Genomic DNA, 54,496 nt, shown 5'->3' with positions numbered 1-54,496 from the left:
AGCAAGGATAGTTCCTTCTGGAATGATGGTAGATCGACTATGCTCAGGATTCAAATGTAGAACACCATCTTCTGTTGCTGTAATTTTCCCCTTCTCTAAAAGATTTCCTTGAATCTTTTTACCTGACTCCACTTCAAGAATTTTCTGATCTAAGAGCGTTAATTCCTGGCCTACCTTGGCTAGTTGCTGAGATTTCAATGACTCCAACTGACTTCCTAATCCAGATGCATAAGCTTGCTGGGCTCCTGATCCTGCATACTGTACTCGATAACCTGCAAGAGTTGACTCCAACTGAGTGATGTGAGCATCTAGCTGAGATAAGGCCTGCTGTTTGGCTTCCGATCCCTGCTCTTTTGTTGATTGATAAATGGCATAAGCTGGATGATCACTCTCTAAGATTCCATCAGCTTGAATAGCAGACTTGGCTTGCTGATATTCTTTAATTTTGGACTGGGTTTCACCGATAAGATTGCCTAACTCTGCCTGACTACCACTGGCTGCTGCATTTTGAGATGATATACTAGCATTTTGCTGCTCAACCTGACTTCGCAGACTAGCAGCTTGATTTAGATAATCTAAAAAACTATGCTGATAGCCAAATTTATCTGTTTCAGGAAATTGATCACTTCCTGCTTGAAGGCTTGCTTTTAAATACTCCAGTTGAACCTTCTGATCCTTGAGCATTTCCAACTGACTAGCATAATTCTCAGCCTGAACCGCTTCTGCTCCCTCTTGGTATTGAACGAGAAGATCTCCTTGTTTGACAAACTTATTTTCAGCCAAATGATTAGCCACAATCTTGCTATTACTGCTAGACTGAATGGTGGCAATGATACGAGCAGGTTCTACCGTAGCTCCAGCTGTCAAGCTTATCTCCTTTTGTGCAAAGATTGAAAAAACGATTAGGAACAAAAACAAGATAAAACTTGGAAAAATCACATAACTAGAAAAATTATGGTAACGACGATTATAAAACTCCGCACTTTCTAAAAATTCTGATTGCATCTTTTTTCCTCTCTAACTATTCACTAGATGGGCGTAAAATCCACCCTGAGCCAGTAAATCCATATGTGCACCCTCTTCGACAATCTTGCCCTGATCCAAAACGACAACCTTCTCTGTCCGCTCAGCAATGGTCAAGCGGTGAGCAATGAAAATCAAGGTCTTATCCAAAGCCATTAGATTATCGACAATTCGCTTCTCGGTCAAAATATCTAGACTGCTAGTCGCCTCATCCAAGATCAAGACAGGCGCATCGGTCAAGAGAGCACGCGCCAAAGCGATCCTCTGACGTTGCCCACCTGAAATGCCCGCTCCATCCGAAGTCAGTTCTGTCTGGTAATTCAGTGGCATCCGCTCGATATCCTCCCGAATCTCAGCCAACTCCACTGCTCTCAAGATATCCTCCTGGGTCGTCCCCTCCTTAGCTCCAAGGAGAAGATTCTCCAAAATCGTCCCATTGAAAACATAGGGCTGTTGAGGCAGGTAGTTGATATACTGGCGTAGAGCCTTTTTATCAATCTGATTGAGATTGACACCACCCAGACTAATCTCCCCCTGACTTGGATCATAAAAATTAACCATCATCTTAGCCAAGGTCGTCTTACCCGATCCTGAAATCCCTACAAAAGCCACTTTAGAGCCTTGCGAAATGGTTAGATTGATGTCAGACAAGACATCTCGACCATAGCCATATTTGTAGTGAACCTGCTTGAAATCCATATCCCCTTCTAGCAAGCTCAAATCTGAGACTGTTTTCTTTTCCTCAAACTCAGATGCAACCAGATAAACTTCATTGAGACGGTTATTGGCTACCTGCGCTGTCTGAAGCTTGGTTTGCAGATTGATGATATTTTCCAATGGATTTGTAAAGTAAATAAGCAAGGTATTATAGGTAATCAACTGGCCCAAACTCATCTTATTATCCATGACTAGGAGAGCCCCCATCCAGAGAATACCAACATTGAGTAAGAGCTGGGCAACTTTTTTCAGAGCCTTTTGCTGGCTCTCTGCCCGACTGTAGGTAAAAGATTTTTTCAGATAATCTACAAATTCCTTGTCAATCTTTTGGTAGCGTGAACTTTCACTAGTTAAGGACTTGATAGTCTCAATGCCATTGATGTCCTCAATGATAGAAGAAGACAGAACCGCATTGGCTTCCATGGTATCCCGATTCATCTTTTCAAAGGGCTTCATAAAAGCAAAGATAATCACTGTATAGATAGGAAGGGCTAGCAAACTCATGAAAAAGAGATTGCTATTCTGCGAAAATAGAACTACTGAAATAATCAAGACAGTAGATACATCCAAAAAGATTGACAGAATAGTCGAAGCCAGTGCATCGATGATACTGTTAGCATCTGTAAAACGAGACACGATTTCCCCTGTCCTGCGTGTCGCAAAGAAGGACATAGGCAGGTGAAAAACATGCTTGATATAGGACAAAATCACATCAATCGATAAGCGTTGTCCCAAAACAAGTAAGAGATACTCCTGAGCATAAGACAAAATCTGCTGGAGAATATAGACGATAACCAGCCCAATAGAAATAATCCCAAGCGTCGAACGCATCTGATCTGGCACATAGGTATCAATGATAGACTGCAGATAATAAGAACCCACAATGTTAATCAAGGTTACCAAGAGTGTTGCCAAAACGATATTAGCAATCAAGCCACGCTGCTTCACTAATATAGGGATAAAAGAGAGCAGACCATTCTTTTGATCCTTATGAGGCTTATAGTCTGGACTCGGTGCCATAAAAAGAGTCATTCCTGTCCATTCTTCCGCAAAACGCTCACGTGGCAGTTTAGTCAACTTCACCCCGGGATCTGGATCGGCAATATGAATGCTATCCTTATCCTGCCCAGTCACCACATAGTAGTGGAGCAATTTCCCTTCCTTAAGCACATGAGCCACAAAAGGAAAGGTTACATCTGGCAAATCAAACAAAGTCATGTCGGCCTTAATGGCTCGCGTCTCAAAACCAATCTCCTCAGCAACCTTGACCAGTCCCAAAGCCGTGGTCCCATCCATGGTCGTCTTAGCCAACTCTCGCAAGTGAGCCAAAGAATAATAACTACCATAGTAGCCAAAGACCATGGCTAATGAAGCTACACCACAGTCCATCTGATCTACTTGAGGACGATAGTGACGTTTACTAAATTTCATATCCTACTCCTTTTCCTAACCATCTCCAAAGAAAACTTTGTAAGATTATTTTATCCAAACAAAGAAGCAAAAAGAAAATTATTTCTAAAAAAACAATAACTGCACCTGAACAGCACTTTTTCCTACATAAAAATAGGTAGAACAAACGTCCTACCTAAAATATATATTTATAAAGATTTCTTTTTCTTTTGTCAATCATATACAAACCTATAAATGAAAACAAGGATGGTACAAGATAACTTTTTTCACTCATTGTCAGCTGAAATCCCAGAGTTGCTAGTATCTTAAAGATGAAAATATTCATCAGGAATAAGAAAAGGAATATTAGAAAAAATTTTAAAGTTTTATTCATTTACATCCTGATTATCTTTTTTACCTCTTATGTTCTGAATAGCCTGATATTTTACTGTTATGTAAATGATTAAAATAAGTAGGGGATAAGAGAATAAATCTGAAAGTTCCATGAAATTTATACTACACTTTCCTAGCCATAGTTTATAGTCCATTAAAACTTGCATGATAGAAAGTACAATACGTACTAGTAGAAGAAAACCCAATAATATCACTTCTTTTTTAAACATGCGAATATCCTTCTAACTAAAATTAAACTACAGTTCATCAGCTTAACACCCCAACATTCCTCAAGATTGCCCTAATACTGGAACCACAAAGTTCAAATTCATTTTATCAACCTTTATCACATTTTTCTTCACTTCTACAAAGTAAAATAAATACCATCAAGAATAGTGAAATTGTAGGTATATCAAAATTTTCAAACCATGTAGGTAGATTTATTTTGTTTACATCAGCGACTATTCTAACAATGATATAAACCATCGAACTGCAGCATACAGTAAACTCTAGCCAAGCTTTTTGTAACACTTGAACGACTTTCATCTCAAACCCCAATCTGATGTTCCATCAATTTCCAATCTTACTTTCTTTTGTTTTGTACTTATATCCTACATAAACCAACCCAAGCAGAATTGGATAGGCTTATAGATAAAACAAGGTATTGATCGGTTTTTTCAGAATCAAATACGTTACAATATAGATAATGACTGACACGATAAAATAACCTTCAGCAAATCCCAATAAAAATTTTTTCATAGCAGACTCCTATTTATCTGACAAGAATGGCAGAGTTTTTCCGCCATTCACACGCACAAAATCTTTTCATTCAGATTCATCATTTATAGTTTGGATTATTTTTTGACAAATCGTTGCAAAAAATCCCAAAATAGCCTGAGGCAATCAATCCAACTAAATACCATTTCCAATCAAAGGATAACAACGAACCTGTACGAATTACATGAAGTACGAGATTGAGACCCATTGCCACCAAAGGAACTATGGTAACAATGTATTGAGATCAGTGTTGCGATTCATACTTGATTTTCTTTTACGATTTGCCACAAATTTTTAAATTAACGTCTACTTCCCAAATGACGCCCATACATATAGGTAACGACTCCTAAAACACCCCAAGCCACTGCTGTAGAAGTAGTAACAATGAAACCTCCCTTAGTTACAGCCAAGTCTTCCTCTGTCATAATAGCAAATTTTTCATCCAGTTTCTTCATCTTTCATCTACTCCTTTTTAAATAATACTAGCTAATCCAATAGCTACTCCAACCAAAAGTCCTACTATTCCTGAGGCTGATATAATTATAGCCGCACATTCTTCTGAGATATTCATTTATTTCTCCATTTTTTTAGTTCTTATTTCATTGATAACAACTAAAAGATGATTATTCTATAGCATTTGCCACATACTAATAATAGTTCTCTTTAAACCTTGTCTTTACCTGAATCTAAATAACTCATCATCAAAATAAGCATCGGAACAAATAACTCTGTTTGGAAATATTTTTCAACATTAAAGGTGATTACATGTAAATCCCCCAATATACAAAGCACTCCAAAAATAATTAAAAAGGCTCCCATTACATTTTTTAGATTTTTCATACAAGTTCACTTCTATCCAAATTTACGTTTTAAATCTTGACCAATTAATCGACCACCAAGGAAAATTGCCAATCCTGCACCAACCGTGGCTATGGTAATTGATCCACCTTCTGTATTCATCAATTCTTCTTCTGTCAATTCTGTCCATTTATTTAAATTCATTTTTTCTCTCCTTATTATTACATAAAATAGCCCCAAGCAATACCACCAATTAGTAAGACACCTCCTACAACTACGGCGGTAACCGACCCCCCATCCACTTCCATTAGCTCTTCTTCTGTAAGAGCTACAAAGTTCTGTTCCATTTTGTCAAAGTTTGTCATCTTTTTTCTCCTTTATTTTTATAGTTTTTTGTTTGCAATTTTTAACCTTTAAACCATTTTAAAAGCCAAATTGGATAAATAACTGAAATAATCATTTCTAATCTCCTTCCTTTTCTTCTTACTTATCTATTCGAAAAATAATTTAAAATAAATTTATTTATTTCAAAAACCACTTAATTAACCATGGATACAAGCTTGGTATAAACATGAAGTAATCTCCTTCCTCTTCTTCTCACTTGTCTATTCGAGAAATCATTTTAAAATAAACAATTAAATCAAATTTATTTTAAAAACCACTTGATCAACCACGGATAAAGACCTGTCACATACATCAGCAATCCTCCTTTTTTGTTCTTATCTCTTTATTCGTAAACTCAACTATAAAATTTCAAAATCTTATCTTTTTCGAAAAACAAAAAAACAACATGACTTGCATGTTGCTATATGTTAGATTTTATCTTTAATGGCTTTTAATACATCTGCCACACTTTGAAGATGGTCGATTTCTTCATCACTGATTTCAATTCCAAATTCATCCTCAATGGTTAGTACGAATTCCATCAAATCTACCGAATCAGCATCCAAATCATCCTTCAAGCTCAAGGCCTCTGTGACTACAAAGTCTTCTCCTTGACGTTCTTGGATGATGGTCACGATACGGTTAAAAATTTCTTTATCTGTCATATATATTATTCTCCTGAAAATTCACGCGCAGTTTGAGCAACTACGTCTGTTTCTAGCATGGTACGAATCTGACGAATCGTACTGTACACAGCCTTGGCATCACTTGATCCATGAGTCTTGACAACCGGCGCCTTGACACCAAACAAGACTGCACCTCCAACGTCAGAATAGTTGAGCTGCTTTTTCAAACCTCTAAGACTATCCTTAAGAAGAAGAGCACCTAATTTAGCTCGCAAACCGCCACCTGTAATGGTATTTTTTAGTAAGCCCATGATTCCCATGGCTGTACCTTCAATGGATTTGAGCACAGCGTTTCCCGTGAAACCATCTGTTACGACTACATCAGCAACGCCATCCATTAAATCACGCGCTTCCACATTACCGATAAAGTTCAAACTCTCATCAGCTACTAGCAAGTCATAAGTTTCCTTGCGGAGTGGATCTCCCTTGCTGCTCTCGGTCCCGTTATTAAGCAAACCAACTCGTGGTTTTGCAATTCCACGAACATTTTTAGCGTAGAAAGAACCTAGGATGGCATATTGATGAAGGTGATGGGCTGTGTTTTCTGCATTGGCACCGAGATCTAGCATATCAAAACCTTTCCCATCAATAGTTGGCAAGGTTGACATAAGCCCAGGTCGATCGATATTCTTGATACGACCTACGATGAAAAATCCGGCCGCAAGCAAAGCACCTGTATTTCCTGCAGAAAGAACAGCATCTGCCTCTCCATCTTTGACAGCCTTGGCCGCCAAGACCATACTGGCATTTTTCTTCTTACGGATGGCTCTTGTAGGCTCATCGTCTGAATCGATTTTTTCATCAGTATGGATAATACTAACGCGCTCTGTAGCTGTTAGATATTGCTTAATTTTACTTTCATCTCCGTAAAGTTGAATCTCAATATCTGAAAAGTCAGCAAGAGCTTGATTGACTCCCTCTACAATAGCTTGAGGTGCATAATCGCCACCCATTGCATCTACTGCGATTTTTTTCATTTGTCTTCCTCTTTTAGTAATTGTCCCCAATCGGCTAGGGAATCAATAAATTTCTTTGATTTTAGGTGAATCCCGACGTACTCTTCGTAAATCTGGTCCATAAACTTACGCAAGTCTTGCTTAATTTCTGACTTGAGCGAAATAGTCTCCAGAGTATCAAAATCAATGGCTTGAAATTGATTGAGCAGATAAGGAATATTGGGATTTAGATGACATCGTTTCTCATCCTCATGATAATGCTCTGGGCAAAGACAGGCTCCATATTTGAAAGAAAAGTCAAAGGCCTGACCTACTCGATGACAAAAAGTACACTCATTAAAGTTTAGACCAATCCCAAACCGTGTCAAAATCTGAATTTCAAAAATATTAGTCAAGACCTGATAATCTAAGCCCTCTTCCATCAGCTCTAATGTCTTCTGCAAAAAAGCAAATAAAGGAGCGTCCTGCTGATTATCCTGCAAACTCGCATCAGCCAAGGCTGCCACATAGGTCGCATAAGCCATGGTAAAGAGATCACTATTGATCCCTGGAAAGGTCATCACCTCATGATAATCCTCAATATAACTGAGTCCATCATCATTGATGCGCAAGAGAAAACGAGCTAGCACCAAGGGCTGAATAACCGGAGCCAGTTTTGATTGACCAGCGTGTTTCACAAAAAACATGCGCTTGCCTGCCTGTTCTGTAAAGATTTTAACAAGCTTATCATCCTCTCGAAAATTTCGATTGTAAAGTACTAAACCCTGACTTGTGATAGATTGAATCATGCTTCTCTCATGTACTCCTCAAGTCGTTTCATAGCTTCTCTGATGGTTCCCATGCTAGCTGCATAAGATAGGCGAACATAGCCCTCTCCATACTGTCCAAAGGCAGCACCAGGGATGAAGGCGACAGCCTTTTTCTGGGCAAAATCTTTCAGAAAAGCAAAGGAATCTTGATTATAGCCTGCTGGAATCTTAGCAAAGATATAAAAAGCACCATCTGGTTTGATAATCTCAAAACCAAGTGCAGTCATCTTCTCGATAATGTAGTCCCGACGTTGGATATATTCCTTCTTCATAGGTTCCGCATCATTCTTACCAGCTGTCAAAGCTTCTACCGCTGCGTGTTGAGCCATGGTGTTTGCGGCAGTGACCAAGTACTGGTGACTCTTGATGAGTTGAGCTGTAAAGTTTGCTGGTGCAAAGATAAAACCTAAACGCCAACCTGTCATGGCATGGGATTTGGATAGACCATTGATGATAATGGCCTGATCTCTCAGCATAGTACCCAGCGATACATGATTTTCCCCTGTATAGGTCAATTCTGAGTAGACTTCATCACAGACTACGAAAATCTCATACTTACGTAAAACAGCTGCCAAGTCTTCTAATTGCTCGCGACTATAAGTGATTCCTGTAGGGTTGGCTGGATAGTTGAGAATAACTGCCTTGAGCTTGTCCCACTGCTCCAAAATTGCCTTTTCCAACATCTCAGGCGTCAAAACAAAACCATTTTCAGTTGTATCAATTTCGACAATCTCTGCACCAACTAGATTAACTATTGGCTCATAGCCAGGATAGGCAGGAGCTGGCAAGAGAACCTTGTCTCCTTCCTCCAAAATGGCTGTCAAAGTAGCTGATAAAGCTTCTGTCGCACCAATTGTAACCAAGATTTCATTTTCAGGATTGTAGTCCAACTGATACTTTTCTTTTACAAAATCACTAGCTGCTTGGCGTAAGGTCAACAAACCGCTCATCCCTGTATAGTAGGATTGGTCTTGATCGATGGCTCGCTTTGCAGCCTCCTTGACATGATCTGGCGTTGTAAAATCTGGTTCTCCCAAGGTCAACCGCAGGACTCCAGGAATCTCTGAAATAGCCTGGTCAAACTGACGAATCAAGGAAACTTGAATCTTATCTAATTGTTTATTAAATCGCTTGGTTAAGTCCATAGATACCCTCCTTGCTTAAAGAACATATGTCTATTATACTACAAAAGCTCTCTGACCGCAAAATTACATCCAGAATTAGCCTTCCAAAGGCTTTCTATTTACTTTTTTCCGAGATAAGATTATAATAAGGAGTATTTATTTTCGGAGGTTTTTATGTCATTTCTATCAAAAAATTGGGCAGGACTGTTAGCCTGTCTGATCATTTCTATCATCTCTTGGGTTTTAGGAGGCTTTCTGCCTGTTGTAGGAGCTCCTGTTTTTGCCATCTTTATTGGCATGATTCTCCACCCATTTCTCACTTCCTATAAACAACTAGATGCTGGTTTGACTTACAGCTCCAAGAAATTGCTTCAGTATGCTGTTATCTTGCTTGGGTTTGGACTCAATATCTCTCAAGTTTTTGCAGTAGGAAAATCTTCCCTTCCTGTCATTCTATCTACCATTTCTATAGCCTTGATTGTAGCTTATCTTTTCCAACGCTTTTTTGATTTAGATACAAAACTAGCTACCTTGATCGGTGTTGGTTCCTCTATCTGTGGAGGTTCTGCCATTGCAGCGACAGCTCCCGTCATCCATGCCAAGGAAAAAGAAGTCGCCCAATCCATCTCTGTTATCTTTTTCTTCAATGTCTTAGCAGCGCTTATTTTCCCAACCCTAGGAACCTGGCTTCACCTATCAAATGAGGGCTTCTCCCTCTTTGCAGGTACTGCGGTCAATGATACTTCCTCTGTAACAGCCACTGCCAGCGCCTGGGATAGTCTTTACCACACAAACACTCTTGAGTCTGCTACTATCGTCAAATTGACCCGTACCCTAGCTATTATCCCTATCACTCTCTTCCTCTCTTACTGGCAAAGTCATCAACGAGGCAACAACCAAGGAGTAAAACTTAAAAAAATCTTCCCTGTTTTCATTCTCTACTTCATCCTAGCTTCCCTGCTAACCACCATCCTTACTTCCTTCGGTGTCAGCAGTAGCTTCTTTGCACCTCTCAAACAACTATCTAAATTCCTTATCATCATGGCCATGAGCGCTATCGGTCTCAAAACCAATCTCATTGCTATGATTAAGTCCAGCGGTAAATCCATTCTTCTTGGTGCCTTCTGCTGGATTGCCATCATCCTGACTAGCCTGGGTATGCAAACACTCATCGGTATTTTCTAAGACAAAAGGTAGCCCGCAAGCTACCTTTTTATTGTTCAAGAATTAAGCGTGTATGTTCTCTCTTAATACAACGGTTCATCACGATATCATTGCAACCTCCAGCACACAAGATTTCTTCCGCTTCTAGACTTTCAAGTCCTAGTTGCGCCCAGAAAATCTTAGCATCAGCCTTGAGAAAATCTCGTGCCACATCTGGTAGAAACTCACTACGACGATAGACATTAACGATATCTACAGGAAAAGGAATCTCAGCTAGGCTGGCATAAGCCTTTTCTCCCAAGATTTCACCACCTGCAGCCTTGGGGTTTACTGGTATGATTTTATAGCCACGAGCCTGCATTTCCTTTGTCACTCGATTGCTAGTTGTTTCTTCACGATCAGACAAGCCCACTACTGCTAGAGTCTTACTAGTTGCTAGATACTGACGAATCACACCATCACTTGGATTGATAAATTCTTGAGTCATAAAAATCCTCCTTTTTCATCAGTATAGCATATTTTGAAAGGGTTTGCAGAATTCTGCTACCAAAAAACTCCCAACAAGGTCTATCACTTTGTTAGGAGTTTTGTCTTATCCAATGAATTCGTTAGATTTTTTTCTCAATACTAAATAATGGAGATAGAGGACGTTTTTCGTGGATACGGACGATAGCATCCGCAAGAAGGTGAGCAATAGAGATTTGCTCAATCTTATCAATCAAACGTTCTTCTGGTAAGTAGATGGTATCCAAAACAACTAATTTTTTAATCGCTGATTTCTGGATATTGTCCATAGCAGGCCCTGAAAGAACTGGGTGCGTACAGCTTGCGTAAACTTCGACAGCACCAGCTTCTGCAAGAGCATCCGCCGCATGGCAAATAGTTCCAGCTGTATCGATCATATCGTCAATCAAAATACAAGTCTTACCTTCTACCTTACCAATGATGTTCATCACTTCACTGGTATTCATCTTGTCCACGCTACGACGTTTATCAATAATGGCAATCGGAGTTTTCAAAAACTCTGCCAATTTACGAGCACGAGTCACCCCACCATGGTCCGGACTGACAACCACATAGTCAGAACCAACCATGCCACGACGCTCAAAGTAGTCTGCAATTAAAGGAGCACCCATCAAGTGATCGACAGGAATATCAAAAAATCCCTGAATCTGTGCAGCATGCAAGTCAATCGTCAACAAACGATCCACTCCAGCCACTTCAAGCATATTTGCCACAAGTTTTGAAGTGATTGGCTCACGCGCTCTCGCCTTTCTATCCTGACGTGCATAGCCATAGTAAGGCATAACAACGTTGACAGATTCTGCACTGGCGCGTTTCAAAGCATCTACCATAATCAAAATTTCTAGCAGATTGTCATTTACAGGTGAGCTAGTTGATTGTAGGATAAAGACGTGTTTCCCACGGATCGATTCTTCGATATTAACTTGAATTTCTCCATCTGAAAATTGACGTACAGTCGATTTTCCCAACTCTATCCCAATCTCTTGCGCCACACGCTCTGCCAATTCTCTATTTGAAGAAAGGGCAAACAGCTTTAAATCAGAAAAAGACATGATTTCCTCCAGTATTTATGTATCACTTGTGTTTTTTCACAACATTTTTCCAACTACCATTGTAGCGCTTTTTTCTTGATTTTTCAATAAAAAATAAGACAATAGTAGACATTTATACCCTTGCCTTGTGCTCATTTATATTCCTTATATTCAAGCTGAAATGTGACAACTTAGACATTCTATCTCATGGGAAGATAGGAACTCAAAAAGGAAACGTTAGTAGACCTCTCTCATACTACCTGTATCCACATCATAAACAGCCCCTGAAATAACCACATCATCTGGAATCAATGGGTATTCTCGAAGTAACTGCATATCCTCACGAACACTCTCCTCAACATCTTGAAAGGGAAGAAAATCTTGACCCGAGACATCAACCCCTAATTCTGTTTTTAAATGTTCTTGAAACTCTTCGTTTTGAAATGTCTGAGCACCACAGTCTGTATGGTGAAGAACCACAATCTCTCTTGTTCCCATTTGTTGCTGGGAAATCACAAGCGAGCGAATCATATCCTCCGTCACTCGACCACCCGCATTCCGCAAAATATGAGCATCTCCCAGAGCCAACCCCAAAGCTTGTGCAACGTGCAGACGTGAGTCCATACAAGTCACAATGGCTACTCTTGTTTTTGGCTTGATTGGCAGATTTAACTGCCCATGCAGGGCAACATAAGCCTGATTGGCTTGCATAAACTGTTCAAAATACGACATGACAACACACTTTCTTACTTTTAAGATAATTTGAACACCAAATTATTTATATCCTATCTTACCATCTTTTCTTTGTCTTGTCAGTTGTCAACCTTCATATAAAAAAACTGGGACAGAGACATCCAGCTTCTAGCTTGGGCTTCTGTCCTAGTTTTATTTTTATGAACCTTTTTGGATATACTTATTGAGCGATCCTGCAAAGCTCTGAAGATTGAGACTTTGTACGTAGACCTCACCAGTTCCTCGGAAGGTATTCACCACTCCTTCGCCTGTACCAATAGACTGCCAGAAGCTATTTTCTAAGTGGATATTATAGTCCAAAGATTGACTCCAAGCCACCACATGGGCATTGTCAATGGTTATTTCTTGGTTTTGTAGCTCAATTTTCTTGATAGAGCCAAAAGCATTGGCCAAGAGAGTTCCCTGACCTTGGGTAGTCATCACAAAGAGACCTCCTTGCCCTCCGAACAGAGCTTTACCAATAGACTGACTCTCCATAGTATAGGAAGCTGTACCATCAAGAGCTAGAAAAGCCCCATCATTCAGTCGATATTGTTTTTCACCTAGTTCAAGAGCAATCACTTGACCGGGAGTATCTGGTGCTAAAGCAAGGTTGCCGTTGTCAGACTCTGCAACTGCTTGAGTAATGAAGGTGCTTTCGCCAGAAACCATTGAACGTCCTACAGCTTTGACAAAACGTCCCAAACCAGAACCGCTGGCATTGAGCTGGGTATTGAGGCTTACGTTAGGCGTGTGGTAGACCATACTACCTCGCTGGATATAGACGGTTTCTCCTTGATTGAGTGACAACTCTACCAAAGGAAATTGCATATGACTGTCCATAGAAAATTTCATCAGAAATTCCTCCTTGTTTTTAATAAATATTGGCTATAAAGTGTTTTGCAATCTAAAACTGAGTAAGACTATTAGGAAATACTTTCTTCAAGACTTCTCCAATAGTGGTCACTCCGATCACCTGAATTTCTTTAGGTGGTTTGATTCCAGTTAAAGAATTCTTTGGTACATAGATTTTTGTAAATCCAAGTTTTGCTGCTTCATTGATGCGCTGCTCGATACGATTCACACGCCGAATCTCTCCAGTCAAGCCCAACTCTCCCACAAAACATTCCTGAGGGTTGGTTGGTTTATCCTTGTAACTCGAAGCAATGGCAACCGCAACAGCCAAGTCAATGGCAGGCTCATCCAATTTGACACCACCAGCTGATTTGAGATAGGCATCCTGATTTTGCAAGAGAAGCCCTGCACGTTTCTCCAAAACAGCCATAATCAGACTAGCACGATTGAAATCAAGGCCTGTTGTAGTCCGCTTGGCATTACCAAACATAGTCGGTGTTACCAAGGCTTGAACCTCCGCAAGAATAGGACGGGTTCCTTCCATGGTCACAACGATTGATGAGCCAGTCGCTCCATCCAAACGTTCTTCTAGGAAAACTTGACTAGGATTGAGCACCTCAACCAAGCCACCTGACTGCATCTCAAAAATCCCAATTTCATTTGTCGAACCAAAACGGTTTTTGACCGCCCTCAAGATACGGAAGGTATGGTGGCGTTCCCCTTCAAAGTAAAGCACCGTATCCACCATATGCTCCAACATACGAGGTCCCGCCAAGGTTCCTTCCTTGGTCACATGACCGACAATAAAGATAGCAATGTTATTAGTTTTGGCCAGCTGCATGAGCTCAGCTGTCACCTCACGTACCTGAGACACAGATCCTTGAACTCCAGAAATCTCAGGAGACATGATGGTCTGGATAGAGTCGATGATGAGAAAATCTGGCTGGATGCGCTCCACCTCTGCCCGCACGCTCTGCATATTAGTCTCTGCATAGAGATAAAATTCGCTATCAATATCTCCCAAGCGCTCCGCTCGTAACTTGATTTGCTGGGCAGACTCCTCCCCGCTGACGTAAAGAACAGTTCCTACTTGAGACAGCTGGGTTGAGACTTGTAAGAGCAGGGTTGATTTCCCAATCCCAGGATCCCCACCGATAAGGACAAGACTTCCTGGTACCACTCCTCCACCAAGAACTCGGTTAAACTCCTCCATCTCAGTCTTGGTTCGATTGACATTGATGGAGGTCACTTCAGCCAGTTTCATGGGCTTGGTTTTCTCACCTGTTAAGGACACACGCGCATTCTTGACTTCTGTAACCTCAACTTCCTCAACAAAAGAAGACCAAGACCCACAGTTTGGACAACGTCCTAGATATTTAGGGGAATTATACCCACAATTTTGACATATAAATGTCGCTTTTTTCTTTGCGATGATAAACCTCTTTCTAAATCTCTATCTCACACTCAATCACTTGGCAAAAATCAATGGTTTCATTCGGTACAAATTGACGCATGAGCATGCGATGGGCTACAACTACCACAGTTTGATGTTCCCGATACTTAGCCATGCATTCTAGAAAACGAGACTTCATCTCTACAGCTGTCTCATATTGAACAGGACTATTAGGAGGTAAGAATCCATTATTTCCTAGAAACAGAGTACGAGCTTTTTCAAAATTCTCTACGCCACTTTCATAGACTTGCCATTCATGCAATAATGGCTCCACTCTCAAAGGAAGTCCAGTAGCACAAGCCACATAGCTAGCAGTCTCTAAAGCTCTTGTGACTGCAGAAGAAACTAGTAGATCAGCTGAGTGTAGCAAAGAATTTTTGCTCAGTTCCTGAGCTTGCTGCCATCCCTTCTCAGACAAGGGTGCCAAATCTATCCCGAATCCAGTATAGGAACGCTCCTCTAACTCACGGTAATCTGGCTCTCCATGACGTACAAAGATAATCTTCATTCTAGTGCCCTGTCGATCCAAATCCACCAGTTCGAACACCCTCAGCCACATCTCCATCTGCGATTAAGAAAGGCGCAAAGACAGCCTGGACCACACGTTCCCCAACTTCAAGAACAACCTCTTGGTCTGTGATATTCTTCATCTGTGCAAAAATATGCCCTTCATTCCCAGGATTTCCATAATAATCCCCATCAATGACACCAACCGAGTTAATCAAGACCAAGCCCTTCTTACGAGGATTTGAAGAGCGATCATAGAGATAAAGAACCTCAGTCGGCTGCATATAAGCCTTAACCCCTGTCGGAACCAATACAATCTCTCCTGGAGCAATAACCGTACGCACAGCAACCTTTAAGTCATAACCAGCCGCATGCGCTGTCTCACGCTTCGGCAACAAATTTTTATCTGTAAAAGTCGAAACCAATTCAAAACCACGGATTTTCATAATTTTCTCTTTTCTATTATCATTTATTCTAGATTATTCTATCTTATTTATTCGGAAAAAGCACGAAAAAAAGAGCACACAACAGTTATAGGCGATACTATAATTTACACTGTTTCACAATACGTTGAAATTTAGAGCGTTAAAGCGAGGGTAAAGTTGATTTTCTACATCGTTTTACAGAGGTTTACGACATTTTTGCCCCTTTTTTGCCCCTCACTTTTTTCAAAACTTCAGAACAAAATAAAGATATTCAAGCGAAAAAGAGTGCTCCTAACCCTCTATCTATAAAGGATTTTCAGGGACTTCAAGCGATTATCAAGCGTATTTCAGGCCAAACAAAAAACCGCAAGCTACTGCCTGCGGTCTAGTGTACTATATTTTTGTCTTGCTGTTTTTATTTTGTGGTGATTAAGCCATCAGGCTCAATCGTAAATTCTGGTTTGTCTGCCATTGTTCCGTCTGATTTAAGGTAGTACCAACCTGTACCATCTGCTGATTTGATGAACTGCTTGGATTTCATATCTCCATCCTTAGCATCGAGATAATACCAGTGTTCCTTGTACTTGACCCAACCAGTGGCCATAGCACCAGTTTCTTTGAAGTAGTACCACTTGTTACTGACAAGTACCCAACCAGTTGCCATAGCGCCGTTTGGTAACAAGTAATACCAGTACCCGTCCGAATGCTTGTGCCATGCGTTTGCTTTCATGTAGCCGTTACTATCGAAGTAATACCAGACATTATTGATCTTCTGCCATTTATTCGTTGGATAAGAACCATCTGCATTGACATACCACCAGCCAGTCGCATTTTTCTTCCAGCCCTCTTGATTGCCTTCTTTTGCAAGCATTTCTTGAACAGTTGAACCGAGTGACTGATAGTGCTTGATTTTAGCAATCACATAGTCACGCAAGCTGTCATTGTATCCGCCGTGCAATTCAAGGGAACGAGCAGGGCATGATGTGCTAGAAAATTCATTGTGAAACTTGATGTTTGAATAGTTCGGAGTATCACCGTAGTAAGCCATGTCCTCGGCCATTTGGCGCAATACCATGTTTTCGTTTTCGATAAACTCGGCATCTGATGCGCTGAGTTGCTGACAGACTTCATAACTGATAGAGTTCATGTTAGCATCGTAGTTAGCAGCAGACCACGAACCATTGTATGTGTCTTCGACTCGCACAATTGCATCTCTTGTGATGTAGTAATGAGCAAAACCAAGTTCAGACTGACCATTGTCATATCGTTCTTGGAGCCATTCGATATAGGCCTTTGCACTTTTTGAACCAGCATCATTATGTAAAACATAATACTTTGGTCGCTCAGTTGGTCGGGAGCCTGAAATCCCATTAAAAATTGTATGGTTAATGATTTCTACCATAGTCTAGTCCTCGCTTGGTTCGTAATATTCTAGCGCACGTTTGCTGTCCGAAATCCCTGCTGTGGTTGGGTCATTCACGACACCAATCAATACCAGGATGTAAACGAATGTGTTCACACCGTCTTGGATATTTTTTGGAATTTCAAGACCTAATTGTTGAGACATCAAAAAGATTGCCCCCAAAAGAGCAATAAGTGTTGCTTTATTTTGCAAACGCAATTTCCAGTTAATCATGTTCATTTCTCCTTTTATTGTTTATTTTGAATTAAATTTTTAAGCTCTCTTACGTCTTCACCAAGTGATTTCACTTGCTCAGCTAGTACTAAGATAGCCTTATTCTGTTCATCGTGGTTATCGAGCCGTTTGTTGGCTGATGTCTTGAATTCGTTCAGATTTTCGATATCTTTCTCTAAAATCGTAAGACGATTCTCTTGTTTGGTTGCTTTATCTTTCATCGAAAAATAAAGACCAATCACAGGGATAAGGGTGATGAAGATCTGTACGAGAAATCGTTCATATCCTGGCATATACACCTCTACTCTTTCCCTTCAAATTTCCAAGCGACACCCGTTCCGTTTTGCTCCAGGGAACCATTTGTCACAAATGCGCTGACAGGCTCGCCGTTGTAGGTAAACTCCTTATTAAGCTGGACCAAGATGCGTTTTCCTTCGCCATTGACCTCTACGTGCTCAGGGTCTTCAATCGTGATTAGATCGTGTGGCAAGTAGCTCTTTCCGACCTCGGCTAAAGGAATCAACTCAATCAATTCCTTGTAAGTTGTTCCGTATTCGATGTTCTTGCTCATGACAGAGTTCAACACAAGAACATGGATGACCTTCTGATTCACCTTCGAATTCTCTTCAGTCTGTTTGATAAGCGCAGAGAGTCGGTCCTGCTCGCTCTTGTTTTGCTCAATCTTCTGCTCAGCTTGTTCAAGCTGCGCTTGTGCTTTGACGATTGCTGCTCCTGGATCAAGCTCAGCACGAATGATACTCTTAACTGCTTCAATCAATTCTTCATCTGACTTAGCCGTCTGATCCCCTTGCAATTCACGAGCAAAGATTGTATAAGGCGATTCACGATGAATCACGACTTCTGTTGTATCAAATTTCAAATATTTACTTCTTACTGTATATTCTGTCGCCATTTTCTTATTCTCCTACTGTTCCTTCTTGTTGTTGGTTCTTCAACTCTTCAAGTTGTTTTTCTAGTGCTTCACGTTTTTGTACTTCTTCCAGATACAATGCCTGGAAGGTTGATCTCTCTAGCGTGAGCCGTGCTACGTCCTGTGCGATAATTTCTAATGCATTCATGCTAATTTCCTTTCTAGTGTCTCAATTCTCTGAGACAATTCCTGAATCGCCTTAAGGGCGATAGTAGTTAATCTGAGATTGTCCAGATTCAGCGTGTCTCCATTCTCATAGACGAGTGTAGGGTCTATCTCTTGAACCTCTTGGGCAATCAATCCAATCTTCGTGTGTTCTTGTTGTGGTCTATCCTCTTGCTTCTTCCAGTCGTATTCCTTGAACTGTAATTGCTGGATATAATCAAGAGCCTTGTGATTGCAATCAACGATGTTTTCTTTCAAACGTCTGTCTGAAAAATGCTGCTTGACAACTGACCACAAGCTGTATGCTGTGCCATTGTAACTATAGTAGATATCATTTCCTGATCCACCAAAATCAAGAGAGACATTTTCTGAATTCCAGAGTCCAATAGTTGCAGTGGTTTGACCGTTGACGCTTCCTTTCCCAGTCTTCATCCAACCGATTCCATTCGCATTAATGTAACCTTCAACGGTTAGAAGGAACTCATTACTTGTTTCTACAGTTCCACCTACTGTAAAATCCGAATCTTTGTAAATGAAAAGGCCGTAAGGGACATTCTCACCACGACCATAGGATCCAATGAACTGTACTCCCAAGCCATCTTTGGCATTGTAATCACGAGGTACATTGATTTGTAGACCGCCATTCACCGTATCAAACGAACCATAAGAGCCTAGTTGAATTTTAGTGTGCCCGGTTAAGGTTCCGCCGTAAATATTTGTACCTCGAATAGTACCACCGTAAATCCTGTCTCCCTTGAGAGTACCTGTCACGATTTGAGAAGCATCTATTGTTACGGCATTCAAGGCATTTACAAACGCTCTACTTGCTACTAATTTGCTAGTGATAATCTCGTTTGAGACCAATCTATTAGCGAGAGCCTCGTTAAATACCAGCTTATCAGCTGTGATAGAATTCGTTCGTATAACATCCGCATTCAGAGTCGCAAACGTACCTTCGCCAACGAACAATCGCTTGAAGTAACCTTGAATAGCCGTCAATTCATCTAGCAAGGTCTTGCCCTTCAATCGAATCTTTTCAGCTTCAATCAAGATTTGATTATTGGTCGCATTGATTTGAGAAACGATTGAGCCTGCGCTTGTCAGATTCTGAACAGACCACGATCCTTGAAGCAAGGTCATCTGTGTTCGAATTGCTTCAAGCTTCGCATTCGCATCTGCGACTGCATCTTCTGGAGCTGGTTGCCAGAGTCGATCATTTGAGCCTTCATAAAAATCAAGTTCAGTCATGAATAGACCGCCCCATTTATCAGGATTGCTCCGATCGTACTCAAATTGAAGATAACCTTCGTCATAATCTTCAATATTTAATTTGAATGATTTCTTGATTGTTTTTGAACTGTTAAAAACAGGACCATCTACCCACAGAGGTCTACCATCAAAGACAAGCTGTTTCTCTTCAAAATCTGATGTTACTCCTTTTCTTCGCTTGCAAAAATAAATCTTTAAATATTTTGAATTGTTATCAAAACCTAAAATGTTCAATGTGTAATCAGCACTACGCTTGACAATGAAGCGTGGACTTTTAACAATCGCGCCTGGTCTTAATTCAAACATACGCTTTTGACCGTTAAAATAAAATGAATGGGCTGTGAATCCTAATCTTCCATCTGCTTCTATCCAGTATTTCAATCCGTCATCTGCTCGTGAATTTCGGAGCATATTCGGTCCACCTTGAAATGAATACTTACTCACCTCAACCTGAAACAGCTGATTGGTCATAGCCATACGAGCAACCTTATCCGCAATTCCATTTTCAGTATTGCCTAGAATACGCTCATAGAGCTGGCTGGTTTCTTTGACTCGCTGGAAGTCAGTAGTCTCTACTTTTCGTGCTAGTTGATTGGTCACATTCGCAAATTGACTATCAGCATTTGCTTTGTTTGCAGAGACCTGATCAGATATTCTACCCATTTGTCGTTCAGCATTATCCTTGTTTGTAGCGACCTGAGTCTTTAAATTTGAAATCTGATTATCTGTGCCTTGTTTGTTACTGTTTATCCGATTTGAAAGATTTGAAATCTGAGTAGTGGTTCCTTGCTCACTGCTTGTAAGTCTATTTGATAGACCACTGATTTGACCGCCAACATCTTGCTTATAAGTAGTTATCTGACTTGAAATATCCGTGAACTTACCATCTACAGATTGACGATAGCTAGCGATTTGACTAGCGATTTCTTTATTCGCACTAGTTTTAACAGCTTCAATCTTCTGATTGATACCCTTCACATCTTCTTGATACGTCGCTTTGCCTACATAGTCCTTCGTTACCAGCTCACGTACAGCCGTTGCTTGTTTTGAGCTTTCCTCACGAGCATAGCGCTGCAATGCTTCTTGGCGCTGACCGTCTTTATTGACATATTCCTGAATAGCTGATAAGTCGGTTCGCAAGCCCTGAGCTGTCCGCTCAAAAGTAGCTTTAGCTTCTGTGATAAGACCGTCAGTGTCCTCAGGCGCAGGCTTCGGAGACGTAGCAATAGTTCCTTCTTCTAACTGTGGATCTCGAATATAAACTACATCACCAACTTGCCATCCGTTTGCGTAAAAAACGCATGAATAAAATCGATTGAATGCTACTTTGAAGGTGTTAGTAATTCGCGTCCATTCTGTTGATACAGGTACATTTTTCTTTAATCCACCTGCTTCGAATCCCATGTCGTAGAAGGTGATCGGCCGACTAGATTTCATATCCCAAGACCAAGTCATATCCTTGCCTTGAAATTCATCAGGCCTCAAATCGAAAAAGACCTTATGGAATCCACCGTTACCAGCTTTTGTACAAGTAGCCTTCAGCATGTATCCACTCTTAGCAAACTGATCTTCTACTCGTTCGAATTTCCAACCGGAAACAGCGATATTAAGAGGTAATAATCCGTTCCAGTCGTAATTACGAATAAAGTTCCTGCCACCGACTCTTAAATTTGAAAATTCTTCACGCAGTTTACCAGCTGCAGCTGTAACCAGAGTCTTATCTGCCTTGTCCTTTGTTGCGTTCAGAATTTCCTGACGAATCGAGCCAGCTTGCACTTCAAATTCAGCCATGCTCAATTTCTGGTCCAGCTTATTCTGCGTGCTTGTTTCCAAACTCTTCACGGACTGCCTGATATTCTCAGCAGTCACATTTAGTGAGCTGATATCCGCTTTGGTTCTAAGACCTTCAGTTAGACGGCTCACACCAGCGTCTAGTGCATCAGCGCGCTGCCTGAAGTTAGATTCAACGGTTGAGACACGGTCTTCCTGGTCTTCATACGCTGGTTGATAGGCTGGGAAATAATTGCCAACCGATAACATAGCGTTCTCAATGACGACTTGGAGACCAGCCGGGAAGCCAAAATTTGTACCAAAACGGATAAAGACATTGTTAGTCTGATAGGTTTCAGAAGAGCTAGACAAGTCAATTGTGAACTCAAAATGTTGACGTTCGGTAGTCCCACCTTTAAACGTGAGTTTATAGCCATACCACGGATGGGCGCTAAAGTGAACATTGGCTTGTGTATCACTTGTTAAGGCAACAGGGAAAGTCACGTCGAAAGATAAGCGGACATAATCTCGCTTGAACCTATCATTATTCTTCCAAAAATCAGGAACGATGAATGTTCGATAGTCGTATGTCGCTTGATCTCCTGTCGTGAACGTTCTTAAACGTGAATTCCTGAAGTAATTTCGTGAACTACCAGACTGCACACTAGCCAGCTTACTCGCCAGTTCCTCGGCTGTCTGTGTGAGTTCTGACTTGCTTGCCTTACCGTTCGCCAAATTAGTCAGCTCTGCCAGTCTACGCGTCGTCGTCTCTTCATACGTCGCTTGCGCTGACTTCACACCGGCCAGTTCATTCTTGGTTCGGTTAAGTGCTTCAACTTGCTTAGCAATCTCAGCTGTAACCTGTTCTTGCTTCGGTCGAATATCGTTTGCGATAGTTCGTTTCAAGACATCCAAGTCACCTGACAAAGCCGTCTGAGCGCTCGTAGACTGCGACTTAAACGCTTCAAGTCTAGCGATGGAATCCAGACCAATCCGCTTGGCTTCCTGTGCAAGCAGGGTACTTGCACCAGATGATTGTAGTATTTCATCAATCTTCTTTTTATTTTGCTCATTTACTGACTGGAAAGTTTTATCAAAGTTAGCTATCTCTTCTGATATCCGTTTTGTTAACAACTCTTTATCGTAAGAACGCAATATTTCATCCCAAACTTCTCCTGTCCAACGGAGCATAATTTTATGCCCTTCATGTTCAGGATCTGGTTTAAACCAAATATCATTGATAAGAACTTTGCCAGGATATTTTACAGTAGGATCTTCAGCACCGTACCAGTTGTTGTTGAAGCCATCGGGGCTTGGCAAAAAATCTGGTAATTTTTGTACAAAGTCCGAAAATTCATTTGATACAAAATCATCTACAACCTTTTCAGCTATAGTCTGAGCCTTTGCTTCGTTGCTTTCGCCAATCCTATCTCCTAACTTAATGTCGCTTGACTGGTCATTCAAACGGTTAAAAGTGATTTCAAAAATGCGGGTGTCATAATCTAGCTTCTTGTCATGTCTGACTACTCGGATAGTGTCACCGACTTTTGCACCTCGCACATACACGCTTGAGGTCTTTAGGGTCAGCTGTGGTCTAGCAGCATCTACTAAAGCTTTATAGGTTCGCTCAATCAAAACCTCTGGATTTTCTTCCTCCGCAAACTCCACAAAGCCGATTTTAGGGCGCATAGAGCCATCAGCATTCTTGATGCCATAGAGCTTGGTCATAGCCGGCAGTTCAACGTACTTTTGACCTTTCGGCTTGTTAATTGGTTTCCCACTAGCTGTTGACCAAACCACATCTTCAAAAGTGATTTTTCGGCCGAAGCCGTTTGCTTGTTTTCCAGATTCTTCGGCTGAGCTGACTTGTTCACCTTTGCCCCGACCTACAAGCGCCGTGAAAATGTTGGTTCGTTCGACTTCTTGGAGGATTTGCAGGGCGTTATGGCCATAAACCACACGCTTACCAACCGCTTGACCAATCTTTCGCTTGAAGTCGATGTAACGAGCGCCTATTCGGTTTCCGTTCATTTCAACGAAAAATTGCATCTCTAAGTCCCAGACTTCACACGCTTTCTTGAGTGCATCAAAGACAGAGATATAGTAGAAACTGGTTGAACGTTGAGTGGTTTCTCCAACAAAACGTGCTTGCCAATTGGTGCCCTTTAATAAATCATTTATTACATTTTTTGCAAAAGCATTTTTAGGGCGCTTGTCAAAAACCGGAGATTTTCTCAGCTCTTCAATCCCAGACTGGACACCGATTAACGTTGTTAAATTTTCTGATGATTTTTGCGCGACATAAAAATAGTGGAATGTGTGGGCATCTTCCATGGTCTGGATAGCCATATACTCTACTTTTTCAAGTTCATCATCATTCAGGCTTTTCATTTCGACAGTCAGTCTGTCAGACACATAGCGTTCTTTAGTCAGAGAGTATTTTTGTAGGGCGGTTTTAATAGCTGGTTTTCTGATGATTTTGATCAATTTCTCATCTTTATCAAACAAATAAATCATGCTCTCTCATCCCTCCAAACTACTTTTTTGACACTAGCATTCTTAGCTGTGATAGTATCGCCATTTCTGACAGTAAATTGCTCAAGCGGACTAAACCGCTCAAGCTCGCTAAGGATGCTCCTGCCGTTGTAAGTGGCAGTCACTTCTTCATCTCCAAAAGTCACAACAATGTCTTTTCCAGCTGCATACGAGCCAGAAAAAGATAATACTTTCGTGCCGTTGATGATTTGTACTTGGTTCACTGTTCCAGTCGGTGTGACCGTGATAGATTCAGGCAGGACTTCCAGGGCATCCGACAAAGAAACAAGCCCAGTTGAGTTCTGGGCTGATTTTTTCTTATAGCCATCTGGCACAAGAAGAGTGAACTTGCTGATGATAGACAAGCTTTTTTCTTCGATGGCATCGGCTCCGCTGAAATATCCGTAATAGACATACTCGGGTTCGTCTTTAAAAGTGATTTCGAGGAAGCCGCTACTTGCGTGAGTTCGTAAAATCTTATTTAATTTCGCGAATTTATCACGCATTTTGGAGCTAGCATCAGCTTCGAGCTTGTACTTGATCTCAAGCTGCCGCTCGTCGTCTGAAATATCCTCTACCCAAACACCACGACGGCCGGGGATAGAAGTTGACTTGACCGATTGGCCAAGCAATCCCCTGCCTGTTACCGTCAAATGACGATAGCCCTCAATCAATTGATTGAGAGGCACGCCATTGATGGACATATTGTCACTAGGCTCGAAAGCCGTGGTATTTCCGTCAACTTTCTTCAAACTTCCATAATTGTACATAGCTTTCTCCTTCCTAGTAATGATCCAAAATCAATTCCATTTCTTGGGCGTTCGTGATATCTTCGGTAAATGCGCGATAGGCTGTATTCCCCATTTTGAGCACGATTTCTGCCGTTTGCTGTCCAACAGTTAGTGTACCGCCGTCAAAGGATACAGATGGGTCGTAGGCTGTCAAGCGCCCTAATTCGCCATCTACTGCGCCAAGCTCGCTCTGTAAATTGCCAGCAATGTCTTTCCCTGTAAAAGCGTCGATAGCTCCTTGAGCCATGTTTCCGATCGTTTTCACGACTTGGCCAGCTTTGCTGTTGACACCTATAATAAATCCTTCATCTGTGTAAACACCGAATTGTCTGAAAACTCGGGAAGGCGAATGAATGCCTAAAAGGCCTTTCGCCCAATCAATCGCTCCTTGAACTGCACCCCCCACTGCATCAATCAATGCGCCTGCTGCGCTTGTTACACCATCAACAAAGCCCATAATCAGATTCCTTCCGACGCTAATTGCACTACTGATGAAATTCCTAGCAGCATTCACTGCATTGTCAAAACCATTTCTTACAGCTGAAACGATTCTAGGTCCTGCATTTGTAACCGTACTTACTAGATTGTTCCATCCGTTGGTAACGGTGGATTTGATGTTTTCGATAGCAGTTGAAATGCTTGATTTGATATTTTCCCAAGCACTCGTTACTCCGGACTTAATTTTTTCCAAAACTCCAGTTAAAAACGAAACGATATTGTTCCATATATTCGTGATTGTCTCTTTGGCACTTTCAAGTGCGGTTGAAATCGCCTGTTTAATGCTTTCCCAAGCTGTACTTGCTGCGGATTTTATTCCTTCCCAAATTCCTGACAAGAAAGTCGTAATTGTGTTCCAAATTTCGCTTGTTTTCTCTTGAATTATAGTCCAAGCATTTGAAATAGCTTCTTTAATCAAATCAAAGTTGCCTGTCACTAGCCCTACAATAACTAAAAGAATAGCTGCAAAAACTGCTTTAATAATTTCCCAGGCACTAGACCAAATAGACTGAATGAATTCTAATCCAGTTTGAATGAAAGTCCAAATAGTTGTTAAAGTGGTAATCACGGTTTCAGAAATCGCAGTCCATATAGGACCAACAAATGCCATTATTGTCCCCCAAATGGTGTTCCAAGTTGTTTGAATAGTTGTTAAAGCTGTTTGAATGAATGTAGAGATTGCTTCGATACCTGTTTGAACTGCCAACTTGATGCCTTCCCAAATTGGTGCTAAAAATGTAATAAGAGCATTCCAACCTGTATTCCAAATTGTTCCCAACAACTCAAGTACACTATTAAAAATTTGAACAATTCCATCTAAATATTGTTGAACAACAGACTTTATACCTTCCCAGACTGTACTTGCTACCCCTTTGATAGTTTCCCAAGCTCCCGACCAGTCGCCATCAAGGATTTGCATCACAGCTTTAATAATGCCTAAGATGGCATTGAGAGCTGTTCCAATCACTGTCTTAATGATTCCCCAAACAACCTGTACTCTTGTACAAATTGTATTCCAAACGGCTTCTATAATAGGCGCAAGGGCATTAGTAACGGTTTCAACTACCGTCTTGATAGCGTTCCAAACTTTAGTCGCTACGCTCTCGATTAATTCATGATTTTCAGACCACCAAGAAACAAGCGTGCCCCAAATTTCCGTAACAAAACTAACAGCTTCTTGGATAGCGCTTGTGATTGCAGTTTTAACTGCTTCAAATGCTGAATTGACTTTGTTCCTGAATTCTTCGCTTGTGTTATATACACCCACTAAAATAGCGATTAAACTTGTTATGACCGCAATAACGACTAAAATTGGAGCACCTAGGGCACCAAATGCACTAGCAATAGTACCTAAAATGCCACTCCCGCCTTGTAACGCCGTGAATAACGCTGAAATTTTAGAAACTGCGCCTGATATAAAACCAATAACACTTATTAACTTACCAATACCAGCTACAACTCCACCAATAACAGTCAGAACAGGACCTGCTGACACTAGAATTAGACCAAGCCATTTTTGCCAAGGAGCAAGTGGTAGATTATCCCAAATAGTCCCTAGAACCCGTACTACATTGTCTTTAAACGTAAGAATGGTATCTTTCATGTTCTCCATCAAGGTCTTTATGTCAGCTTCGTTGTTTCCAAGTCCGGCTACTAGATTCTCTGCTGCTGCTTTCATAGCTTGAAACGATCCTGAAACAGTTTCACTTGCTTCTTTAGCAGTCGTCCCAGTGATTCCTAAGCGATCTTGTGTAATACCAATAGCTTCAATCAAAGTATGGAAAGGAATGTCTTTAACATTTTCAGCCGTAGCTTCAAATTCACCGTTTAACACACCTGATTCATTGACGAGTCGTGCCATTTCACTAGCAGTACCACCATAGCCTAGCTTCAAATTGTCCAACATTGTGTAGTTGTCCTTAGCGAACCCCTGGTAAGCATTTTGGATATCTGCCATATTAGTACCCATTTTATTAGCATTATCTGCCATCTGTACCAGAGCCTTATCGGCATATTGAGCAGCTTTTGCAGTGTCGCCTCCTAGACCTTGCAACAAAGTCGCCGAGAAGGATGTGACCTGTTCCATGTATGAATTGGCAGAAACGCCGGCTGTTTTAAATGCTCTATTGGCATTCTCAATGACGTTTGTACCTTCATCAGCCATGGTTTTATAAAGTCTCTGGGCCTCTTCTCGAGTCATTCCGTACTCTTTAGCCAAATTATTCACGCTCGTACCATTTTGCTTAAATAACGTCTGAACACCACCGAGACTTTGCTCAAGATCAGCAAAAGATTTTACAACACCTCCCACTGCTCCAACAACTGGTGTTGTCAGCCCAGCGGTCAAACCTGCGCCTAATTTCATAGCGGACATTCCAACCGTTGACAAACTATTCCCGATTTTTTCAAAACTAGATCCAGTTTGTTGTTTCAAACTTTGGATTGATGTTTGAGCTTCTTTTAAACCTCTAGAAAAATCAGATACATTCGCCTTCAAGATTGCAGTGACGTCGAAATTTACTCCCATTAGTTACCTCCTTTCCCTATTTGATTGAGTCTCCTGTTCTTATCAGCTAGACTCATTTTTTTAGTTTTGACTTGTTTGGCATCTTCTTTTTTGAATATCTTTTCAAACTCGTCTTTATGATTGTAAAAATCTTCAAACGTCTTATAGGCGGAACGGGTGCTTTTCCCTTTTCCTTTTGTCGCTTGCACGGTCTGATTAAACCACGCTTGAATCGCAGCGTTATAGCGTTTGTCCTCTTGTTGTATTAAGTAAGCCATGTTGTATATCTGAAATTCTTCTAACGTAGTTCGTGAAGCCTCTAAAAAGGTCATATCATGCCTTGCTATGAGCAGCGCTATCGCCTCATCATAACTAAAATCTGAACCTTGTTTTTCTCCTACTCGGCTAGGTTCATTGCTTTTTTGAGTAGGGGTGACGCTTTTAACTCTGCCACAATTTCGTTAATTGTCTTGTCGTATTCATCATTGATAATCAAGGTTTCGAGATATTTTTCAATTGCTTCATTACTTGGTTTTTGCGCTTCCGTTACTGTTCCGGCTTTGATAATGTCGACAAAAGCCATTGGATCATTAAGTGCTTGTCCAGCGTTAAACAAGGTCATTGCACCATATCCGGTTTTCATTCCCTCAAGTTCAGCAGAATGAAGTCGATTCATTTCTCGCAAGAATCCAAGGCCAAAGCGTAGTGTGTAATCACGTTCTCCGATTTTTAAAATCATTGTCATTTCTCCTTTTTAGTAAAAAAACAAAGGGCAAATAATTGCCCTTGTAAATGCTACATTATAATTAGACAGGTACTCCTGTACCGTCTGTTTCTTTTTCAAGAGTGTGGTAGTTGTATTGTGCGCTTTCGACTGCTTGCTTTTGCGTTTCTGTCAGCTTGTCAGTATGTAAGATACCGTTTCCGTCAATAGCGATTTCGTATGACAATTCAACCTTATCATCTGCCGGTGCTGACATTTCAAAGTTTTTGAAATAGCCTTGATAGTATTCAACGTCGTACTTATCAACTCCGCCAACCTGTTTCTTGCTTCCAAGGTCAACAACCCAGCACTCAATCTTATCGCCGGCTTTAAACCATTTGCGCATTTCTTTCCACATATTCACTGTGTCGCCGTCTTCGCGATAAGCAAGCGATTTACATTCTCCACTGGTTTCTCCGTCGGAGATTGAGTTAACAACTCCGTCTTTTGTCTTTGTGCTTTCAACTTCCTTCTCTGAGTTGATGGTCAATTCAGATTGAAAACGTACTTTGCCCGCATCTTGTTTTGTGCGGTCAGCGTAGCGTCGGAAAAAAGCAATTACATCTTTCCCTAAAATAAGTTCTGGCATTTATTTCTCCTTTTTAGTGTAATTAAAAGTAAAGTCCAACACGACATGAAGTAACGGTTGGACATCTGTGTTGTCTGGAATAACTTGTTTATCTGTTGATGCATGATTGAAATTATATTCATACCCGTCTTTCAAATGCTTCAACACATTCTCGAGATAGGCTGAAATGTTGTCTATTTTGGCTCTGTGCGCTCGTATTCCGTAAATGTGGACGGTTTGCCTTGCTGTTCCGATTAGGTCATTGTTTGGCGTGTCTGCGCCGTTATTTTCACCGATATAGACAAACGGATATTTTACATCAGCTTCAGGCAAATAATCGTATGTATCAACCCTTGCATCGCTGATTGCAAATATCTTTCTAAACAAATCATGATTCGGTGTCATTTAAATACCCCTTTCATTACATTTGTCATGTCTTGTTGAAATTCCGGTTGAATTCTCTCTAACATCGGGCGAAAGTGAGGCTTACCTGGTTGGAATCGGGTCCCATATTCCTGATAACCATCGTAACCTGCCCCGCCATGAATATGTGCTTCCATTCCTGGATATGATGTTGTGATGTGATCTTTCAAGAATCCAGTATCTTTTGGTGCCAACTCCTGGGCAATCTTTTTGCCTTTTTCACCATTGTTTTTCAAAACCTTCAAAGATTGCTCGACTGCTTTGGGATGTGCATTAAAAATCGTACTTGTTAGCTTCTCTAAGCCGTGCCATTCAATATTTGCACCCATTTTTATACCTTAGCCGTCCTTTTTAGCCGTATGGCGCTTTTAGATGCTTCTACGCTATCAATCTGTTCATACTTGAAACCGTCATAGATCGCATACAAGAACGGTTCTTGTTCTTGTTGAAATCTACAGATCATGACTACATCAGAATGACTGCCGTAGAGTTCAAAAACTTTCGCTTTTTGAATAAAATTCACAAAACATGGAACGACTTCGGATTGTTCAGCTTGGTTATCATAAGTATCCGTTTCTGGATTGTACTTAGCAACGCCTTTCCCTCTTACGAGCATAATTCTGTGTGGAGTTTTCATAAGAATACCACCCGACCTTTTTCTCGCAAAGAACCATCAAGATTAAAATCTTTATTCAAGATAGCCATGTAAGGTTTGAATAAATTATCCCAGTCTTGATAGGTTACTGAGTAGCCATCCACGGTCTCAGAAGTTACTCCTTCTGAACCCTTGCGTCCATAAAGCTTATAAACTACATTCTCAATCATAAAGTTATATTTAGGATCTACTGCTGTGGTTCCTGTTAAACTTTTAAAATAACTTTCTGCATCATCAACTAAATCTTGTAATAAGTCATTTTCTTTTGAGTCGGCTGGATCAATACCCAACCGACGTTTTATTTTTTCAAGTTGGGCATCATCCATGATTATTCCCCTGCTGCTTCTTCTTCGATTTCTCCAACCGGTTCGTCAGCAGGGAAAACAATGTCTCCTGCTTCACCATTTGATTCGATAACCCCTTTTTTCAAAAGAGCCTTAATGCGAGCATCTGTTACGCTCAGATCTTCTCGAGGATATACCTCGCCTTTTTCATAAAGACGATTATTGTCTTTAGTATCAATGATATTTGTTGTTACAATGTAAGCCATTTACAAGCTCCTTTCTAAACGTTTGCAGCGTCTGTCAATTTAGCAAATGCGTCTGTCTTCGTGATCATGACTGCAATGTCCATTGTTGCACGAATAGCAATCATCTCTTGCTCAAACAGGTTGACAGGAGTTCCGTCTGCATTCTGGATCGTTGAGATTTGGCCTTCTTCCGAAATCTTATAGTTGATGTTGTAAGGTACACCGTAGATAAGATTGTCGAAGTTACCAGCGAGCAAGTCGCCTTTTTTGAAATTCTTAGATTTCATGTCCACAGTCACAATTCCGTCAAGCTTATTGTTTTCTTTATCGTAAATTGTCTTCTTGTCGCCGTCACGAGCTTCACGAAGTGCAGAACGGTTAGAGACACGAGATACAAATGCATTGATTTCAACATCGCTATCTAGCAATTTATCTTCAAGTTTCAAGATATTTTCAAAGTTGATCGGTCCGCCAATCACTTTACTTGCATCTTTTGCAGCCTTGGCAACTGAATTTGCAAATGGTGTTTCATGCCCCAAAAGACCAGCTTCGTCAATTTTAGTGTAGAACGCTTCGACGATCTGAGGTTTCATGTCGTTGAAGAATTTTTCCCAGGTATAATTCAATGCTTCACGAGAAGCAAGAAGGATGATACCAAGCTTGTGGGCTTTAAGCTTAACCGGAATCACTTCAGGTTTATCTGTCTTGATTTTTTCAGTTTCATTTACCCAGTAAGCAGAAACTCCGTCAGTTTGGACATAAACTGTTTTTTCTTGTTGTCCGTCCATTTCGTGATATTTACCAAGCTGCATAACAAGTGAGTTTTGAGCAACTTCCTTCATGATGATGTCTGTAAATTCTTTGTGAAGAGTTCCGTCCTTCTTTTCAGAAACTAAAACTTTTTCAGGGTTAAAAACTTGTACTGTCATTTATTGTTCTCCTTTTTAGATAATGCGTGAGTCACGGAAGATATCTCCCTGACTTTTTGAGTTTGAACCACCAAAAGATGATGAAACAGCAGGTGGTTCTGATTGAGTGTATTCAGCTTTAATTTCGCTGATGATGCTTTCAAAATCTGCAATAGCCTTCAAAGTGTTGTCTGCGGTATCTTTTACCACAAACGAAAGTACCTTGTCATTTACAGGAAGCTTGCGACCAGATAACGTTTTGATTGCTTCGTCTGTCAATTCACGCTTGGTTTGTTCTTTCTCAAGACCTGCGATCTTATCAAGTAATTCCTGCTTCTCAGCCTCAGCCACTTGTCTACGATATTCTTCTAGCTCTTTACCAGATAGTTCATTCTCTGCCTTGTATTGCTCAAGAGCTTTCTCAATTGCTTCCTGCGTCTTTTTTTTGTGCTCTTCATTCGCTTTGTTGAGGCGACGCATCATTTCTGCTACTGTCACAGTTTTTTCAGATTCAGTTTCCTGAGTGCTAGCTACTTCAGTATCTTTAACCTGATCGACTGCAACGTTGTTTTGTTCATCTGCCATATTCTGGCTCCTTTCTTTTACGCTTTACGGGCAACCTCCCCGAACTCATGTAGCTTTTTTTGTCATCAGCATGGTTTGGACAATATAAAAACCGCCTCGAATTCGACACGGTTTATAGCAATTTATAACGGTTTATAGCAGTCTATTCCTGCCAGTCAAGATGTTGGATCACCTCCTAAATAGTATCTAAAATATTTAGATACTCTGCTTCTTTGTATGTTTCTGCAAAAATATCAGGCTTGCACGGATAAAATTCACCTTGAACTCCTTTGATAATATAATCCCCTTTTTTGGCTATCATATCACCTTCAAGTGTAGAAATCCATGTATTTCCAAGTGCATCAAACCAAATCTTATTATTTTCTGCAAAGTCAATTACTTCTTTATAGTTATTGCCGTTCCAACGCACCGCCTCAACCACAACGGGTTTCTTTCTGTATTTCATTTTTTCAATCCTTTCTTTACACCCTCAATTATTCCGCTGGTCACAGCCAGAATAATAAAGATTAACAACAAGAATACCAACCAACCAACCAAAGGCGATTGATACCCACTCCCAAATAAACATACGTCTCTCCTTTCTGAGCATCATTTTTGAGGCTTAGCATTCTTTTCCACCCATTTTTTGAAATCATCAAAAGTATTCATATTTTTAAGAGACAAATACTTTTCAACTTCTTCAATGGCTTCCTCAACTTTAGTGTCATGAAAACAGTAACCGTTACCCGATAAATCAAAAATTTTATTTTGTTTCTTCTTATCGACAATCCATAACTCCTCACCATGCCAAGCACTCTGTGGATCATAACATTTCTTAGATTGTATCTCAAGATTGTTATCTTCAATCAATTCTATCAACTTTTTGTACTTATTCATCAAACCCTCCTTTCTGAGCACGAAAAAAGCACATAGACTTCTCTAGGTGCTTTGATAATTATTAATAAGCAAATTCAAGCTTTGATTTTATATCTTGATAAAGTTTTAAGATTTCAGGAGGAGTATCTTCACGGAAGATAAATTGTTTCTTTCCTGAAATAGTTTTATCACCAACGATCCAGTGGCGAATTTGTTTTGTAAAAATCAAAACTTCTTTGCTAGGCATAGCCATTACTTCCATGATAATACCTCCTTAACTTTATTTAACAGATTTGGGTCTGTAACCTTATCCCCCAATACCCCGACTTCAGCAACTAACTCATTGATGTTATCGTTGTAAAATGCAATAGCTGCATTATCGCTAATACTATAAAGATAGTTATAGTCATGCTTCAATTGTTCCTTGACATACGACACTAATGGGGAATTCAATTCAGACATTGCTTGTTCGACACTATTATACCGCTTTTTGTTGGCTTTGTAAAATGCTTTAGCAGAGTCCCAATGTTTTTTATGCGTTAGTTCATGAACCATGGTATCTGTAATGTTTTGAGCAGCAAAATAATTATCAGATAGAACTTTAGCAAATTCTATTTCCGAATGAAGTGCATCACTCACAAATAGAATGTCCTGCTTATAATCATACCCAGCAAAACCAGGTAGTCTTGATTTTTTCAAAAAAACAACTGTTGGAGTTGGAAAATCATTTAATTCCTTAAGGCTTGATTGGACATTAAAAACAGTATCTCTGATTTTCTTTGTGTTATCTTGTACCCAAAAATCAAAATCCGTTCCATTCAATTTCTTTGTTTTAACTCTGATATCATTTCCAACTACAAAAGAGCGTTGCTTAGCCATTAAGTCCATTATAAACATATCCTGATTATACACTTTTTTATCATCGGTTTCAATGGTAGTATCCCAAAGCTCATACTCGTTAAGTGTACTCCCACCTGCCTTGTAATCCATCTTGATATGACCATAGGCAGAACACCGACAGTTGGGATGCATTGGAAACATATTCACTCCCTTTTCCACTTCGTCGATAGGAATCGCCTTCTTATCAAGAGGCCCACAAATGTCACAAGCTCCAGGCTCGGCCACAAAAATCATGTGAGTAAAACCATTGGTTTTCAGCATAGCATGTTGTGTGTCAGCGTTTATTCTTGCAATCTCAGTCTTTAACAAGCGTTTAGCATTTTCTTTACTTGTCCCATATTTTTTTGAAAGCAGGTTCATTTCTTGCTTATAACCCATCATGTCCGTATACACACGATTGAGAAAAGCAAAGACATCCCTCTGTAAAGTTGCTTGTAGACCTGTAGACCCCCACACTCTGCTTGAAAAATTCTGTCCGTAGAAATCGGCACCTAAAACACTCTGTATGCGTTTGTTTGCTCCTTTGGATGAAATCCCCAAGATTCCTGCTTGGCGCTTGTATTCAGCTAAATACTCCTCTCTGCGTGCCTTATCAAAGACCTCATTCACTTTAGAGGTAAGATTTTGAATTTCAAGGGCAAGTTCCGCTTTCAAAAGTTCCAATCTGCTGACTTTCATCTTCAGATTATAAGTTCTTAACCATGAATTTGTACCTGGACTAAAATCTTTTTCCTTGACTGCTTTTTTAGCCTTCTCTGCAAATTTTGTGATGTCAAATTCAGATGCTTTTTTCATGGCTTCTTGCTTGGTCAAGCCTTCTTTACCAGCGTAGGCTATGTAAAAACGATCTATTTCTGCTTGTAACCTATTAAAAGACTCTTGATAAAGCTGAGTAAGAATCGCATCTCTATCAACATCTCTTTTCATCAACGCTGCTTGTGCCTTACGCTCAGCGTTATAACGTTGATTTTCAGTCGCTCTCTTGTTCAGCATGTACATCACCTACAATCTGACTAATTTCGCCGTCACTGGCTCCGCCTTCCTTCAGGATTCGTGATTGTTCCGTCTTGTAATCAGTGAAACTAGCGTTGTTCATGAGTGTTTCTTGTGATACTACCCCTCCAGCTTCAATGTAAGCCTTGATTTCGTTCCAAACGTCTTGAGGAATATTCGGGTGGAAAGTAAAAGTCAGTTTGTCTGCTTCAATTAAAGGCTTATTGATAGCTTTATGAATGTTACTAATCAATTCATAGCGCCGGCGTAAAGCCTTAGTGAAGTACGTTTCTTTGTTTTTGCGTACTTGCTCAAGCCCAATCATCTTATATAGCAAAGCTATTCCGGAAGAAGTAGCATTAAATCTATCATCATCTAGGTTAGGAATACGACTGAATCTGTGAATGTCGTTCGCTAAACGGTTCTTATATGCCTCGGTGCCACTCACGTCATACTGCTTATAAATATACCCAGCATCTGCACTCGTTTGTTGCCCGTTAGCACTTATACCCGTTTGAAGCAGTAGAGTGTTAGCATCTTTCATCTTCGCAACACTTTCAGCACTTGCGCCGATTGCATCCAAGTCGCCCTTGATAACAAGCATTGCATCATTCAAATCTGACATATAATTAGCCGTGTCAGATTGTCCAGCATCGTAGGCATCGATAAGTGAGATTTCACTTTCATAATCACCAGTTCTGAATCGGTTGTTCCACCATTCGACGACCGGAACATCGTTGTATTCATGTTTTCTCGTATCTTCAACAGATAATCTGATTGATTTTACCGAAAAAGGCTTATAGGAAATCATCTTATCTTTTGTATAGACGGTCATGTTGACCTTATCTACATAAATAGGCAAGTGAACTGCTGCAATGATATTCTGTTCAACCGTCAAATCACGGATCACAAACATTTCAAGAGGACTGATTAGTACTACACGATCGATGCTGTCTTTGTCTCTGAAATGGTATTCAAAAGCCCGTCCGTAAACTGATGCATCAAATGCTAAATCACTATTTAGTGCATTGATATCATTTTGCCATTCAATCTCTTCAATCGTCTTCAACTGTTCTTTATTAGCACCTTCGAGAATACCAATTGTGACCGGATTCCCAATTACATAACTAGTAGCGAAGCTAGAAATATACCCGCCCCACTTGTGTCTTACCCGATAATCTGCCTTTTCTTTATCCAATCGACGACGGCCAGACAAAATACTGTAGTTATCTCCTTGAGCGTACGATTCAAGTACATCCAGACGTTTTCTTTGGATATCAAAAAACGCTTCGATCATATCTCGAAGTGCTTTCTTGCCTTTGTCTGTAAATAATAGTTCCTCGCTTGAAGTATATCTAAATTGCTCATTCGACAGACGGCTGAAATATAAGCTGTCAGCCCTTGCTTTAGTTGAAATATCAATGCCGTATTCGAATTCATTTACTTTGTCCACGTATTACCTCCTGAACATTCTATTGATTTTACCAATTGTTTTATCAACATCAATCTCTTTCTTAGACTGGTAAATCCTATCTTGCAAAGCGTATCTAATCGCATCGATGCAGTGATTGTAGCTATCTACTGGCTCGTTGATGTATTCATTCGTCTTCTTGTCTTTCTTCCAAGTGTAATTTTCGAGTTCTTCAATCAACTTCACACACCGTTCATCGACTACCCAGTCGTACTGTAAGAGATACTGGATCCCTTGCATAACCGATCCAGGACCTTTCTGTACGTCGATAACTCGAGGGATTCCCGAATTTCGGAGCTCTTGATTCGATTTCTTTTCCGCTGAATCGGCTCGGATCGGCTCTTTCGCATAACCGAGAGACTTTATAGCCTCCGCGATTTTGTCGTTCGTAAGCCCTTTTCTGACGTATTCCTCAACGACGTATAGCTTGCGATTCTGATCATCTATTCGGACGTGTAAGAACGCGCTCGGGTCATTGATGAATCCATAGTCAAGACCAAAATAAGCCGGCAGATGCTCCCATTCGCTTTTATTCAGTAACCGCTTCTCGTATTTCGGAAAGACTAGCTTGTCCAGAGTTGCGAACTCACCCAAAGCATAAATCTTGTAGTACGCTTCGTTACGATTGGCTAACTCTTCGATATTCTCAATTGTGACCTGGTCTAAAAAACGATTATCCTTGTATGACGTGTGATAAACAACCGTGTTTTTTGGTTTCTTAACAAAAAAAGCGTTGTAGGTCCAGTTAACTTTCGACACTGGGTTAAACATCAAGAATATCTGCTTGTTCAAGTGTTTCTTATCCCGCAAACGCAAAGTCAGCTGCGTGTAATCGTCTAGCGTGAACTCAGAAGCTTCTTCCATGACCACATCAGACACACCCTTAATTGACTTGATTTTCTCAGGGTTATCCAGCCCCTTGAAAATAAACTGTGCGCCGTTTGGCAACTCTATTCGGTATGCTGAATTGTTGATCTTGCACTTGTCGAGTAACTGCCATTTATCCAAACATTGCTTCACATCTTCGAAAATGGAGTCATACACAGTAGATCCAACTTTACGTAAGAATAGAACCTTGCGTGGATGCTTCCAATCTTGGCAAGCCTTGTATACTACCTTCTGAATTACACCGTGACTCTTTCCACTTGAAGCTCCACCGTAGTGAACTTCGGTAAAAGTAGAATAGTCATTGAGCTTGTCATAGATATGCTTATTAAAAACTCTACTAGGATATTGAATGACAATATTGATTTTTGGTCTAGTCTTCGTCAGCATCCCAATCACCTACCTTGATTTCGATAGTGCGTTGAGTGATATCGATGTTGTTTTGATACATGCCTAACGTCTTAGCGTACTTATCTGATGCAGATAGCATCACAGACAAATCAGGCGGTACTTCCTTGACTGATTGATAACCCTCTCCGTCACCAACAAGCTTGACGTCTTTAATCTCACGTCTGATAATTTTTGCCCAGAATTGCTGAATATCAACCGAATTAAGCAAAGAAAGCTCCGTCCTGCGCTCATCAAAGGAATTTTTGAGTTTTTCAACGACTGGCGGAATATGTTCATAATTGTTCATTCCCGTTAACATATTTGAAGCTGATGTTCTCGCAGTCTTTTCACTAAAACCAGCTTCTTTTGCTGCCTGAGTTGCGTTCTGGAAACCATTAGCCATGTAAGCCAACACAAAGGATTTTTGTCTATTCCTAGAGGCAGGCCAGTCTGACATCAAATCCATAGCGTGATTTTTTAATTCTTTGATAGCTATTTCTTCACGTTCATTCATTGCTACCTCCTTTCACAACACAAAAAGCCACACAATGTGTGACTTAATGCAAGACCTCTCATAAGAACAGCAGGAATCGAACCTGCGTACGTTTCAGACCCTTTATGGTCATATCGCTCCCCCACTGAGCTATGTCCTTACTGCAAGCAGACTACAGACTTGCGAACCGATAGATACTATGTTTGATTTTTTATTTTTTGTAGTCATTTAAAACCTCTAAGGGAATCAAACCCTCTAGCTTATAACTTACCTAGGATATAAGTAGCTACGCAATCATGCGAGGTCCAGTCGCTCCGCAACCATTTGTAAGTTAATGAGTAATTTATGAATGCTAAGCCTACTGCCTACCCCATTCTGGGACACAAAATACTCAAAGGAGAGTGTGGGATTTGAACCCACGAACCGCACATAGGCGACCACCCGTCTAGCAAACGGGCGCATTCAACCTGACTCTGCCAACTCTCCATGTCAGGGAAGGCTTACTGCCTTACCCTTAATTCTTGATGATACTATAATAGCACGATTGTTAGACCAGTGCGCTTCAACCTAGTTCACATTAGTTCACATTAGTTCGCTTTTATCAACTGCAGCACCCAATTCACGGATTGCATCTTTCTTCTTTTTGTAAAAAGTAGTCTTGCTGCATTGTAAAAATTCAATCATATCATACACGCTTGCTTTCTGAATATAAACCATCCTTAAAATTGTTCGACTTGCAGGCTTAGGTATTTTATCAATCAATTTACTGAGCTCAATTCTGCGCTGGATTGCTTCAGCAGTTGCTTGCTTCATGTACTCTTTCAAGGAATCTTGCATGCTAAAAATATCGATGTAACGTTCATCTAATCGAACCTTCTGACCACCTTGAACCTTATCCATGCTCATTTTAGGGCTAGAAAGTAAACTAGCTTCAAGATTAGCAAGCTCGTCTATTCGATTCTGTATCTCTTCATCCAAATTCTGTAGTTCATCAAGTAACTCTTTAGCCTTGTTCACTCTCTATCTCCTTTGTGGTATAATAATATTATTGAGATTATAGCTGAGGCAGAGAGTGCCTTGGCTTTTTTTATTACTTGTATTCATTCACCAATGAATCTTTTTATGCAGTTACTCCCGTTCTGGTTTGAAAGGTAGTTCTTTCCTTGCTTCGCTCATAATATGAGGATTGTCTGTTGGCAATGTTGCGAAGTATGTCATCGATACTGCTGCTTGACAAAAAATCATTTCATCAAAAACTAGCTGACATAACTCCACCAGACACTCCTCGATATCAAACACCTCGTTATCGTCTTTGCTATCCATTTGCTCTTCATCAAATTCTGCAATCTCACAAGCTTTTCTGTACAATTTACCTGCAAAATCTCTTTTCATTTCTTCCATCACTCCACCTCATTTCTCAATTCAAAATCAATCCCATACATAAGCAGACAGCTTTGAAAATCAACAAATTCTTCAACCGCTTCAGCTTCTTGAAAGTCGTAATTCTCGACTGAAACCAAGAAATCATCAATATCATTTCTTTGGACACTTCCGTATTCTGTCTTTGTATGTTCCATAGCTGTTTCATAGCCATCTACATCAATTGTGTAGCGTATTCTGCCACTCGAAAAATCATATTTATAATTTTTGATAATCATTATTTCACCTCCTCAATTTCGTAAAAATCAATTTTTGCAAAGTTTTTAGGACTTATCGTGATGATAGTTTCAGTAGGCTCAATCTGTTGTAAATGGAGATAATCTATATTCCCTCGTTCAAGCCATTCCAACATATTTAGAATATGTCCATAATCTTCTTTTACCTTGATAACTTCATCAGAGTATGGATTTTGCAATCTAATATCTGTCATTTATTCCATCTCCTCCATTTTTACCTTATATAACCGATTCCCTCGATACTTGCTCTCAAGCTGAGCCTTGCATTTAGCAGCATCACCCACTTTCTTAAAGAAGTGAGTTTCATCTACCATATTGTCAAAATATAGTGTTACTGTGTATGACATTTCTTCTCCTTAATTTATTAAAAAATATGTTTGTTTAATGAATATTTTTTCTAAGGTTACAGGTTACATCACTTTTTGAAAAACATATTTTATAAAAAACAAGAATGCTGTTATATCAACGTTTATAGCACTTGCTATTTTTACTTATTAAATATTTTATATAAATGATGTAACCTTGCTAATAGACACCCCAAAGCATCAGTAGTATCAAGGGTTTAGGAGGGTTACATCACTTTTTTTAAAGTTTTATCAAAAACAGCACTCAAACCGTTGATATAACTGACTTTTCCTGCGGTTACATCAATGATGTAACCTGATGTAACCGAAACACGATTTTTGACCGTTTTTTGCCTAAAAGGTTACATCATTTTCACTAAGGTTACATCACTTCTGTTTGTATATTTTTTCTAAAATATGCACGTATTGTTTTCCCTTTAACCTTCTTTATTTTGTATTCCCAATCCTGATTATTGTCCATAATCAACTTGATTTTCCTAGCAATCTTTTCACCTCTCGCACTATCAATGTCAAAAACATTCTTTAATATCTGTTTGGCAGACACACTCGATTGAAGCTTCACACCTTCATATATCAGGCCGGACTCATTGCGATAGCTACCATCATTGAAGTAGCACCAGGTATATTGATGCTGCTGAGTGACTGAGAAATCTTCCCATTCTTCTGGAACCAACATTTCAAGATAGTCGTATATTTGCGATTCGGCTTCATCTTTATAAGTGAAGCGCTCCTTATAGACCGCAAGCTCATTTTCGAACTCATCATCAAAGGTAAGGATAAATCCTTTTTTGTAAATAGCGACTGCTTCACCCCAAAGCTGGAGCACATCATGATCGGTCATATCAAATGGCTTGACAAACTGCTGGCCTGCATCCACCAGCACAGGCAGAAAGCGCCGTTCACCAGTCTTATCTCCCAGATACTCAATTTTATTGCTAGTCCTTGCGATCACAAAGTTTTTAGGGAATTTTTCGGCCCTGCGACCGTACGACCTACGGAAAGAAAGTTCTGTTTTAGTCACGAAAGCTTTGAGTTCGTCAAAAGTAGTCTTCCTGGAAGCAACCATCTCATCGTCGTTGACGATCAGTGATTTCAGCATAATCTCATAGTTGTCCTTGTCCATAAAATCTTTAGCCGAATCCGTGTACCAATCAACAGCTATCTTTTGCAAGAAAGTGGTCTTACCAGCACCTTGACCACCCACAAGATCAAGCGTGTAGTCAAATTTAACCCATGGATTAAAAACCTTAGAAACCGCACCAACAAAAAACATGACAGCTATTCTCTGGACATAGATACTGTCCTCAGCACCCAACCAAGTTTGAAATACCTGGACAAGTCGTTCTTTATGATCCCATGACTCATAAGCATTTTCCATATATTCTTTAACCGGATTGTAGGTCTTTTCTGCAAAAAATGCTTCAATACCATCCCTTAATGCTCCAGCCTTGAAAACTGTCTTGAAGTGATTCTCCAAATATACGCTTAGGTAGGATTCAAAGGATGAAGGTAGCTGACCCTTTCTCAACTGGATAGCATCCAGTTTGACATCCTCCACAATTTCGTGTTCACCAGTAAATTCATTGTGCCTGAGAAAGTCATTGAGCTTGTTATCGCTTTTCATTGCAAGCAGAACATTTCTAGGACTGTCAGCCACAATAGATTCAATCTCAATCTGTTCACCTTCTTCGTTTAAGATTTTTTTCTTTCTGCGCGAAAATTGCTTGATTGAAATATTCGTAACATCACCTATTATGGCCACCCCCCCTCATGTGTTTCTTGATCATCGATTCGACAGTCCTACTTAATTCTTTGTGACTAAGAGGTTCTACTGAATTGTTATTGGCTGTTTCTGCTAGTTGCAGTATACAGTTCGGTTCTACTGACCTGCTCAAGAGTCCGCCTACAAATTTTGCAAGTGTATCATTTCTGCTGCCTTCATCGCCGAAGCCTAGGACAACCATTTCAAATAATTCGGTTGTTCTGTTTCGTTTGCCAGCACCTTTGCTGATTTGATAGTAGATATTATCCAGATCGCTACCAGAGTTCTTTTTGTTGTATTCCTTCTTGATGGCCATTACAAGAGATCGACTAGCCGTGACCATAGTGCCACCCTCTTTAGATTTTTCTAAGTCCCAGGCATATTCTCCTTTTGGGGTCTTAGATGGAGCAACTAAAACATAGTTATTTGGATGCGCCTTGATATCGACTCCAGGTAGAAAGCCTATCATTTGAGTCATATTTACATCTGGATGCTTAAAGTAAAAGATATGTTTGCCACCACTTGCAGTTCTTGCCTGCAGCGTTGGAGTTATCAAGTTCAGATGTTCCCAATTGGCCAAGCTCTCGTATCCGTTATGCTTACCGTGTAAGTCAATATCGATTACGAAAAATTTGTCAGTCCGAACAGCAATATTGCTATCCGGATACTGACTCCAAAAATCCTCAATTTCTTGCGCAGTCATAGCTGGTTTATCAGCAAATTTGATCATCGGTTGCTTATTCGAAGGACTAATAGGAATAACCGAAAATCCTTTTTTTTGATAAGCCAAGGCATGTTCTTTCATTCCCATTTAGTAACTCCTTAGAATGGTAAATCGTCGTCTTGAATATCCATCGGGTTGTCATTCCCAAATGTATCATTCGAACTTTGTTGATTACGACTTTCCAACATTTGGAAATTCTCAGCCACGACCTCTGTCACGTAAACACGTTGTCCTTGCTGGTTATCGTAACTACGAGTCTGAATACGACCTGTCACCCCGATAAGTGAGCCTTTTTTAGCCCAGTTTGCAAGATTTTCGGCTTGTTGGCGCCACATAACGCAGTTGATAAAGTCAGCTTCGCGTTCGCCATTTTGACTCTTAAATGTACGGTTTACTGCAAGAGTAAAAGTCGCAACTGCTACATTTTGCGGTGTATAGCGAAGTTCAGCATCACGGGTCATGCGCCCTACAAGTACAACATTGTTAATCATTATTTTATTACCTCCAAAATTCTACTGAACGTACTCTCAGGAAATAGGTATAATCCAGGGTGATTTCTCTTCAAAGGCTTGATAATTTTAGTAACAATTTCTTTTAAGGACATATCTAAAATTTCAAGCCAAAAGAAATCATTCTTAGTGTAATTGTAAACACAATCAATTTCTCCGTGCTTATAACATACACCCCAAATCTCACCTTGATGCTGATAGACTAGGATCTTATCATAATAATCACTCTGTAATTCAATCGGACGTTTGCGCCCCAGTTCCGTATATCCCATTACTCAATACCTCTTGCTTTCTTCGCATCTGCGATAATCTTCTGAGCTTCCTTCAATCGATCAGCTGGAATGCTTTCAGGTTTATCAACACCCATTTTATTGATGAACCATTTTCCAATTGTTGCAGCAGGACTCCCTGTAGCTTCAGCCATATTTTTGAGTTCTGTCCGAATGGCTTTAGCCTGTGCTCCTGTAATAGTTTTGGCTCCGTTACTTTTAGCTGGAGCATTAGCCGGTTGCTCTTGCTTACTATTTGGTTTTTGAGCTGATTTTTGCGACGTACGGCCTGCTTGGCTATTCTGATTATGATATTCATCCGTATCAGGATCCTTGTTGTCATCAATCATAAAAAGTCCGTTTAGCGCGTACTTACGGGCATAGCTGGATGCCGCCCCTGTGACCTGACTACCATCCATCCCTTTTTTGCTATCATCTTCTCTAGCATAGGCTGTAGTCCCAATAGTTTCACCAACCGCATAAAGAGTCGCAGTTGCTTCAACATAGTACCTGTCGCCAATTTGCACAATTCCATCTTGCAAAATCAACACCGCATCATGTTCCTGTAGTATTGGCTTCAGCGCTTCTAAGATGTCCTCAGCGCTTCGATAGCTGTACTTCCCAAAACTGTTATACTGCCCTTTTGGAGCAACCAACTTCTGCTGAATGCTCTGTAAAGTGACAAAGATTGGGGATTGTTGTTTTGTTACCATACAGTTCCCCTTTATAAACTTCTCAATAGATCAAACAAATCAAGCTTAGTATTTTGACGCTCGATTTTTTGAACATCGCCACCATTTGGATAAGTTAGATCAAATGTAGCCTTAACCCGAACAATCTCCAATCCGTGTACTTTGGCCAATGATTTTACCGCTGTTTTCTGTTCGAGATAAGAATTGTATGGCATTGTAAGAGCGCCTCGAATATCATCCACAAAACAGGCCTGAGTAGCTAATGAAGAACGCTTATTCTTGAGTTCATTTAAAAAATGTCCGTTTTGTTTGTCACGCATTACAATATAATCACTTGAAAGTTTCATTTTGATTCTCCTTAGAAATAAAATTCAATGACACGCACGTCATGCTGTTGACGGCTGCCTGTTACTCGCCACAGAAGCTGGCGATAATCGTCATAATCTCCGTCAGACGGACTGACAGGATCTAAAATTACAATAGTTTTAAATTTATGCTGAAGGCCATCAACCCCTACACCCAAAACCTGGCTTGTAGCAACCACATTTGTCTGTTCAAGAGAGTCCTTCTTGTCTCCTGTCCAAATACCAATTTCCGGGTGTCGCTCTCTGATAACCTCTACAATCTGCTTGGATTTGCTAACTATCAACATGTCTGTCTTACTGGCTAGTAGAAGATCCAATTGAAGTAGCATTGGAGTATCTGCATTAACTGCTTTCAATTTTGGAAAGTCAATCTCAAAACCGGTCTGGATTAAATATCGCTCAAAAGTTTTTCGGCCAAATGTTTGTTTGGCCATGGCATATTTACCATTTTTCCCAACGATGTTCAATTTCCTAAATTGTTCTAATTCCTCCGGATTAGCTGTTAGACACCAGATAGGTTCAAAGACAACTTCAAATCCGTTGTTTTCCTCCGCTTCTTCAATGGCTTCTACTTCCTCCCAGCGGAAGAAGTTGGGCAGATTGCTTACATAGTTTTCATAGTCTCGGAAGTCATCCCACTCTTGCTTAGAATAGCTGAACTTGGAATACTTCATCTTGCCGTGGGCTAGTTGCCAGTTTTCCCTTTGATTAGGATCAGCCATCCCAAAAAATGTTTTTTCTAGAGGGTAGAAATTTTGCCCCTTCTTCCTGATTGGGGTTGCAGATAGTCCAACTGTATAGCCACGTTTGACCTTGCGATAAGCCTTCACGTTGGCATCACTAGACATGTTCTGCCACTCGTCAATAATGAACACATCGCACTCAATAGACTCACCGCTTGCAAGTCTGTTCTGCAATCTGCGGTCCGTCATCGTTTCTAATTCAAAATCAGTGTTGTATCCTAGATTTTGATAAGTGCTGTTCCATCCGTTCAGGATGGCTAGTCGATTATTGATAACCAGGACTTTTTTTGCTGACTTGTGCTTTGCTATTTCAAAAGCACAGATGGTCTTACCACGCCCTCCATATGCCTCAAGAAAGATCCCAGGACAATTACGGTCGCTTCGTTCAACTGCTTCAGCTTGCCATTTGCGTAATTCGATTGCCAATGTCCACAATCACCTCCTCAATATCGTTTCTCTGGGCATAGAAGAGCCCAAGCCTTGCTGCTGCCCTCACATCGTTGTGATGACTCTTGTCAAAGGTCCACATCCCTAACGCTTTTAGTAAGTCGTTGGGTATATCTGTCTGATAGCCAGCATTTCGTTGCAGAACCAAATTCGGATAGCATAGCTCAATGGCTGCAATAGTTTCTACAACTGAGTTGTCCCTGGAATAATCATTGTCCCTAACTTCGAATTTTTCAACGACCACTATGTCGAACTCAAGACTGCGACCAATCTCTTTGAACCAGGCTTTAAAGTTCTGAGCGCCATAGGGTACTACCCAATAGTCAACAAGCTTTGCATTGTCCAACAAGACAATCCCTGTTGTACTGGTTTCAATTCGATTGCTTGAGGGATCAATTGCTAAAATCCTCATTTGATCACCAACTTTTCTGTCCGAATAAGTTCAGCCCCTTTGACTTTCTTGCCAGATTTAAGCAACTCTTTGAGTGTTTTTTTGTCCGGCGCAAGCGTCACTTTTTTTGTAAAATATTTTTTCGGAAGGTCGTCTTCGTTGACCTTAACTGATTCTGGATTCTTAGCAATTTTTATAGTAAGAGCACCGCTCTTAACTTCGGTTTGCCCCGTGACATTCATAGCTGTCATAATGTTGTCCTTGACATAATCCAGCTTTTTCTGTGCCGCCTGTTTCTTCGCTTTGAAGCTCTCTTCCTCAGCCTTGTACATGACCACGTCGGCTTCTAGATTCTTGATAACATGGGCATACCCTTCTGCTTTCTGTTCGAATTGTTCTTGCCAATCGATAGCCTCAAGCGTGTCCGTTTTTGTTTCGTCATCAATATCCATTTGATAAATTGTCAGAAACTGACCTGTCAGTTCGTATAAACTAGCCATTTTTTTCTACCTCTCTGATTTTGTTTGTAAGTTTTGTTAATCCAATACCAGATTTAGTCAAATCAGCGTTGGACGTGAATAGATGATTTTGATTCATTCTAGCGATTTCGTTTTTAGATAAACAAGCAAGATTTGAAATATCATAGTTTGTTTTATCTCCGTCTAGGAAAACGATTGAGTACCCTTTTGGTATCGGCCCGTGATGTTCTTCCCAAACCTTACGATGTTTCAACACCCATTTATTAGGTTCACCGATTTTTTCTTTCGGATAACCGTCTGTTGTGTAGTTGATTGTACCGACAGGAACATAATTTGGAGGTCGATTACCTTTTTTGAACTGCCCGCTGTTTTTTGGCATATTGGGGTACTTCTTCCCCTTATTGTGGGGAGTCTGACCTTTCTCGAATCTTCCCGTCAAACCACTATGTAGATTATTATTTCTTCGATAACTCTTAATCTGTTTCTCTGTTAGTGATAAGCCAAATTTTTGGTTCATTTCATTTGCGACATCACGAGAAATCTTATTTTTTTGGATCGATACAAGATAATCGTGTTGCTCCTTTGTTAGTAATCGACCTTGATAGACTTTTCCAACTGGTAACCCTAAACGTTTGCGTACTTCTCCTATTTGAGTCTTGGTATAGTTCGTACCAAATTTCTCGTTCAGCAACCTGGTTACTTCAGGAGTTAATCGACCAGGGCATATCTCATGCATGTACTCCGTGTACTCATCCTTCCAGCAAAGCGATCGGGGCATTAACCTCACCTACCTTATCTTTGAACTTCTCAGCATCCAAGGCCAATTGACCTGCTTGTAAGATTTGTCCTGAGATTGCGACCATATGTTTTGAGCGCTGCAATTCCACTTTTAATTCATCTGCTGTAAGATCCCTGTCATCCAGAGTTTCTAGTTGGGCAAACAAAGTATTTGTTAAATCTGTCAATTTATTTCGAACCATCTACTTAGTCACCTCTTTCATCAGTTTATTTGCTTCTTTAATCAGCAAACGCATAACGTTGCTATCCGTTTCTTTCTCTGCTGCTCTTGTCAGCATATCCACCCACTCACGTCTGTTGTCATTTTTCCAATCAACCAACTCTGTGAGTTCCTTTGTATGGTTGAAGTAAGGCGAGTAGTCGTATGACTTATCTTCCAAGCGAACGCATCTGCCTGCCTTGATGTCTTTGGCTAAGTTCGCTCTCACATTACTATTTGTTGTACCAACAACCTCGGCCACTTCATCGCATGAGGCAGCAGGGTGCTCTCTATAATATTCCCTAATTCGTTCCGCTTGTGTCATGTCTTTCTCTCCTTATTTCAACCCTTCCGGCGGCTCTACATCATAAGTAAATTGCTTATCTGAATTTCTCAGGTTCATCCGTGCGACATTGTTAGCTATTCGCTGGTGCTCTTGCTGCTTCATTTCAGCGTGATCATCTAGTTTATTTACTAGTGACCACAGGAGGATTCCTACGATTGTTACCAGGTAAATGTACTCCATCATCTCGCTTTCTCCTTTTCTTCATAAATCGCCACAATATTTTCAAGATCTGCTATACGCTGATTTGCTTGTTGGTATTTTTCTTGAAGGTCAATCAATGCTCTGTTCAAATCCAAAGCTACGATTCTCCAGTCCGTATTTATTTCTTTTCCCAGCCAGTCTTTTATTTTTGTTAAAAAGTTCATCCGGCCGACCTCATTTTCTTGCTTTTCACCATTTCTTTTTTCCAAGCTTGAGTCCCACGATATTGCAGATATTCGTCAAAACCTTTGATTGTGACAAGTTGGCCATCATTTCTAAGATGTTTCTGTTGGCTAGGTAGCTTCTTCATCTCTCGTCTCATGTCTCCTGCTTGTCGTTTTGAGCATCCGAAGATGTGTTCTAATTCTTCATCATTAGCCGAAACCTTTTCGATGATCACATCTTTAATTCTTACAATTTCAACTGCTTCCATTTTTGCTCCTTTCGTGTTATAATTTGATTAGTTATTTTTGATAAGCGCCTGACTTCTGTTAGGTGCTTTTTTTATCTACAATTCTGCTATAATAAAAGCAGAAAGGAGTTAACCTTATGACTTTTAAAGAATATTTGACAATAGCAAGCAAACGCGACATCTACGATGATGGTAAAGATTTTGATTTTGAAACCATCTTTGCTAGAGAAATATTACGTTATGCACACGATTCCGAACTGGAAACCAAAACAGGTTTCTTTCGTCATCTTGAAATCATGAATGCTGATTCGTGGTTTGTTGAACTCGCTCGCTCAATTTATCAAGATTTTGAGAAATCAATTTCAGATTCTCACTGAGCGAAACAGGTCTCTTTTGATATGGCGGCCTAAGAAAATTTCCATTATTAGAGATCGACTTGATAATTTTATCAAGATGGTCTCTTTCTTTTTCCAGAACTCTAATAATATCCTCCATTCCTTTTCTCCTTTCTTTCTTTTTTGTTACGGTTAAACCGCAATATCGGGTAAAAAAATAATATCATCTACTGATACATTGAAAACACTAGCGATTTGATATGCTTTCGAAACACTAGGTTCTGTTATCCCACGTTCCCAATGCCCCCACGTATCAACTGATACATTCACAGCTGCTGCCGCATCACTTTGTCTCCAGTTTTTGAGTGTTCTTAGTGTTTTTAATGTCATTTTCGGCACGTTCCTACCTCCTTATTTTTCTATTTGTTCCTCGCAATTCTGCTATAATGTAGTCAGAAAGGAGGTGATGTTATGACTGATTATCAATTAGAAGCTTCTCTGATCGTCCTTAGCAAAGAGTACGAAAGAGCCCAGAAAGATGGAAAAGAAAGCTTCAGCATACATGTGTCGTTCTTTGATGGCTTAGATACTAATTACCATCTTCAAGAGTTTGCAAGACAATATCCCGTAAGGATTGCCCGTTTGAAGCCTGACCGAATAACTTTTCTAATAGACTGACATCGTTTAAAGGGAAAGGATTGTTTTCTACTCGTTCATTGAACATAAGAATGACTTCACAATCTTTGTCTCCAAAATTATTGATAAATTCCACTCGCTGAACTCCGTCGAGAAACATTCCATCGACGAATACAGCAGGGTAGTCTTTTCTTGCCGTCAACAATACATCATGCTCTGATGTATTTACTGATATAGTTCTGTTAGATGCCATTTGTTTCACCCCCTTTCAAATGTGGTATAATCAAAATAAAATGATTGGAGAAATCTTATGATATTTCAAGTGAAAGTAAATTCTTCTGTTTCTAGACCTGTAACCGTTGAAGACATTTGCCCAAATTGTAAAAAACCAACCAATCCAGATCTTGTAAACTCTTCTTATTTTTCTCTTGGAGAAAATAAAACAAGCTTAGTATTAACATGTAGATGCTTAGGTTGTAAGCACTTTTGGACAGAGGAGTTTATAGCTACAAGATTTTTAATCAATGACTATACCGAAAAATATGAAATTGAACATATCAAAGTAATCCCTAATCTTCCAAGCGATATACCTATATCCGACGATGTAGAGATAGTTTCTCCAATTGGTAAGCAAATTTATGTCCAAGCACTGAAAGCAGAACATGAACAATTAGACCACATTGCAGGCATCGGATATCGAAAGGCACTTGAGTTCTTTGTTAAAGATTTCTCTATTGTTACAAATCCTGATGATGAAGATAAAATCATTAAAATGTCATTAAAACAAGTTATTGAAAAATATATCAAGGATGAAGATCTTAAAACATTTGCACTAGCATCTGCTTATATCGGTAATGACGAAGGTCATTACTATAGAAATAATCCTGATAAAGATTTTAAAGACCTAAAGAACTACCTGCACGGAGTTATTCACTACATGGAAATGAAACTCAATTTCCTTGATGCTCAAGAGCTTGTGAATCGTTCAAAGAAATCTTAGAATCTACTTCATCCAATTTCTCAGCAATATATGTCACGGTCCTCAATATTTCATTGAGGGCTGTTCTTTCTAATTCATTCATCTTTCTGCTCCTTTCTATTTTTTATTTTTCTTGCTCTATGAGCAACAGCCTGCCAGGGAGTCGAACCCTGGTGCTACCGATCAGGCTACATTCATTTTGTCCAGCATTCCTGCGAATGATGCATCAAAGCGAATGTCATCGATTTCGTCTTGAGTGAAACCAGCATCAAGAAGGTAACGCTCTTGACGTCCGATCTCTTCTGTCAACTCTGTCCATCCGAAAGCGAACTGACGGCTGTTGTTCCAGAATGATTCAAGCTGACCATAGAGGAAGCCTTCCTCGTATGTGTTTTGAAGCAGGGTTTCTGCAACCACTGCTTTGAAGATGTTGATGGCTTTCTCGTTTAATGTGTTCATGTTGTTTCCCTCCGGTTTGTTTTTTTGTTATTTCCTTAAGCTTGATTATATTATACTGCGGTTTAACCGCAATGTCAAGTATTTTTTGCGTTTTTTTCGCAATTTTTTATTTTATTCTTTACTTTTTTGCGTTTTTGCCGTAAAATATACTATATAAGGAGGAGCGGAAATGAAAATCGAAAACAAAAAAATTTTTGCCAACAATCTGAGTTTCTACATGGAACAAAAAGGGGTAGATAGAAATACATTATGCGCAGACTTGGATTTAAAATACACCACTGTTCGCGATTGGTTGAAAGGAATAACTTATCCTCGGATTGGTAAAATTGAACTTTTGGCAAACTATTTCAATATAAATAAATCCGACCTTATTGAAAATAAGATTTCTACCGCACAACCATCAGACTCCCTTTTAGAAAAAATTACAAATACGGCTCGAAAATTAAACACTGATAATAAGAAAATCGTACTACGGACTTCTGAGGATCTTTGGGAGAGCCAAAAAGCAAACGGCGAAACGTATCGACATAAAAACGAAGAAGAAACGAAGATAAACGAAGTATCGGAGGAAATTATTCAGCTCTACAGTTACGACTACTACGACCACCCAGCTTCTGCAGGTACAGGCCAGTATTTGAACGATGTACGAGTGGAGCGGATTGAGTTGCCAGTAGATATCGATGCCGACTTTGTTATCCCGATTAAAGGGGATTCGATGGAGCCTGACTACCATGATGGCGACCTGGTATTCATTCAGACCAGCGTGGACTTGAATGACGGTGTTATCGGAGTATTTAACTACAACGGCGATGCTTATATCAAGCAGCTTGTCATTGACAAAGACCAAGCTTATTTACATAGCCTAAACCCAGCCTATAAAGATATGCCAATCACACCAGAGACAGACTTCCGAATTATCGGTGAAGTTGTGGACATTTATCGGGAGGGATAACATGAGTAGCGAAAGTAGACCAATGGAAGTGATTAAACACAACCTAGATTGTCAGTGTCATAGACGAAGAGAGTGGATTAGAGTAAATGATAAATGGCATGCTATCGAGTTTTCGGTAGACGATCCAAATGAGCCTCCTATGACCGAAAAAGAAAAAGCCAATGTGGCCTTAATTCTTCAACAACACTTACCGAAAGAGTAAAACCAACTATTTCCCAAATGGAAATAGTTCAAATAAAAAAATCCCCACGCTCTCAAACTTTGGCGAGTCTGAGCGTGAGGAACTTCAATATAAGAAACAACCATTCAAAAGGTCGCTTTCTTATACCCATTTTATCAAAAAAGTGAGGTAAACGCAATGTGGATGGAAGAATTGCCAAACGGCAAATATAAATTTTTTGAGCGCTATAAAGATCCATACACTGAAAAATTAAAAAAAGTCTCAGTCACGATGGAAAAGAAAACACCACAAGCAAGGAATCAAGCTGCCATCTTGCTGCAGGAAAAGATAAATCAAAAATTGGGAGAAAAACAACATTTTGTTTCTGATATAACTTTTGAAAAACTATATGAAGAATTTGAGGAAAATTGGAAACATGGCGTTAAAAACTCAACCGTCTATGCTTCAAAGAATGTTAAAAAAGAGATTTTAAAGCAGATAGAGGGCGACTATTTAGTTAGAAATATTGATAGACGTTTATTACAAAAAGTGATAGATCAGCTATTACAAGATGGAAAGTCTCATAACTATGTTTCTAAAATCAAATTCAAACTCAATCAGATAATGAAATTCGCTGTCAGAATGAATTACATCGATACAAATGAAATGCTATTTGTTGAAATGCCTAGAAAGGTAATTACAACTGACGATCTCAGAAAGAAAAATACCAAATACTTAGATCAGAAAGAATTTAAGTTATTTATCCAAAACTTAAAAGAAGAAGCTCTTTGTGATTATCGAATCACAAAGTATATCCGAATCGCTAAAGTTCTTTTCCTTACCGGCATGCGATATGGAGAGCTTGCTGCCTTAAATTACAAAGAGGATATAGATTTTTCTAAAAAGACCATTCACATCAAGCATACATACGATTTCAGACAAAAAGAGAGAACTACACCAAAGACAGTCAAATCTGATAGGGTTATAACAGCACCTCAAAAAGTGTTAGACATTATCAAAGAGCAGATAATAGAGAATGCAACAAATGGATTTGATACAGATTTTATTTTCATCAACACTCTAGGAGAGCCGATAACAAATGTTCGGGTGATTGCAGCCTTGAAAAGACACGGACAGAAAATCGGCATAGATAAGAACATCACTACACATATGTTCAGACACTCCCATATATCCCTACTTGCTGAATTAGGTATCCCCTTGACTGCTATCATGGATAGAGTAGGACATAGCGACTCAAAGACCACGCTAGAGATTTATTCCCATGTCACTCAAAAAATGGTATCAGACATATCTAGCAAGTTAGACAAGATAAAATTTTAAATTCTGCCCCTCGGCTGCCCCTTTTCCTTACACAAGACAAACAAAAGCCCCTTAAAGCGTTGATATTAAAGGGCTTTTTAAGTGCACAAAAAAAGAGCACACAATTCAAATCGCTTAGGGCTGCTGGATTCCTCCCCTGACCCGCTTCACGCAGAACTGTTGCTCCACTATTTATTATATCACATTCCTCTTCATTTTAAAAGCAAAATTATTTTTTCCGTCGATTTCTGAAAAATTCCTGCATAATGCCAGCACAGTCACTCTCTAAAATGCCCGTCTCAACCTCTACACGATGATTAAGACGCTCATCTGTCAAGATATCATACAGACTTCCAGCTGCACCAAATTTCTGATTTTTAGCCCCATAAACTACCTTAGGGATACGAGCAAGCCCAATCGCCCCGCTACACATCACACAAGGCTCAATGGTCACAAAAAGTGTGCAATCCAGTAAGCGCCAGCTCTCCTCACTCAAGTTCGCATCCTCGATGGCCATAATCTCCGCATGCATAACCGCTCGTTGCAACTCCTCACGCGCATTATGCCCACGACCAATGATTTCTCCGTCCTTGACAATCACACAACCAATTGGAATTTCATCGTGTTCAAGAGCAATCTCAGCCTCTTTCAATGCCTCTCTCATGAATCTTTCTTTTTCTTCAACTGTATAATTCATAGTTTCTCTCTTTTCCTGCTTATTATCTTTGAAAATTTAGTCCAAATATATCAGAGGTCCCTTAGCATTAATGTAATACCAACATCTGCAACTTCAAAATAATATCTTTATCGATTCATAACTGATTTACTCTTTAATTTTCACTGACTATCATCAGTTTTATCATTATACCATGTTTCACTACATAAAAAAGGCTCTATAATATTTGTAGTGGGTAAATCCCCTATGGATATTATGGAGCCTATTTTTGTGTAGAAAAAAAGTCCCATATGACCTATAATGAAAAGCGATCAAACAACTCATTAGAAAGAAT

General features: G+C 40.0%; 75 protein-coding genes, 2 tRNA genes, 1 other RNA gene and 1 pseudogene (1 of these 79 cut by a window edge). 6 read left to right on the top strand and 73 right to left on the bottom strand.

Going from position 1 to position 54,496, the window contains the following annotated elements; all coding sequences use genetic code 11:
• From QM867_RS02015 to QM867_RS01950, 14 genes and pseudogenes are all read right to left on the bottom strand, one after another.
• Positions 1-1,005: the 5' portion of a bacteriocin secretion accessory protein gene (locus QM867_RS02015; RefSeq protein WP_414315049.1), read on the bottom strand. Its footprint begins 336 nt before the window's first position; the window shows 1,005 of its 1,341 coding nt (coding positions 1-1,005); its start codon is at positions 1,003-1,005; its stop codon lies off the left edge, out of view.
• Positions 1,006-1,017: 12 nt separating this feature from the next.
• The gene (gene comA / locus QM867_RS02010) at positions 1,018-3,171 is read right to left on the bottom strand and encodes a peptide cleavage/export ABC transporter ComA (protein WP_414315048.1); all 2,154 of its coding nucleotides are present in this window, start codon (positions 3,169-3,171) and stop codon (positions 1,018-1,020) included.
• Positions 3,172-3,325: 154 nt separating this feature from the next.
• Entirely contained in the window at positions 3,326-3,523 is a 198-nt protein-coding gene (locus QM867_RS02005; RefSeq protein ID WP_414315047.1) for a hypothetical protein, read from the bottom strand.
• Entirely contained in the window at positions 3,516-3,752 is a 237-nt protein-coding gene (locus QM867_RS02000; RefSeq protein ID WP_414315046.1) for a hypothetical protein, read from the bottom strand. The genes QM867_RS02005 and QM867_RS02000 overlap by 8 nt, the downstream gene beginning before the upstream one ends.
• Positions 3,753-3,858: 106 nt before the next feature.
• The gene (locus tag QM867_RS01995) at positions 3,859-4,068 is read right to left on the bottom strand and encodes a bacteriocin immunity protein (RefSeq protein WP_373115408.1); all 210 of its coding nucleotides are present in this window, start codon (positions 4,066-4,068) and stop codon (positions 3,859-3,861) included.
• Positions 4,069-4,092: 24 nt separating this feature from the next.
• Positions 4,093-4,281: pseudogene (locus tag QM867_RS01990) on the bottom strand (hypothetical protein).
• A 317-nt stretch (positions 4,282-4,598) separates the two neighbouring features.
• On the bottom strand, positions 4,599-4,754 hold the full coding sequence (locus QM867_RS01985; RefSeq protein WP_162837517.1) for a hypothetical protein: 156 nt from the start codon (positions 4,752-4,754) through the stop codon (positions 4,599-4,601).
• Between the two features lie 208 nt (positions 4,755-4,962).
• Positions 4,963-5,139 carry a hypothetical protein gene (locus tag QM867_RS01980; RefSeq protein ID WP_000793176.1) on the bottom strand — a complete coding sequence of 59 codons (177 nt, stop codon included), beginning with the start codon at positions 5,137-5,139 and terminating at the stop codon, positions 4,963-4,965.
• 12 nt (positions 5,140-5,151) lie between these two features.
• Positions 5,152-5,301 carry a class IIb bacteriocin, lactobin A/cerein 7B family gene (locus QM867_RS01975; protein ID WP_311522410.1) on the bottom strand — a complete coding sequence of 50 codons (150 nt, stop codon included), beginning with the start codon at positions 5,299-5,301 and terminating at the stop codon, positions 5,152-5,154.
• 17 nt (positions 5,302-5,318) lie between these two features.
• Positions 5,319-5,462: a class IIb bacteriocin, lactobin A/cerein 7B family gene (locus QM867_RS01970; protein ID WP_075229712.1), complete on the bottom strand. Its 144-nt coding sequence runs from the start codon at positions 5,460-5,462 to the stop codon at positions 5,319-5,321.
• 447 nt (positions 5,463-5,909) lie between these two features.
• Positions 5,910-6,146 (bottom strand): acyl carrier protein, encoded by a 237-nt coding sequence (locus QM867_RS01965; RefSeq protein WP_311522409.1) that lies wholly within the window; start codon positions 6,144-6,146, stop codon positions 5,910-5,912.
• A gap of 5 nt (positions 6,147-6,151) precedes the next feature.
• Complete coding sequence (gene plsX, locus QM867_RS01960) at positions 6,152-7,144, bottom strand: phosphate acyltransferase PlsX (RefSeq protein WP_311522408.1); 993 nt, start codon at positions 7,142-7,144, stop codon at positions 6,152-6,154.
• Positions 7,141-7,911, bottom strand: a complete 771-nt coding sequence (gene recO, locus QM867_RS01955) for a DNA repair protein RecO (protein WP_311522407.1) — start codon at positions 7,909-7,911, stop codon at positions 7,141-7,143. Before recO ends, plsX begins: the two co-directional genes overlap by 4 nt.
• Positions 7,908-9,077, bottom strand: a complete 1,170-nt coding sequence (locus tag QM867_RS01950; RefSeq protein ID WP_311522406.1) for a pyridoxal phosphate-dependent aminotransferase — start codon at positions 9,075-9,077, stop codon at positions 7,908-7,910. The genes recO and QM867_RS01950 overlap by 4 nt, the downstream gene beginning before the upstream one ends.
• Before the next feature lie 153 nt (positions 9,078-9,230).
• Between QM867_RS01950 and QM867_RS01945 the strand changes: the two genes are divergently transcribed.
• Complete coding sequence (locus QM867_RS01945) at positions 9,231-10,241, top strand: YeiH family protein (protein WP_371607959.1); 1,011 nt, start codon at positions 9,231-9,233, stop codon at positions 10,239-10,241.
• A gap of 28 nt (positions 10,242-10,269) precedes the next feature.
• On the opposite strand, the gene QM867_RS01940 is transcribed toward QM867_RS01945, so the two are convergent.
• The 54 genes from QM867_RS01940 to QM867_RS01675 form a co-directional block, all read right to left on the bottom strand.
• A complete protein-coding gene (locus tag QM867_RS01940; RefSeq protein ID WP_414273054.1) occupies positions 10,270-10,707 on the bottom strand; it encodes a CoA-binding protein in 438 nt (145 codons plus the stop codon).
• 121 nt (positions 10,708-10,828) lie between these two features.
• On the bottom strand, positions 10,829-11,797 hold the full coding sequence (locus QM867_RS01935; RefSeq protein WP_075231173.1) for a ribose-phosphate diphosphokinase: 969 nt from the start codon (positions 11,795-11,797) through the stop codon (positions 10,829-10,831).
• Positions 11,798-12,013: 216 nt separating this feature from the next.
• Entirely contained in the window at positions 12,014-12,508 is a 495-nt protein-coding gene (locus QM867_RS01930) for a beta-class carbonic anhydrase (protein ID WP_414273053.1), read from the bottom strand.
• 159 nt (positions 12,509-12,667) lie between these two features.
• Positions 12,668-13,363 carry a TIGR00266 family protein gene (locus QM867_RS01925; RefSeq protein ID WP_000672726.1) on the bottom strand — a complete coding sequence of 232 codons (696 nt, stop codon included), beginning with the start codon at positions 13,361-13,363 and terminating at the stop codon, positions 12,668-12,670.
• Positions 13,364-13,415: 52 nt separating this feature from the next.
• The gene (gene radA, locus QM867_RS01920) at positions 13,416-14,795 is read right to left on the bottom strand and encodes a DNA repair protein RadA (protein WP_414315113.1); all 1,380 of its coding nucleotides are present in this window, start codon (positions 14,793-14,795) and stop codon (positions 13,416-13,418) included.
• Positions 14,796-14,808: 13 nt separating this feature from the next.
• Complete coding sequence (locus QM867_RS01915; RefSeq protein WP_414315045.1) at positions 14,809-15,375, bottom strand: histidine phosphatase family protein; 567 nt, start codon at positions 15,373-15,375, stop codon at positions 14,809-14,811.
• Positions 15,326-15,769: a dUTP diphosphatase gene (locus QM867_RS01910; protein WP_414276227.1), complete on the bottom strand. Its 444-nt coding sequence runs from the start codon at positions 15,767-15,769 to the stop codon at positions 15,326-15,328. Before QM867_RS01910 ends, QM867_RS01915 begins: the two co-directional genes overlap by 50 nt.
• A gap of 394 nt (positions 15,770-16,163) precedes the next feature.
• Positions 16,164-17,150 carry an N-acetylmuramoyl-L-alanine amidase gene (locus tag QM867_RS01905; RefSeq protein ID WP_414315044.1) on the bottom strand — a complete coding sequence of 329 codons (987 nt, stop codon included), beginning with the start codon at positions 17,148-17,150 and terminating at the stop codon, positions 16,164-16,166.
• A gap of 3 nt (positions 17,151-17,153) precedes the next feature.
• Positions 17,154-17,384 carry a phage holin gene (locus QM867_RS01900; protein WP_414315043.1) on the bottom strand — a complete coding sequence of 77 codons (231 nt, stop codon included), beginning with the start codon at positions 17,382-17,384 and terminating at the stop codon, positions 17,154-17,156.
• Positions 17,385-17,398: 14 nt separating this feature from the next.
• Positions 17,399-17,677 carry a hypothetical protein gene (locus QM867_RS01895; RefSeq protein WP_006154951.1) on the bottom strand — a complete coding sequence of 93 codons (279 nt, stop codon included), beginning with the start codon at positions 17,675-17,677 and terminating at the stop codon, positions 17,399-17,401.
• Between the two features lie 8 nt (positions 17,678-17,685).
• Positions 17,686-18,297 (bottom strand): hypothetical protein, encoded by a 612-nt coding sequence (locus QM867_RS01890; RefSeq protein ID WP_414315042.1) that lies wholly within the window; start codon positions 18,295-18,297, stop codon positions 17,686-17,688.
• Positions 18,298-18,301: 4 nt separating this feature from the next.
• Positions 18,302-18,463, bottom strand: a complete 162-nt coding sequence (locus QM867_RS01885; protein WP_414315041.1) for a hypothetical protein — start codon at positions 18,461-18,463, stop codon at positions 18,302-18,304.
• Positions 18,460-24,036 carry a phage tail spike protein gene (locus QM867_RS01880; RefSeq protein ID WP_414315040.1) on the bottom strand — a complete coding sequence of 1,859 codons (5,577 nt, stop codon included), beginning with the start codon at positions 24,034-24,036 and terminating at the stop codon, positions 18,460-18,462. The genes QM867_RS01885 and QM867_RS01880 overlap by 4 nt, the downstream gene beginning before the upstream one ends.
• Positions 24,033-24,824 carry a distal tail protein Dit gene (locus tag QM867_RS01875; protein WP_414315039.1) on the bottom strand — a complete coding sequence of 264 codons (792 nt, stop codon included), beginning with the start codon at positions 24,822-24,824 and terminating at the stop codon, positions 24,033-24,035. The genes QM867_RS01880 and QM867_RS01875 overlap by 4 nt, the downstream gene beginning before the upstream one ends.
• 13 nt (positions 24,825-24,837) lie before the next feature.
• Positions 24,838-27,870, bottom strand: coding sequence for a hypothetical protein (locus QM867_RS01870; RefSeq protein WP_414315038.1), 3,033 nt, complete (start codon positions 27,868-27,870; stop codon positions 24,838-24,840).
• Positions 27,870-28,181 carry a hypothetical protein gene (locus tag QM867_RS01865; RefSeq protein ID WP_414315037.1) on the bottom strand — a complete coding sequence of 104 codons (312 nt, stop codon included), beginning with the start codon at positions 28,179-28,181 and terminating at the stop codon, positions 27,870-27,872. The genes QM867_RS01870 and QM867_RS01865 overlap by 1 nt, the downstream gene beginning before the upstream one ends.
• A gap of 65 nt (positions 28,182-28,246) precedes the next feature.
• Entirely contained in the window at positions 28,247-28,588 is a 342-nt protein-coding gene (locus QM867_RS01860; RefSeq protein ID WP_414315036.1) for a tail assembly chaperone, read from the bottom strand.
• Between the two features lie 67 nt (positions 28,589-28,655).
• Positions 28,656-29,201: a phage major tail protein, TP901-1 family gene (locus QM867_RS01855; RefSeq protein ID WP_414315035.1), complete on the bottom strand. Its 546-nt coding sequence runs from the start codon at positions 29,199-29,201 to the stop codon at positions 28,656-28,658.
• Positions 29,202-29,585 carry a hypothetical protein gene (locus tag QM867_RS01850; RefSeq protein ID WP_414315034.1) on the bottom strand — a complete coding sequence of 128 codons (384 nt, stop codon included), beginning with the start codon at positions 29,583-29,585 and terminating at the stop codon, positions 29,202-29,204.
• Positions 29,582-29,932 carry a hypothetical protein gene (locus QM867_RS01845; protein WP_414315033.1) on the bottom strand — a complete coding sequence of 117 codons (351 nt, stop codon included), beginning with the start codon at positions 29,930-29,932 and terminating at the stop codon, positions 29,582-29,584. Before QM867_RS01845 ends, QM867_RS01850 begins: the two co-directional genes overlap by 4 nt.
• A 2-nt stretch (positions 29,933-29,934) precedes the next feature.
• Positions 29,935-30,240, bottom strand: a complete 306-nt coding sequence (locus QM867_RS01840) for a hypothetical protein (protein ID WP_414315032.1) — start codon at positions 30,238-30,240, stop codon at positions 29,935-29,937.
• Positions 30,237-30,584 (bottom strand): phage head-tail connector protein, encoded by a 348-nt coding sequence (locus tag QM867_RS01835; protein WP_414315031.1) that lies wholly within the window; start codon positions 30,582-30,584, stop codon positions 30,237-30,239. The genes QM867_RS01840 and QM867_RS01835 overlap by 4 nt, the downstream gene beginning before the upstream one ends.
• Before the next feature lie 2 nt (positions 30,585-30,586).
• On the bottom strand, positions 30,587-30,808 hold the full coding sequence (locus QM867_RS01830) for a hypothetical protein (RefSeq protein ID WP_179285998.1): 222 nt from the start codon (positions 30,806-30,808) through the stop codon (positions 30,587-30,589).
• 14 nt (positions 30,809-30,822) lie between these two features.
• On the bottom strand, positions 30,823-31,716 hold the full coding sequence (locus QM867_RS01825; protein WP_414315030.1) for a phage major capsid protein: 894 nt from the start codon (positions 31,714-31,716) through the stop codon (positions 30,823-30,825).
• Between the two features lie 15 nt (positions 31,717-31,731).
• Positions 31,732-32,280 (bottom strand): DUF4355 domain-containing protein, encoded by a 549-nt coding sequence (locus QM867_RS01820; RefSeq protein WP_414315029.1) that lies wholly within the window; start codon positions 32,278-32,280, stop codon positions 31,732-31,734.
• Positions 32,281-32,455: 175 nt separating this feature from the next.
• Positions 32,456-32,725, bottom strand: a complete 270-nt coding sequence (locus QM867_RS01815) for a hypothetical protein (RefSeq protein ID WP_414315028.1) — start codon at positions 32,723-32,725, stop codon at positions 32,456-32,458.
• Between the two features lie 143 nt (positions 32,726-32,868).
• Positions 32,869-33,156, bottom strand: a complete 288-nt coding sequence (locus QM867_RS01810) for a hypothetical protein (RefSeq protein WP_414315027.1) — start codon at positions 33,154-33,156, stop codon at positions 32,869-32,871.
• 61 nt (positions 33,157-33,217) lie between these two features.
• Positions 33,218-33,397, bottom strand: coding sequence for a hypothetical protein (locus tag QM867_RS01805; protein WP_049523603.1), 180 nt, complete (start codon positions 33,395-33,397; stop codon positions 33,218-33,220).
• Entirely contained in the window at positions 33,388-35,028 is a 1,641-nt protein-coding gene (locus tag QM867_RS01800) for a minor capsid protein (RefSeq protein WP_414315026.1), read from the bottom strand. Before QM867_RS01800 ends, QM867_RS01805 begins: the two co-directional genes overlap by 10 nt.
• On the bottom strand, positions 35,006-36,481 hold the full coding sequence (locus tag QM867_RS01795; protein ID WP_414315025.1) for a phage portal protein: 1,476 nt from the start codon (positions 36,479-36,481) through the stop codon (positions 35,006-35,008). The genes QM867_RS01800 and QM867_RS01795 overlap by 23 nt, the downstream gene beginning before the upstream one ends.
• Before the next feature lie 3 nt (positions 36,482-36,484).
• Positions 36,485-37,774: a PBSX family phage terminase large subunit gene (locus tag QM867_RS01790; RefSeq protein WP_414315024.1), complete on the bottom strand. Its 1,290-nt coding sequence runs from the start codon at positions 37,772-37,774 to the stop codon at positions 36,485-36,487.
• A complete protein-coding gene (locus QM867_RS01785; protein ID WP_414315023.1) occupies positions 37,758-38,288 on the bottom strand; it encodes a terminase small subunit in 531 nt (176 codons plus the stop codon). Before QM867_RS01785 ends, QM867_RS01790 begins: the two co-directional genes overlap by 17 nt.
• 61 nt (positions 38,289-38,349) lie before the next feature.
• Positions 38,350-38,427: transfer RNA gene (locus QM867_RS01780), tRNA-OTHER, on the bottom strand.
• Between the two features lie 235 nt (positions 38,428-38,662).
• Positions 38,663-38,753 (bottom strand) — tRNA-Ser (locus tag QM867_RS01775).
• Positions 38,754-38,849: 96 nt separating this feature from the next.
• Entirely contained in the window at positions 38,850-39,284 is a 435-nt protein-coding gene (locus QM867_RS01770; protein WP_414315022.1) for a DUF1492 domain-containing protein, read from the bottom strand.
• Positions 39,285-39,395: 111 nt separating this feature from the next.
• The gene (locus QM867_RS01765; RefSeq protein WP_132974062.1) at positions 39,396-39,668 is read right to left on the bottom strand and encodes a hypothetical protein; all 273 of its coding nucleotides are present in this window, start codon (positions 39,666-39,668) and stop codon (positions 39,396-39,398) included.
• On the bottom strand, positions 39,668-39,925 hold the full coding sequence (locus QM867_RS01760) for a hypothetical protein (protein WP_414315021.1): 258 nt from the start codon (positions 39,923-39,925) through the stop codon (positions 39,668-39,670). The genes QM867_RS01765 and QM867_RS01760 overlap by 1 nt, the downstream gene beginning before the upstream one ends.
• Complete coding sequence (locus tag QM867_RS01755; protein ID WP_414315020.1) at positions 39,925-40,137, bottom strand: hypothetical protein; 213 nt, start codon at positions 40,135-40,137, stop codon at positions 39,925-39,927. The genes QM867_RS01760 and QM867_RS01755 overlap by 1 nt, the downstream gene beginning before the upstream one ends.
• A complete protein-coding gene (locus tag QM867_RS01750; RefSeq protein ID WP_414315019.1) occupies positions 40,138-40,290 on the bottom strand; it encodes a hypothetical protein in 153 nt (50 codons plus the stop codon).
• A 379-nt stretch (positions 40,291-40,669) separates the two neighbouring features.
• Entirely contained in the window at positions 40,670-42,070 is a 1,401-nt protein-coding gene (locus QM867_RS01745; RefSeq protein WP_414315018.1) for a VapE domain-containing protein, read from the bottom strand.
• A complete protein-coding gene (locus QM867_RS01740) occupies positions 42,054-42,881 on the bottom strand; it encodes a bifunctional DNA primase/polymerase (protein WP_138099579.1) in 828 nt (275 codons plus the stop codon). Before QM867_RS01740 ends, QM867_RS01745 begins: the two co-directional genes overlap by 17 nt.
• 11 nt (positions 42,882-42,892) lie before the next feature.
• The gene (ssb, locus tag QM867_RS01735; protein WP_414315017.1) at positions 42,893-43,285 is read right to left on the bottom strand and encodes a single-stranded DNA-binding protein; all 393 of its coding nucleotides are present in this window, start codon (positions 43,283-43,285) and stop codon (positions 42,893-42,895) included.
• Positions 43,285-43,575, bottom strand: a complete 291-nt coding sequence (locus QM867_RS01730; RefSeq protein ID WP_414315016.1) for a hypothetical protein — start codon at positions 43,573-43,575, stop codon at positions 43,285-43,287. Before QM867_RS01730 ends, ssb begins: the two co-directional genes overlap by 1 nt.
• A complete protein-coding gene (locus QM867_RS01725) occupies positions 43,575-44,285 on the bottom strand; it encodes an ERF family protein (protein WP_414315015.1) in 711 nt (236 codons plus the stop codon). The genes QM867_RS01730 and QM867_RS01725 overlap by 1 nt, the downstream gene beginning before the upstream one ends.
• Positions 44,286-44,296: 11 nt before the next feature.
• Entirely contained in the window at positions 44,297-44,611 is a 315-nt protein-coding gene (locus tag QM867_RS01720; protein ID WP_414315014.1) for a hypothetical protein, read from the bottom strand.
• A gap of 11 nt (positions 44,612-44,622) precedes the next feature.
• A complete protein-coding gene (locus tag QM867_RS01715) occupies positions 44,623-45,798 on the bottom strand; it encodes a DEAD/DEAH box helicase family protein (RefSeq protein ID WP_414315013.1) in 1,176 nt (391 codons plus the stop codon).
• On the bottom strand, positions 45,767-46,231 hold the full coding sequence (locus tag QM867_RS01710) for a hypothetical protein (RefSeq protein WP_414315012.1): 465 nt from the start codon (positions 46,229-46,231) through the stop codon (positions 45,767-45,769). The genes QM867_RS01715 and QM867_RS01710 overlap by 32 nt, the downstream gene beginning before the upstream one ends.
• On the bottom strand, positions 46,228-46,710 hold the full coding sequence (locus tag QM867_RS01705; RefSeq protein ID WP_414315011.1) for a siphovirus Gp157 family protein: 483 nt from the start codon (positions 46,708-46,710) through the stop codon (positions 46,228-46,230). Before QM867_RS01705 ends, QM867_RS01710 begins: the two co-directional genes overlap by 4 nt.
• Positions 46,703-47,425, bottom strand: coding sequence for an HNH endonuclease signature motif containing protein (locus tag QM867_RS01700; RefSeq protein ID WP_414315112.1), 723 nt, complete (start codon positions 47,423-47,425; stop codon positions 46,703-46,705). Before QM867_RS01700 ends, QM867_RS01705 begins: the two co-directional genes overlap by 8 nt.
• Positions 47,426-47,438: 13 nt before the next feature.
• Positions 47,439-47,669, bottom strand: a complete 231-nt coding sequence (locus tag QM867_RS01695) for a hypothetical protein (RefSeq protein ID WP_414315010.1) — start codon at positions 47,667-47,669, stop codon at positions 47,439-47,441.
• Positions 47,670-48,011: a hypothetical protein gene (locus QM867_RS01690; RefSeq protein WP_414315009.1), complete on the bottom strand. Its 342-nt coding sequence runs from the start codon at positions 48,009-48,011 to the stop codon at positions 47,670-47,672.
• Positions 48,012-48,023: 12 nt separating this feature from the next.
• Positions 48,024-48,215, bottom strand: coding sequence for a hypothetical protein (locus QM867_RS01685; protein ID WP_414315008.1), 192 nt, complete (start codon positions 48,213-48,215; stop codon positions 48,024-48,026).
• Entirely contained in the window at positions 48,212-48,397 is a 186-nt protein-coding gene (locus tag QM867_RS01680; protein ID WP_125409058.1) for a hypothetical protein, read from the bottom strand. Before QM867_RS01680 ends, QM867_RS01685 begins: the two co-directional genes overlap by 4 nt.
• Positions 48,394-48,666, bottom strand: coding sequence for a hypothetical protein (locus QM867_RS01675; RefSeq protein WP_125409056.1), 273 nt, complete (start codon positions 48,664-48,666; stop codon positions 48,394-48,396). Before QM867_RS01675 ends, QM867_RS01680 begins: the two co-directional genes overlap by 4 nt.
• 116 nt (positions 48,667-48,782) lie before the next feature.
• On the opposite strand from QM867_RS01675, the gene QM867_RS01670 reads away from it, so the two are divergent.
• Complete coding sequence (locus tag QM867_RS01670; protein ID WP_000142895.1) at positions 48,783-49,022, top strand: hypothetical protein; 240 nt, start codon at positions 48,783-48,785, stop codon at positions 49,020-49,022.
• Positions 49,023-49,172: 150 nt separating this feature from the next.
• On the opposite strand, the gene QM867_RS01665 is transcribed toward QM867_RS01670, so the two are convergent.
• Positions 49,173-49,379, bottom strand: coding sequence for a helix-turn-helix transcriptional regulator (locus tag QM867_RS01665; protein ID WP_414315007.1), 207 nt, complete (start codon positions 49,377-49,379; stop codon positions 49,173-49,175).
• Between the two features lie 190 nt (positions 49,380-49,569).
• Positions 49,570-49,869, bottom strand: coding sequence for a hypothetical protein (locus QM867_RS01660; RefSeq protein ID WP_414315006.1), 300 nt, complete (start codon positions 49,867-49,869; stop codon positions 49,570-49,572).
• Between the two features lie 57 nt (positions 49,870-49,926).
• On the opposite strand from QM867_RS01660, the gene QM867_RS01655 reads away from it, so the two are divergent.
• Positions 49,927-50,616, top strand: coding sequence for a hypothetical protein (locus tag QM867_RS01655; RefSeq protein ID WP_414315005.1), 690 nt, complete (start codon positions 49,927-49,929; stop codon positions 50,614-50,616).
• Between the two features lie 162 nt (positions 50,617-50,778).
• Here QM867_RS01655 and QM867_RS01650 read toward each other — a convergent pair whose 3' ends face one another.
• Positions 50,779-51,054: a hypothetical protein gene (locus QM867_RS01650; RefSeq protein ID WP_414315004.1), complete on the bottom strand. Its 276-nt coding sequence runs from the start codon at positions 51,052-51,054 to the stop codon at positions 50,779-50,781.
• 169 nt (positions 51,055-51,223) lie between these two features.
• Between QM867_RS01650 and QM867_RS01645 the strand changes: the two genes are divergently transcribed.
• The 3 genes from QM867_RS01645 to QM867_RS01635 all read left to right on the top strand — a co-directional run bounded on the left by QM867_RS01645 (position 51,224) and on the right by QM867_RS01635 (position 53,507).
• Positions 51,224-52,006, top strand: a complete 783-nt coding sequence (locus QM867_RS01645; RefSeq protein WP_414315003.1) for a S24 family peptidase — start codon at positions 51,224-51,226, stop codon at positions 52,004-52,006.
• A 1-nt stretch (position 52,007) separates the two neighbouring features.
• Positions 52,008-52,208 (top strand): hypothetical protein, encoded by a 201-nt coding sequence (locus QM867_RS01640; protein WP_414315002.1) that lies wholly within the window; start codon positions 52,008-52,010, stop codon positions 52,206-52,208.
• Positions 52,209-52,364: 156 nt separating this feature from the next.
• Positions 52,365-53,507 (top strand): tyrosine-type recombinase/integrase, encoded by a 1,143-nt coding sequence (locus tag QM867_RS01635; protein WP_414315001.1) that lies wholly within the window; start codon positions 52,365-52,367, stop codon positions 53,505-53,507.
• 77 nt (positions 53,508-53,584) lie between these two features.
• Here the strand turns inward: QM867_RS01635 and ffs are convergent.
• An RNA gene (ffs, locus tag QM867_RS01630) (signal recognition particle sRNA small type) lies at positions 53,585-53,683 on the bottom strand.
• Between the two features lie 32 nt (positions 53,684-53,715).
• Positions 53,716-54,183 carry a tRNA adenosine(34) deaminase TadA gene (tadA, locus tag QM867_RS01625; RefSeq protein ID WP_414315000.1) on the bottom strand — a complete coding sequence of 156 codons (468 nt, stop codon included), beginning with the start codon at positions 54,181-54,183 and terminating at the stop codon, positions 53,716-53,718.
• Between the last annotated feature and the right edge of the window lie 313 nt (positions 54,184-54,496).

The sequence above is a fragment of the Streptococcus infantis genome (genome assembly GCF_047463635.1).
Taxonomy (GTDB): Bacteria; Bacillota; Bacilli; order Lactobacillales; family Streptococcaceae; genus Streptococcus; species Streptococcus infantis_W.
The sequence above is the reverse complement of the archived record's forward strand: the minus strand, read 5'-3'. Positions and strand labels throughout refer to the sequence as shown.

Coding starts and splice junctions, on each gene's coding strand:
- QM867_RS01645 (WP_414315003.1), top strand. CDS start 51,224: ATGAAAATCGAAAACAAAAAAATTTTTGCCAACAATCTGAGTTTCTAC.
- QM867_RS01940 (WP_414273054.1), bottom strand. CDS start 10,707: ATGACTCAAGAATTTATCAATCCAAGTGATGGTGTGATTCGTCAGTAT.
- QM867_RS01895 (WP_006154951.1), bottom strand. CDS start 17,677: ATGCCAGGATATGAACGATTTCTCGTACAGATCTTCATCACCCTTATC.
- QM867_RS01935 (WP_075231173.1), bottom strand. CDS start 11,797: ATGTCTTTTTCTGATTTAAAGCTGTTTGCCCTTTCTTCAAATAGAGAA.
- QM867_RS01660 (WP_414315006.1), bottom strand. CDS start 49,869: ATGGCATCTAACAGAACTATATCAGTAAATACATCAGAGCATGATGTA.
- QM867_RS01910 (WP_414276227.1), bottom strand. CDS start 15,769: ATGAAAATCCGTGGTTTTGAATTGGTTTCGACTTTTACAGATAAAAAT.
- QM867_RS01855 (WP_414315035.1), bottom strand. CDS start 29,201: ATGCCAGAACTTATTTTAGGGAAAGATGTAATTGCTTTTTTCCGACGC.
- QM867_RS01800 (WP_414315026.1), bottom strand. CDS start 35,028: ATGCTGAACAAGAGAGCGACTGAAAATCAACGTTATAACGCTGAGCGT.
- QM867_RS01730 (WP_414315016.1), bottom strand. CDS start 43,575: ATGGGATATACGGAACTGGGGCGCAAACGTCCGATTGAATTACAGAGT.
- QM867_RS01860 (WP_414315036.1), bottom strand. CDS start 28,588: ATGATTTTAAAAATCGGAGAACGTGATTACACACTACGCTTTGGCCTT.
- QM867_RS01785 (WP_414315023.1), bottom strand. CDS start 38,288: ATGAATGAACGTGAAGAAATAGCTATCAAAGAATTAAAAAATCACGCT.
- QM867_RS01965 (WP_311522409.1), bottom strand. CDS start 6,146: ATGACAGATAAAGAAATTTTTAACCGTATCGTGACCATCATCCAAGAA.
- QM867_RS01790 (WP_414315024.1), bottom strand. CDS start 37,774: ATGCTGACGAAGACTAGACCAAAAATCAATATTGTCATTCAATATCCT.
- QM867_RS01765 (WP_132974062.1), bottom strand. CDS start 39,668: ATGGAAGAAATGAAAAGAGATTTTGCAGGTAAATTGTACAGAAAAGCT.
- QM867_RS01875 (WP_414315039.1), bottom strand. CDS start 24,824: ATGTACAATTATGGAAGTTTGAAGAAAGTTGACGGAAATACCACGGCT.
- tadA (WP_414315000.1), bottom strand. CDS start 54,183: ATGAATTATACAGTTGAAGAAAAAGAAAGATTCATGAGAGAGGCATTG.
- QM867_RS01845 (WP_414315033.1), bottom strand. CDS start 29,932: ATGGGTGCAAATATTGAATGGCACGGCTTAGAGAAGCTAACAAGTACG.
- QM867_RS01980 (WP_000793176.1), bottom strand. CDS start 5,139: ATGAAAAATCTAAAAAATGTAATGGGAGCCTTTTTAATTATTTTTGGA.
- QM867_RS01830 (WP_179285998.1), bottom strand. CDS start 30,808: ATGGCTTACATTGTAACAACAAATATCATTGATACTAAAGACAATAAT.
- QM867_RS01810 (WP_414315027.1), bottom strand. CDS start 33,156: ATGAATAAGTACAAAAAGTTGATAGAATTGATTGAAGATAACAATCTT.
- QM867_RS01890 (WP_414315042.1), bottom strand. CDS start 18,297: ATGGCGACAGAATATACAGTAAGAAGTAAATATTTGAAATTTGATACA.
- QM867_RS01675 (WP_125409056.1), bottom strand. CDS start 48,666: ATGGAAGCAGTTGAAATTGTAAGAATTAAAGATGTGATCATCGAAAAG.
- QM867_RS01805 (WP_049523603.1), bottom strand. CDS start 33,397: ATGGAAGTAATGGCTATGCCTAGCAAAGAAGTTTTGATTTTTACAAAA.
- QM867_RS01635 (WP_414315001.1), top strand. CDS start 52,365: ATGTGGATGGAAGAATTGCCAAACGGCAAATATAAATTTTTTGAGCGC.
- QM867_RS01740 (WP_138099579.1), bottom strand. CDS start 42,881: ATGGGAATGAAAGAACATGCCTTGGCTTATCAAAAAAAAGGATTTTCG.
- QM867_RS01710 (WP_414315012.1), bottom strand. CDS start 46,231: ATGAGGATTTTAGCAATTGATCCCTCAAGCAATCGAATTGAAACCAGT.
- comA (WP_414315048.1), bottom strand. CDS start 3,171: ATGAAATTTAGTAAACGTCACTATCGTCCTCAAGTAGATCAGATGGAC.
- QM867_RS01870 (WP_414315038.1), bottom strand. CDS start 27,870: ATGGGAGTAAATTTCGACGTCACTGCAATCTTGAAGGCGAATGTATCT.
- QM867_RS01945 (WP_371607959.1), top strand. CDS start 9,231: ATGTCATTTCTATCAAAAAATTGGGCAGGACTGTTAGCCTGTCTGATC.
- QM867_RS01850 (WP_414315034.1), bottom strand. CDS start 29,585: ATGACACCGAATCATGATTTGTTTAGAAAGATATTTGCAATCAGCGAT.
- QM867_RS01880 (WP_414315040.1), bottom strand. CDS start 24,036: ATGATTTATTTGTTTGATAAAGATGAGAAATTGATCAAAATCATCAGA.
- QM867_RS01690 (WP_414315009.1), bottom strand. CDS start 48,011: ATGACACAAGCGGAACGAATTAGGGAATATTATAGAGAGCACCCTGCT.
- QM867_RS01655 (WP_414315005.1), top strand. CDS start 49,927: ATGATATTTCAAGTGAAAGTAAATTCTTCTGTTTCTAGACCTGTAACC.
- QM867_RS01905 (WP_414315044.1), bottom strand. CDS start 17,150: ATGGTAGAAATCATTAACCATACAATTTTTAATGGGATTTCAGGCTCC.
- QM867_RS01680 (WP_125409058.1), bottom strand. CDS start 48,397: ATGAACTTTTTAACAAAAATAAAAGACTGGCTGGGAAAAGAAATAAAT.
- QM867_RS01925 (WP_000672726.1), bottom strand. CDS start 13,363: ATGAAATTTTCTATGGACAGTCATATGCAATTTCCTTTGGTAGAGTTG.
- QM867_RS01995 (WP_373115408.1), bottom strand. CDS start 4,068: ATGAAAGTCGTTCAAGTGTTACAAAAAGCTTGGCTAGAGTTTACTGTA.
- QM867_RS01915 (WP_414315045.1), bottom strand. CDS start 15,375: ATGTGGCTGAGGGTGTTCGAACTGGTGGATTTGGATCGACAGGGCACT.
- QM867_RS01685 (WP_414315008.1), bottom strand. CDS start 48,215: ATGATGGAGTACATTTACCTGGTAACAATCGTAGGAATCCTCCTGTGG.
- QM867_RS01930 (WP_414273053.1), bottom strand. CDS start 12,508: ATGTCGTATTTTGAACAGTTTATGCAAGCCAATCAGGCTTATGTTGCC.
- QM867_RS01705 (WP_414315011.1), bottom strand. CDS start 46,710: ATGGCTAGTTTATACGAACTGACAGGTCAGTTTCTGACAATTTATCAA.
- QM867_RS01760 (WP_414315021.1), bottom strand. CDS start 39,925: ATGATTATCAAAAATTATAAATATGATTTTTCGAGTGGCAGAATACGC.
- QM867_RS01985 (WP_162837517.1), bottom strand. CDS start 4,754: ATGAAGAAACTGGATGAAAAATTTGCTATTATGACAGAGGAAGACTTG.
- QM867_RS01815 (WP_414315028.1), bottom strand. CDS start 32,725: ATGAAATACAGAAAGAAACCCGTTGTGGTTGAGGCGGTGCGTTGGAAC.
- QM867_RS01650 (WP_414315004.1), bottom strand. CDS start 51,054: ATGAACACATTAAACGAGAAAGCCATCAACATCTTCAAAGCAGTGGTT.
- recO (WP_311522407.1), bottom strand. CDS start 7,911: ATGATTCAATCTATCACAAGTCAGGGTTTAGTACTTTACAATCGAAAT.
- ssb (WP_414315017.1), bottom strand. CDS start 43,285: ATGATTAACAATGTTGTACTTGTAGGGCGCATGACCCGTGATGCTGAA.
- QM867_RS01720 (WP_414315014.1), bottom strand. CDS start 44,611: ATGAAACTTTCAAGTGATTATATTGTAATGCGTGACAAACAAAACGGA.
- QM867_RS01825 (WP_414315030.1), bottom strand. CDS start 31,716: ATGACAGTACAAGTTTTTAACCCTGAAAAAGTTTTAGTTTCTGAAAAG.
- plsX (WP_311522408.1), bottom strand. CDS start 7,144: ATGAAAAAAATCGCAGTAGATGCAATGGGTGGCGATTATGCACCTCAA.
- QM867_RS01725 (WP_414315015.1), bottom strand. CDS start 44,285: ATGGTAACAAAACAACAATCCCCAATCTTTGTCACTTTACAGAGCATT.
- QM867_RS01640 (WP_414315002.1), top strand. CDS start 52,008: ATGAGTAGCGAAAGTAGACCAATGGAAGTGATTAAACACAACCTAGAT.
- QM867_RS01695 (WP_414315010.1), bottom strand. CDS start 47,669: ATGGTTCGAAATAAATTGACAGATTTAACAAATACTTTGTTTGCCCAA.
- QM867_RS02005 (WP_414315047.1), bottom strand. CDS start 3,523: ATGAATAAAACTTTAAAATTTTTTCTAATATTCCTTTTCTTATTCCTG.
- QM867_RS01970 (WP_075229712.1), bottom strand. CDS start 5,462: ATGACAAACTTTGACAAAATGGAACAGAACTTTGTAGCTCTTACAGAA.
- QM867_RS01835 (WP_414315031.1), bottom strand. CDS start 30,584: ATGGATGATGCCCAACTTGAAAAAATAAAACGTCGGTTGGGTATTGAT.
- QM867_RS01755 (WP_414315020.1), bottom strand. CDS start 40,137: ATGACAGATATTAGATTGCAAAATCCATACTCTGATGAAGTTATCAAG.
- QM867_RS01750 (WP_414315019.1), bottom strand. CDS start 40,290: ATGTCATACACAGTAACACTATATTTTGACAATATGGTAGATGAAACT.
- QM867_RS01670 (WP_000142895.1), top strand. CDS start 48,783: ATGACTTTTAAAGAATATTTGACAATAGCAAGCAAACGCGACATCTAC.
- QM867_RS01975 (WP_311522410.1), bottom strand. CDS start 5,301: ATGAATTTAAATAAATGGACAGAATTGACAGAAGAAGAATTGATGAAT.
- QM867_RS01840 (WP_414315032.1), bottom strand. CDS start 30,240: ATGAAAACTCCACACAGAATTATGCTCGTAAGAGGGAAAGGCGTTGCT.
- QM867_RS01900 (WP_414315043.1), bottom strand. CDS start 17,384: ATGATTAACTGGAAATTGCGTTTGCAAAATAAAGCAACACTTATTGCT.
- QM867_RS01700 (WP_414315112.1), bottom strand. CDS start 47,425: ATGCATGAGATATGCCCTGGTCGATTAACTCCTGAAGTAACCAGGTTG.
- QM867_RS02000 (WP_414315046.1), bottom strand. CDS start 3,752: ATGTTTAAAAAAGAAGTGATATTATTGGGTTTTCTTCTACTAGTACGT.
- QM867_RS01820 (WP_414315029.1), bottom strand. CDS start 32,280: ATGGCAGATGAACAAAACAACGTTGCAGTCGATCAGGTTAAAGATACT.
- QM867_RS01885 (WP_414315041.1), bottom strand. CDS start 18,463: ATGAATGCATTAGAAATTATCGCACAGGACGTAGCACGGCTCACGCTA.
- QM867_RS01865 (WP_414315037.1), bottom strand. CDS start 28,181: ATGACCTTTTTAGAGGCTTCACGAACTACGTTAGAAGAATTTCAGATA.
- QM867_RS01950 (WP_311522406.1), bottom strand. CDS start 9,077: ATGGACTTAACCAAGCGATTTAATAAACAATTAGATAAGATTCAAGTT.